50 protein-coding genes and 2 tRNA genes (2 of these 52 cut by a window edge) are annotated in these 57671 nt (G+C 74.2%); 22 read left to right on the forward strand and 30 right to left on the reverse strand.

The annotated features are described in order from the left end of the window. Positions 1-738, reverse strand: the beginning of a protein-coding gene (gene pepN, locus KKR89_RS06700; protein ID WP_208197543.1) for an aminopeptidase N. The gene continues 1869 nt to the left of window position 1, outside the view; 738 of the gene's 2607 nt are visible here — the first part of the coding sequence; it begins with the start codon at positions 736-738; its stop codon lies beyond the left edge, outside the window. Between the two features lie 235 nt (positions 739-973). On the opposite strand from pepN, the gene KKR89_RS06705 reads away from it, so the two are divergent. Together KKR89_RS06705 and KKR89_RS06710 are read left to right on the forward strand one after the other, a co-directional pair. Continuing rightward, a complete protein-coding gene (locus KKR89_RS06705; RefSeq protein ID WP_208197544.1) occupies positions 974-1594 on the forward strand; it encodes a mycothiol-dependent nitroreductase Rv2466c family protein in 621 nt (206 codons plus the stop codon). Continuing rightward, positions 1591-2133, forward strand: coding sequence for a hypothetical protein (locus KKR89_RS06710; RefSeq protein ID WP_251141048.1), 543 nt, complete (start codon positions 1591-1593; stop codon positions 2131-2133). Before KKR89_RS06705 ends, KKR89_RS06710 begins: the two co-directional genes overlap by 4 nt. A gap of 43 nt (positions 2134-2176) precedes the next feature. On the opposite strand, the gene KKR89_RS06715 is transcribed toward KKR89_RS06710, so the two are convergent. Beyond that, positions 2177-4171 (reverse strand): M13 family metallopeptidase, encoded by a 1995-nt coding sequence (locus KKR89_RS06715; protein ID WP_208197545.1) that lies wholly within the window; start codon positions 4169-4171, stop codon positions 2177-2179. Between the two features lie 62 nt (positions 4172-4233). Here KKR89_RS06715 and KKR89_RS06720 point away from each other — a divergent pair, with 62 nt between their 5' ends. Further along, on the forward strand, positions 4234-4686 hold the full coding sequence (locus tag KKR89_RS06720) for a ribose-5-phosphate isomerase (RefSeq protein WP_208197797.1): 453 nt from the start codon (positions 4234-4236) through the stop codon (positions 4684-4686). Between the two features lie 35 nt (positions 4687-4721). Here KKR89_RS06720 and KKR89_RS06725 read toward each other — a convergent pair whose 3' ends face one another. Beyond that, a complete protein-coding gene (locus KKR89_RS06725) occupies positions 4722-5969 on the reverse strand; it encodes a GNAT family N-acetyltransferase (protein ID WP_208197546.1) in 1248 nt (415 codons plus the stop codon). An 83-nt stretch (positions 5970-6052) separates the two neighbouring features. On the opposite strand from KKR89_RS06725, the gene KKR89_RS06730 reads away from it, so the two are divergent. Next, positions 6053-7123 (forward strand): PP2C family protein-serine/threonine phosphatase, encoded by a 1071-nt coding sequence (locus tag KKR89_RS06730; protein WP_208197547.1) that lies wholly within the window; start codon positions 6053-6055, stop codon positions 7121-7123. Between the two features lies 1 nt (position 7124). Next, positions 7125-7460, forward strand: coding sequence for an MGMT family protein (locus KKR89_RS06735; RefSeq protein ID WP_372438590.1), 336 nt, complete (start codon positions 7125-7127; stop codon positions 7458-7460). Between the two features lie 16 nt (positions 7461-7476). On the opposite strand, the gene KKR89_RS06740 is transcribed toward KKR89_RS06735, so the two are convergent. From KKR89_RS06740 to cysK, 12 genes are all read right to left on the reverse strand, one after another. Continuing rightward, positions 7477-7962, reverse strand: coding sequence for a CoA-binding protein (locus KKR89_RS06740; protein ID WP_208197548.1), 486 nt, complete (start codon positions 7960-7962; stop codon positions 7477-7479). Then, a complete protein-coding gene (locus KKR89_RS06745) occupies positions 7959-9281 on the reverse strand; it encodes an O-acetylhomoserine aminocarboxypropyltransferase/cysteine synthase family protein (RefSeq protein ID WP_208197549.1) in 1323 nt (440 codons plus the stop codon). The genes KKR89_RS06740 and KKR89_RS06745 overlap by 4 nt, the downstream gene beginning before the upstream one ends. 62 nt (positions 9282-9343) lie before the next feature. Further along, positions 9344-11377 (reverse strand): acetate--CoA ligase, encoded by a 2034-nt coding sequence (acs, locus tag KKR89_RS06750; protein ID WP_208197550.1) that lies wholly within the window; start codon positions 11375-11377, stop codon positions 9344-9346. Next, on the reverse strand, positions 11374-12258 hold the full coding sequence (locus KKR89_RS06755; protein ID WP_208197551.1) for an ABC transporter permease: 885 nt from the start codon (positions 12256-12258) through the stop codon (positions 11374-11376). Before KKR89_RS06755 ends, acs begins: the two co-directional genes overlap by 4 nt. Before the next feature lie 82 nt (positions 12259-12340). Continuing rightward, a complete protein-coding gene (locus KKR89_RS06760) occupies positions 12341-13390 on the reverse strand; it encodes an aliphatic sulfonate ABC transporter substrate-binding protein (protein ID WP_208197552.1) in 1050 nt (349 codons plus the stop codon). 77 nt (positions 13391-13467) lie between these two features. Next, positions 13468-14304: an ABC transporter ATP-binding protein gene (locus KKR89_RS06765; RefSeq protein WP_208197553.1), complete on the reverse strand. Its 837-nt coding sequence runs from the start codon at positions 14302-14304 to the stop codon at positions 13468-13470. Between the two features lie 301 nt (positions 14305-14605). Continuing rightward, on the reverse strand, positions 14606-16507 hold the full coding sequence (locus tag KKR89_RS06770) for an acyltransferase family protein (RefSeq protein WP_208197554.1): 1902 nt from the start codon (positions 16505-16507) through the stop codon (positions 14606-14608). A gap of 69 nt (positions 16508-16576) precedes the next feature. Then, complete coding sequence (locus KKR89_RS06775) at positions 16577-17662, reverse strand: LLM class F420-dependent oxidoreductase (RefSeq protein ID WP_208197555.1); 1086 nt, start codon at positions 17660-17662, stop codon at positions 16577-16579. 50 nt (positions 17663-17712) lie between these two features. Further along, positions 17713-18708, reverse strand: a complete 996-nt coding sequence (locus KKR89_RS06780) for a DUF1648 domain-containing protein (RefSeq protein ID WP_208197556.1) — start codon at positions 18706-18708, stop codon at positions 17713-17715. Continuing rightward, a complete protein-coding gene (locus tag KKR89_RS06785) occupies positions 18705-19058 on the reverse strand; it encodes a GntR family transcriptional regulator (RefSeq protein ID WP_208197557.1) in 354 nt (117 codons plus the stop codon). The genes KKR89_RS06780 and KKR89_RS06785 overlap by 4 nt, the downstream gene beginning before the upstream one ends. A 59-nt stretch (positions 19059-19117) precedes the next feature. Further along, positions 19118-19702 (reverse strand): serine O-acetyltransferase EpsC, encoded by a 585-nt coding sequence (epsC, locus tag KKR89_RS06790; RefSeq protein ID WP_208197799.1) that lies wholly within the window; start codon positions 19700-19702, stop codon positions 19118-19120. Between the two features lie 93 nt (positions 19703-19795). Beyond that, positions 19796-20731 carry a cysteine synthase A gene (gene cysK, locus KKR89_RS06795; RefSeq protein WP_208197558.1) on the reverse strand — a complete coding sequence of 312 codons (936 nt, stop codon included), beginning with the start codon at positions 20729-20731 and terminating at the stop codon, positions 19796-19798. A gap of 783 nt (positions 20732-21514) precedes the next feature. On the opposite strand from cysK, the gene KKR89_RS06800 reads away from it, so the two are divergent. The 5 genes from KKR89_RS06800 (at position 21515) to KKR89_RS06820 (ending at position 27337) form a co-directional block, all read left to right on the forward strand. Beyond that, a complete protein-coding gene (locus KKR89_RS06800) occupies positions 21515-23326 on the forward strand; it encodes an alpha/beta hydrolase-fold protein (RefSeq protein ID WP_208197559.1) in 1812 nt (603 codons plus the stop codon). A gap of 96 nt (positions 23327-23422) precedes the next feature. Next, the gene (locus KKR89_RS06805; RefSeq protein ID WP_208197560.1) at positions 23423-24484 is read left to right on the forward strand and encodes a COG1470 family protein; all 1062 of its coding nucleotides are present in this window, start codon (positions 23423-23425) and stop codon (positions 24482-24484) included. Positions 24485-24508: 24 nt separating this feature from the next. Continuing rightward, entirely contained in the window at positions 24509-25552 is a 1044-nt protein-coding gene (locus KKR89_RS06810; RefSeq protein WP_208197561.1) for a LacI family DNA-binding transcriptional regulator, read from the forward strand. Between the two features lie 99 nt (positions 25553-25651). Further along, positions 25652-25725 (forward strand) — tRNA-Pro (locus KKR89_RS06815). 376 nt (positions 25726-26101) lie between these two features. Beyond that, entirely contained in the window at positions 26102-27337 is a 1236-nt protein-coding gene (locus KKR89_RS06820) for a PP2C family protein-serine/threonine phosphatase (protein WP_208197563.1), read from the forward strand. A gap of 227 nt (positions 27338-27564) precedes the next feature. Here KKR89_RS06820 and KKR89_RS06825 read toward each other — a convergent pair whose 3' ends face one another. Continuing rightward, on the reverse strand, positions 27565-28122 hold the full coding sequence (locus KKR89_RS06825; protein WP_208197564.1) for a hypothetical protein: 558 nt from the start codon (positions 28120-28122) through the stop codon (positions 27565-27567). A gap of 152 nt (positions 28123-28274) precedes the next feature. Then, a tRNA-Gly gene (locus KKR89_RS06830) sits at positions 28275-28345 on the reverse strand. 280 nt (positions 28346-28625) lie between these two features. Between KKR89_RS06830 and tig the strand changes: the two genes are divergently transcribed. The 6 genes from tig to KKR89_RS06860 all read left to right on the forward strand — a co-directional run bounded on the left by tig (position 28626) and on the right by KKR89_RS06860 (position 34824). After that, positions 28626-30020 (forward strand): trigger factor, encoded by a 1395-nt coding sequence (gene tig, locus KKR89_RS06835; protein ID WP_208197800.1) that lies wholly within the window; start codon positions 28626-28628, stop codon positions 30018-30020. A gap of 246 nt (positions 30021-30266) precedes the next feature. Further along, entirely contained in the window at positions 30267-30908 is a 642-nt protein-coding gene (locus tag KKR89_RS06840; RefSeq protein WP_208197565.1) for an ATP-dependent Clp protease proteolytic subunit, read from the forward strand. Between the two features lie 40 nt (positions 30909-30948). Further along, positions 30949-31644, forward strand: coding sequence for an ATP-dependent Clp protease proteolytic subunit (locus KKR89_RS06845; protein ID WP_251141049.1), 696 nt, complete (start codon positions 30949-30951; stop codon positions 31642-31644). Between the two features lie 250 nt (positions 31645-31894). Beyond that, on the forward strand, positions 31895-33175 hold the full coding sequence (gene clpX / locus KKR89_RS06850) for an ATP-dependent Clp protease ATP-binding subunit ClpX (protein ID WP_208197566.1): 1281 nt from the start codon (positions 31895-31897) through the stop codon (positions 33173-33175). Beyond that, on the forward strand, positions 33172-33486 hold the full coding sequence (locus tag KKR89_RS06855) for a chorismate mutase (RefSeq protein ID WP_208197567.1): 315 nt from the start codon (positions 33172-33174) through the stop codon (positions 33484-33486). The genes clpX and KKR89_RS06855 overlap by 4 nt, the downstream gene beginning before the upstream one ends. Positions 33487-33570: 84 nt before the next feature. Next, the gene (locus KKR89_RS06860) at positions 33571-34824 is read left to right on the forward strand and encodes a baeRF2 domain-containing protein (protein ID WP_251141050.1); all 1254 of its coding nucleotides are present in this window, start codon (positions 33571-33573) and stop codon (positions 34822-34824) included. A gap of 43 nt (positions 34825-34867) precedes the next feature. On the opposite strand, the gene KKR89_RS06865 is transcribed toward KKR89_RS06860, so the two are convergent. The 6 genes from KKR89_RS06865 to KKR89_RS06890 all read right to left on the reverse strand — a co-directional run bounded on the left by KKR89_RS06865 (position 34868) and on the right by KKR89_RS06890 (position 42573). Continuing rightward, positions 34868-36682, reverse strand: coding sequence for an AMP-dependent synthetase/ligase (locus KKR89_RS06865; protein ID WP_208197568.1), 1815 nt, complete (start codon positions 36680-36682; stop codon positions 34868-34870). A 52-nt stretch (positions 36683-36734) separates the two neighbouring features. After that, positions 36735-37508, reverse strand: a complete 774-nt coding sequence (locus KKR89_RS06870) for an amino acid ABC transporter ATP-binding protein (RefSeq protein WP_208197569.1) — start codon at positions 37506-37508, stop codon at positions 36735-36737. Next, entirely contained in the window at positions 37505-38326 is an 822-nt protein-coding gene (locus tag KKR89_RS06875; RefSeq protein WP_208197570.1) for an amino acid ABC transporter permease, read from the reverse strand. Before KKR89_RS06875 ends, KKR89_RS06870 begins: the two co-directional genes overlap by 4 nt. Continuing rightward, positions 38326-39129, reverse strand: a complete 804-nt coding sequence (locus tag KKR89_RS06880) for a transporter substrate-binding domain-containing protein (protein WP_208197571.1) — start codon at positions 39127-39129, stop codon at positions 38326-38328. The genes KKR89_RS06875 and KKR89_RS06880 overlap by 1 nt, the downstream gene beginning before the upstream one ends. A gap of 168 nt (positions 39130-39297) precedes the next feature. Next, a complete protein-coding gene (gene valS, locus KKR89_RS06885) occupies positions 39298-41958 on the reverse strand; it encodes a valine--tRNA ligase (protein ID WP_208197572.1) in 2661 nt (886 codons plus the stop codon). 45 nt (positions 41959-42003) lie between these two features. Continuing rightward, on the reverse strand, positions 42004-42573 hold the full coding sequence (locus KKR89_RS06890; RefSeq protein WP_208197573.1) for a CGNR zinc finger domain-containing protein: 570 nt from the start codon (positions 42571-42573) through the stop codon (positions 42004-42006). Between the two features lie 84 nt (positions 42574-42657). Here KKR89_RS06890 and KKR89_RS06895 point away from each other — a divergent pair, with 84 nt between their 5' ends. Continuing rightward, positions 42658-43677: an EamA family transporter gene (locus KKR89_RS06895; RefSeq protein ID WP_208197574.1), complete on the forward strand. Its 1020-nt coding sequence runs from the start codon at positions 42658-42660 to the stop codon at positions 43675-43677. On the opposite strand, the gene KKR89_RS06900 is transcribed toward KKR89_RS06895, so the two are convergent. Continuing rightward, positions 43661-45352 (reverse strand): PQQ-dependent sugar dehydrogenase, encoded by a 1692-nt coding sequence (locus KKR89_RS06900; protein WP_208197575.1) that lies wholly within the window; start codon positions 45350-45352, stop codon positions 43661-43663. The genes KKR89_RS06895 and KKR89_RS06900 overlap by 17 nt on opposite strands. A gap of 99 nt (positions 45353-45451) precedes the next feature. On the opposite strand from KKR89_RS06900, the gene KKR89_RS06905 reads away from it, so the two are divergent. From KKR89_RS06905 to KKR89_RS06915, 3 genes are all read left to right on the forward strand, one after another. Further along, positions 45452-46066: a nucleoside/nucleotide kinase family protein gene (locus tag KKR89_RS06905; RefSeq protein WP_243883235.1), complete on the forward strand. Its 615-nt coding sequence runs from the start codon at positions 45452-45454 to the stop codon at positions 46064-46066. A gap of 111 nt (positions 46067-46177) precedes the next feature. Next, positions 46178-47149: a TIGR03557 family F420-dependent LLM class oxidoreductase gene (locus KKR89_RS06910; RefSeq protein WP_208197804.1), complete on the forward strand. Its 972-nt coding sequence runs from the start codon at positions 46178-46180 to the stop codon at positions 47147-47149. Further along, complete coding sequence (locus tag KKR89_RS06915; protein ID WP_208197576.1) at positions 47146-47940, forward strand: coenzyme F420-0:L-glutamate ligase; 795 nt, start codon at positions 47146-47148, stop codon at positions 47938-47940. Before KKR89_RS06910 ends, KKR89_RS06915 begins: the two co-directional genes overlap by 4 nt. Positions 47941-48367: 427 nt before the next feature. On the opposite strand, the gene KKR89_RS18215 is transcribed toward KKR89_RS06915, so the two are convergent. From KKR89_RS18215 to KKR89_RS06930, 4 genes are all read right to left on the reverse strand, one after another. Next, positions 48368-48793, reverse strand: a complete 426-nt coding sequence (locus tag KKR89_RS18215) for a DUF418 domain-containing protein (protein WP_251141051.1) — start codon at positions 48791-48793, stop codon at positions 48368-48370. Between the two features lie 20 nt (positions 48794-48813). Then, complete coding sequence (locus KKR89_RS18220) at positions 48814-49608, reverse strand: DUF418 domain-containing protein (protein ID WP_243883236.1); 795 nt, start codon at positions 49606-49608, stop codon at positions 48814-48816. 103 nt (positions 49609-49711) lie between these two features. Continuing rightward, the gene (locus KKR89_RS06925; protein ID WP_208197577.1) at positions 49712-50287 is read right to left on the reverse strand and encodes an HhH-GPD-type base excision DNA repair protein; all 576 of its coding nucleotides are present in this window, start codon (positions 50285-50287) and stop codon (positions 49712-49714) included. A gap of 54 nt (positions 50288-50341) precedes the next feature. After that, positions 50342-51070 carry a class I SAM-dependent methyltransferase gene (locus tag KKR89_RS06930; RefSeq protein ID WP_208197578.1) on the reverse strand — a complete coding sequence of 243 codons (729 nt, stop codon included), beginning with the start codon at positions 51068-51070 and terminating at the stop codon, positions 50342-50344. Positions 51071-51252: 182 nt separating this feature from the next. On the opposite strand from KKR89_RS06930, the gene KKR89_RS06935 reads away from it, so the two are divergent. Together KKR89_RS06935 and KKR89_RS06940 are read left to right on the forward strand one after the other, a co-directional pair. After that, positions 51253-55659: an FtsK/SpoIIIE domain-containing protein gene (locus KKR89_RS06935; protein WP_251141052.1), complete on the forward strand. Its 4407-nt coding sequence runs from the start codon at positions 51253-51255 to the stop codon at positions 55657-55659. A gap of 126 nt (positions 55660-55785) precedes the next feature. Next, complete coding sequence (locus KKR89_RS06940) at positions 55786-56082, forward strand: WXG100 family type VII secretion target (protein WP_208197579.1); 297 nt, start codon at positions 55786-55788, stop codon at positions 56080-56082. 81 nt (positions 56083-56163) lie between these two features. Here the strand turns inward: KKR89_RS06940 and KKR89_RS06945 are convergent, their stop codons facing one another. Further along, the gene (locus KKR89_RS06945; protein ID WP_243883345.1) at positions 56164-56619 is read right to left on the reverse strand and encodes a class F sortase; all 456 of its coding nucleotides are present in this window, start codon (positions 56617-56619) and stop codon (positions 56164-56166) included. Between the two features lie 184 nt (positions 56620-56803). Continuing rightward, on the reverse strand, positions 56804-57671 hold the 3' portion of the coding sequence (locus KKR89_RS18225) for an ice-binding family protein (protein WP_214765744.1). The gene runs 86 nt beyond the window's last position; only the last 868 of its 954 coding nucleotides appear in the window; its start codon lies off the right edge, out of view; its stop codon occupies positions 56804-56806.

Consider the following 57671-nt stretch of genomic DNA (forward strand, 5'->3'; position numbering starts at 1 on the left):
CGTCACGTCGAGGATGTTGTCCGTGTCCAGGTGCTCGGCCAGGGACGAGCGGCAGTACACACCCAGCGGGACCGTGCGGCCGTCGCTGCTCGTCAGCTCGCCGTGCTCGCCGTGGTACGGGCCGGCGACGACCGCCGTGACGTAGGACGCGAGGGGAGGCGTCGTGTCGAACCGCCACGTCGCGGTGCCCTCGTCGCGGCCGCCGTTGAGGTTGCGACCGCCCTCCACCCGCTGCGGAAGACCGAGCTGCGGGTAGTTCGACACCACCGTCCAGTGCGCGGGCGCCGTCACGGTGAACGTGAACGTGGCCTTGAGGTCGGGCTGCTCGAAGACCGCGAACACGCGGCGCGAGTCCGCGACCTCGAACTGGCTGTACAGGTACACCTCGTCGTCGACCGGGTCCACGAAGCGGTGCAGACCCTCGCCGGTGTTCATGTACGCGCAGTCGGCGACGACCCTGAGCTCGTTCTCGTCCGCCAGGTCGTCCAGACGGATGCGCGAGTCCGCGACCACGTCCGCGACGTCGAGGTGGCGCCCGTTGAGCACCACCTCGTGGACCGTCGGCGCGATCAGGTCGATGAACGTGCTCGCACCGGCGGACGCCGAGAACCTCACCGTCGAGCGCGACGCGAAGGTCGTCGGACCTGTCGTCAGGTCGAGCTCGACGTCGTACGCGTGGGTGCGGACGAGGGCGGCGCGCTCGGCCGCCTCGGCGCGGGTGAGGTTCTCTCCTGGCACGGATGCTCTCCGATCGTTCTGCGGCGGTGGCCACGGTGGGCTGCAGCGGCGACCGGGCGGTCGGCGACGACCGGGGGTCGGGGTCGGCCGGGGCGGGACGCCGCCGTGTCGCACGTGCGCGACCGCACGATCATGCCACGGTGCCCCCCGTCGGCAGCGGAGACCTGCAGGGATGTGCACCGCCTGGCCGGAAGGGGCACACTCTGGCTGACCCTGCGACTGAGAGGAGGCCGGCGTGCCCGTCGTCGACTTCTGGTTCGACCCCGCCTGCCCGTGGGCGTGGATGACGTCCCGCTGGATGGACGAGGCCGCGCGTGTCCGTGACGTCGAGGTCCGGTGGCACGTCATGAGCCTGTCCGTCCTCAACGAGGGCCGCGACCTGCCGGACGGCTACCGCGAGCTGATGGACGCGTCGTGGGGTCCCGTGCGCGTCCTGGTCGCCGCCGCGCGCGACCACGGCGACGAGGTCCTCAAGCCGCTGTACGACGCGATGGGCACGCGGCGGCACCCCGGTGGTCGGACCGACACCGACGCGATCGTCGCGGAGTCCCTCGCCGAGGTCGGGCTGCCCGCCTCGCTCGCGGACGTCGCTGCCACCGAGGACGTCGACGACCTGCTGCGCGCGTCGCACGCCCGGGCGATGGAGCTCGTGGGCGACGAGGTCGGCACGCCGGTCGTCGCCATCGACGGTGTCGGCTTCTTCGGTCCGGTGATCACACCGGCGCCGCACGGCGAGGCGGCCGGGCGCCTGTTCGACGGGTTGGCGTTGGTCACGAGCGTGCCCGGCTTCTACGAGCTCAAGCGCACGCGCACGCAGGGCCCGGTGTTCGACGCGCCGGCGTCCGTCCAGGCGTGAGCGTCCCGGGGCCCCTGCGCGGCCTGAGCCGCGGCCTGCAGGTGTTCGTGCTCGTCGACGTGCTGCTCGTGCTCGTGCTGGTCGTCGTGCTCGCTGCCACGCTGCCCGGCCGCGGCGGGCCGGACCCGCAGGCCGGGGCGGCGAGCACCTCGACGCCCGTCGCGACGTCCGACCCGGGCGACGGTGCGGCCGCGCCGGACGAACCCGTCGCGTTCACGCTGCCCAGCGGCAACATCGCGTGCGAGATGAGCGTCGAGGGCGTGCTCTGCACGATCCGCAGCTTCACGTACGCCGCACCGCAGGTCACCGGGTGCGAGGCGGCGGCGGGTCACGTCGTCCGGTTCGACGCCGAGGGCTTCGGGTTCCGGTGCGAGGACGACGGCGTACCGACGGTCGCGAGCGGCAGCGAGCTGAGCTACGGCGCGCGCGAGAGCGTCGGGGACTACACCTGCGCGTCCGGCACCGACGGCGTGACGTGCACCGACGCCACGGGCGTCGGGTTCCGGCTCGCCCGCGGCCAGTGGGTGGCGCTGCCCTGACCGACGCGCGTGCGGCCCCGCACGGGGACCGCACGCGCGCGGGTCACCAGATGCGGACCCGGCTGTCCGGGTCGAGCCACAGGGCGTCGTCCGGGCTCACGTCGAACGCCGTGTAGAACTCGTCGATGTTGCGCACGACCCCGTTGCAGCGGAACTCGTCCGGTGCGTGCGGGTCCACCGCGAGCCGCCGGACGACCTCCTCGTCGCGGCCCTTCGTGCGCCACGAGTGCGCCCAGCCGATGAACAGCCGCTGCAGCCCGGTGTGGCCGTCCAGCACGGGCGCCTCGGCCAGCGGCCGGCCGAGCGCGATCTCGTAGGCGCGGACGGCGATCGCCAGGCCACCGAGGTCGCCGATGTTCTCCCCGATCGTCAGCTCGCCGTTGACGTGGTGGCTGCCGCCGAGCTGGCGCGGGGAGTACTGCGCGTACTGGTCGACGAGCGACTTGGTGCGACGCTCGAACTCCGCGCGGTCCTCCGCCGTCCACCAGTCGACCAGCCGGCCGTCACCGTCGTACTTCGACCCCTGGTCGTCGAACCCGTGGCCGATCTCGTGGCCGATGACGGCGCCGATCCCGCCGTAGTTGACCGCGTCGTCCGCCTCGGCGTCGAAGAACGGCGGCTGCAGGATCGCGGCCGGGAAGACGATCTCGTTCATGCCGGGGTTGTAGTACGCGTTCACGGTCTGCGGGGTCATGAACCACTCGTCCCGGTCGATCGGGCGGCCGATCTTGTGCAGCTCGCGGTCGAGCTCGAAGGCGTGCGAGCGGCGCACGTTGCCCAGCAGGTCGTCGGCGCGCACGTCGAGCGCCGTGTAGTCGCGCCAGCGGACCGGGTAGCCGATCTTGGGCGTGAACTTGTCGAGCTTCTCCAGCGCGCGGCGGCGCGTGTCCTCACCCATCCACTCGAGCCCGGTGATCGACTCGCGGTACGCCTCGACCAGGTGGGCGACGAGCGTGTCCATGCGCTCCTTGTGCGACGGCGGGAAGTGCCGCTCGACGTACACCTTGCCGACGGCCTCGCCCAGCGCGCCCTGCACGAGGGACACGCCGCGCTTCCAGCGCTCGCGGACCTCCGGCGCGCCGGACAGCGTGCGCCCGTAGAAGTCGAAGTTCGCCTCGACGAGCTCGTCGGTCAGGTACGGCGCGCGCGACGACACGGCGTGGTACGTCGCCCACGCCTGCCAGTCCGCGAGCGGGACCTCGGTCCACAGCTGCGCGAAGCCCTCCGCGAAGGACGGCTCGCGCACCACGAGCCGGTCGAGCGACCCGGCGGGGGCGCCGAGCGCCTCCGCCCAGGCCCGCCAGTCGAACCCGGGCGCGCGCTCGGTCAGCTCGGCCAGCGTCAGCGCGTTGTAGGTGAGCTCGGCGTCGCGGTCCTTCACGACGTCCCAGTGGTGGGCCGCGAGCCGGGTCTCGAGCGCCACGACGCGCGCCGCGAGGTCGTCCGGGTCACCTGCCGCGACGACCGCCGACGCGGGTGCCGCCAGCCGCAGCATGCGCGCGACGTGCGGCAGGTACTTCTCGCGCACCGCGGCGTGCTGCTCCTCGCGGTAGTACGCCTCGTCGGGGAGCCCCAGGCCCCCCTGCACGAGGTGCACGACGTAGCTGTCGGGGTCCTTGGCGTCGTTGTCGACGTACAGGTCGACGGCGGACACGGCACCCGTGCGCTGCAGGGCGCCCAGCGCCGTGGTCAGCTCGGCGCGCGTCGTCGCGGCGTCCACCAGGGCCAGGTCCTCGCGCAGCGGCTCGACACCGGCCGCGGCGACCGCGGCGGTGTCCATGAAGCTCGCGTACAGGGCGCCGATCTTGGCCTCGACGCCCTGGGCGCCGCCCTCGCCGGCCGCGGCCGCGGCGTCGGTGATGATGTCGAGCACCTGGCGCTCGGCCTCGTCGTACAGCGCACGGAACGGGCCGTCCATCGCGCGGTCCGCCGGGATCACGTAGGAGGCCGCCCACCTGCCGTTGACGTGGGCGTCGAGGTCGTCCTGGGGTCGGACGGCCGGGTCGAGGTCGTCGAGGGGGAGTCCGCTGCGCGTCATGGGCGACAGCCTACGAAGAGACGGTGACATCCGACGCCGCCGCGCTGCGGCAGGATGGGCACATGCGCATCCACGTCGCCGCCGACCATGCCGGTTACGAGCTGAAGGTCGCGCTCGTCGAGCACCTGCGGGCCGCCGACCACGAGGTCGTCGACCACGGGGCCTTCGAGTACGACGACCAGGACGACTACCCGTCGTTCTGCTTCGCCGCGGGGGAGGCCGTCGTCGCCGACCCCGGTTCGCTGGGCGTCGTGATCGGCGGGTCCGGCAACGGCGAGCAGATCGCCGCGAACAAGGTGACCGGGGTGCGCGCGGCGCTGGCGTGGAACCTCGACACCGCCCGCCTGGGCCGTCAGCACAACGACGCCAACGTCGTCGCGATCGGTGCGCGGCAGCACTCGGTGGACGAGGCGCTCGAGCTGGTCGACGCGTTCGTCGCCGAGCCCTTCAGCGGCAACCCGCGTCACGCCCGCCGCATCGAGCAGCTCGCGGCCTACGAGGCCGCGCGCGCCTGAGCGCCGGCCCGGACGCGCGGCCCTGCGGACGTGCCTCAGAACATGAAGGGGCACACGGGCGCGAGCGACGAGGCGAAGGCGGTCGTCAGCCGGTCGAGCGCCGCACGGTCGCCGCGCGCGAGACCCGCGCTGCCCATCGCGGCCGCCGACCGGCCGCCCAGGTAGAGCGCCCCGAGCTCGCGCACGTCGAGCGCCACGTCGGCGTCCACGTCGGTACGGCTCAGGTCGGCCGCGCCGTCGGCGTCGACGACGAGCCGCCAGCGCCCGGCGTTCGCGGGCAGCAGCACGTCGGTGACCTCGAGCACGACGTCCGCGGGGCCCGCGTACCGGCGCGCGGCCAGGGCCGTCGGCACGTCCAGGAGCCGCACCCACAGGTTGTCGGTGAGGCGCCGCCGCGTCGGGCGGGGGTCCACCAGGAGGTGGAGCAGGGGGTCGTCCACCGCCAGCGGGGGCGTCTCGACCGTGGTGGTCAGGTCGAGGTCGAGCAGGAACGACCACAGGCGGTGGGTCGACGCCGGGTCCAGCGCCGACGCCTCGCGGACCTTGACGACCGCGTCCGCACCGTCCTCGCCCCACGACGCCTTGCGGGCGAACAGCGCCACGCCGCGCACGTCCTGCCCGTCGAGCACCGTCGCGAGCAGCAGCGGCTCGCACCCCGCGCGTCGGCCGGGCGGGTCGCCGACGGTGTAGGCGCGCAGCGCGGGTGTCGCGCGCGGCACCCAGCCGGGGCGGCCGGCACCGGCACGGACGTACAGGTCCTCGACGAGCTCGGCGTGGCGTCCGGGGTCGACGCGCTCGAGGCGCACCGTCAGGCGCTCCGAGCCGGCCACGGGCCGCAGCGCCGCGCCGCGCGGCACCGTCAGCCGCACCTGGTCGGCGGCGCTGCCGTACCCGAAGCGGCCGTAGATCGGCGCCTCCGCCGCGAAGAGCGCCGACACCGGCTCGCCGCGCTCGAGCGACCGCTCGAGGTGCGTCGTGATCATCGCGCGCAGCAGGCCACGGCGGCGCTCGTCGGGACGGACACCGACCCACGTGAGCCCGGCGCACGCGACCTGCCCACCGGGCACCGGCATCACGAGGTCGTAGGACCCGTGCACGGCCGCGTACGTGCCGTCCGGCGACTCGACGGCCATGAGCCGGTCGTGCGGGACGGGGAACGGCAGGAGCTGGTCCGCCTCGGGGTCGGGTGCGACCGCGAACGCGAGCTGGTCGACGGTGCGGAGCTCCTCGATGCGCTCGGGCGGGACGACGACGGTGCGGTAGCCGGTCGGCAGCGTGCTCATGCCGCCATCCTGGGCCATGCACGTGCCGGGACGCACGGCCATTGCTGCGGCTCGTCCCGGCCCGCGCCGCCTAGGCTCGGGCCGTGACCACCTCCCGGCCCGGCGCCCCCACGGGGTGGGCCTGGCGGCTGCTCGCCGGCTGGGCCGCGGGCCCGCAGCCGCTCGTCGCGGCGGTGCTGTGCCTGCTGGCGGTCCTCTACGGCGCCGCCGTGCAGTGGCGTCCGGCGTGGTTCGCGGCGTCCGGGCTCGTGCTGGTGCTGCTCGTCGGCGCGTTCGTGCTGCGCTGGCGGTGGCTGCTGGTCCTGGTGTCGCTCGTCGTGCTGCTGACGGCCGGGCTGGCGGTGTCGGGGGTCGTGAACGCCGGCGAGGCCGCGGTGCCCGTGCTCGCGTGCGGCGCGGTGGTCATCTTCGGTGTCGAGCGGGAACGGCTCGGCCTGCAGGGCGCCCCGGGGGCGCTCATGCTCGTCGACCTGCGCGACCGGCTCGCCGCGGGGGGCCGGCTCCCCGCGCTGCCGCCCGTGTGGCAGGTGGACGCGGAGGTGCGCTCGGCGCACGGTGCGGCGTTCTCGGGCGACTTCGTGGTCGCGCACCGTGACGGCGCGTCGTTCGAGGTGGTGCTCGTCGACGTGTCGGGCAAGGGCCAGGCGGCGGGGGTGCGCGCGCTGCAGCTGCAGGGCGCGCTCGGTGGGCTGCTCGGCGCGCTGCCGTTCGAGGGGTTCCTGCCGGCCGCCAACGCGTACCTGCTGAGCCAGGGCTGGGACGAGGGGTTCGCGACCGCCGCGCACCTCGCGGTCGACCTGACGACGGGCACGTTCCGGGTCGCCACCGCGGGGCACCCGCCCCCCGCGGTGCTGCACGCGGGCTCGGGACGCATCGACGTGCTCGACCCGCCGGGCGGCGTGGCGCTGGGCGTCGTCAAGGACATGCGGCCCGGGGTGGTGGGCGGTGTGCTGCTGCGGGGCGACGCGATCGTGCTGTACACCGACGGTCTCGTCGAGGCGCCCGGACGCGACGTCGACCAGGGCATCGACCGGCTGCTCGGCGTCGTGGAGACGGTGGTCGCGGCACGTCCGGGCAGCGCGCACGAGGTGCTCGCGGGCGTGCGCGCGGCCGAGGACGACGACCGCGCCGTCGTCGTCGTGCGCAGGCGGTGACGTGGCCGGCGACGCCGACGACTGGGTCGAGGAGGTCCACGCCCTCGTCGCCCTGATCCCGGCGGGCAGGGTCATGACGTACGGCCTGATCGCCGAGGTGCTCGCCGACCGCGCGGCGGCCGCCGGGCGGCAGCCGCGCGGCGGACCCCGTCAGGTCGGGCGGGCGATGGCGCGCGGCGGGGACGTGCCGTGGTGGCGCGTCGTCACCGCGGACGGCCGCCCGCCCGTCTGCCACGAGGGCCGCGCGCTCGTCCGCCTGCGCGCCGAGGGCACGCCGCTGACGGCCGACGGCGAGCGCGTGCGGGTGCGTGCGGCGGTGTGGTTCCCCGAGGACTGAGCGCCCGGTGCCGCGCTCAGCCGAGCGCGCGCCGGGACGAGATGACGCCGGTGTCGAACCCGGCCAGGTGCAGACCGCCGTGGAACCGCGCGTGCTCGATCTTCACGCACCGGTCCATGACCACGTTCAAGCCCGCCTCCTCCGCGCGGCGCGCGACGTCCTCGTGCCACGAGCCGAGCTGCAGCCACAGGGTCCCCGCGCCCACCGTGAGCGTCTCGTCGAGCACGCTCGGCAGGTCGTCGTGGCGGCGGAACACGTCGACGAGGTCCGGGACGACCGGCAGCGCGTCGAGCGACGGGTAGACGGGCCGGCCGAGGATCTCGTCGGCGCGCGGGTTGACGAAGTACACGTCGTACGGCGAGCTCGACAGCAGGTACGTCGCGACGAAGTACGACGCGCGCGCGGGGTTGCTGGATGCGCCCACGATCGCGATCGAGCGCGTGGCGCGCAGGATCGACAGGCGCTCCGGCGCGCTGGGCCCCTGCCAGGTGCGTGCGCTCATCGTGCCTCCTCCCGTGCGGTGCCGGTCGCCGTGGTCAGCGCCTGGTCGAGGTCCCAGAGGATGTCGGCGGCGTCCTCGATGCCGACGCTGATGCGCACGAGGTCCTCCGGCACGCCGGCCGTCTCGAGCTGCTCGGCGGACAGCTGCTGGTGCGTCGTCGAGGCGGGGTGGATGACGAGCGTGCGGGCGTCGCCGACGTTCGCCAGGTGGCTCGCGAGCTGCAGGGCCTCGATGAAGCGGCGACCGACCTCCCGGCCCGGCAGGTCCGGCGTGCCGGCCAGCCGGAACGCGAAGACCGAGCCCGGCCCGAGCGGCAGGTACCGCTGCGCGCGCTCGTGGTGCGGGTGCGACTCGAGCCCCGCCCACAGCACCGACGCGACGCGGGGGTCGGACTCCAGCCACGTCGCCACCTCGCGCGCGTTGGCCAGGTGCGCGTCGATCCGCTGCGGCAGGGTCTCGACGCCCTGCAGCAGCTGGAACGCGGACTGCGGGGACAGGGCCGGGCCGATGTCGCGCAGCTGCTCGGAGCGCAGCTTGGTGAGGAACCCGTACTCGCCGAAGTTCTCCCACCAGCGCACGCCGCCGTAGGAGGCCACGGGCTCCGTCATGGTCGGGAAGCGCCCGCTGCCCCAGTCGAACCGGCCGGACTCGACGATCACGCCGCCGAGCGTCGTGCCGTGCCCGCCCAGGAACTTGGTCGCCGAGTGGATGACGATGTCGGCGCCGTGCTCGATCGGGCGCACGAGGTACGGGGTGGACAGCGTCGAGTCGACGACGAGGGGGACGCCTGCGGCGTGCGCGACCTCGGCCAGCCCGGCCAGGTCGGCGATCTCGCCCGACGGGTTCGCGATGACCTCGGTGTAGACGGCCTTGGTCTCGGGGCGGATCGCCGCGGCGTAGTCGGCGGGGTCGGTGCCCGGCACGAACGTCGTCTCGACGCCGAAGCGCCGCAGCGTGACGTCGAGCTGCGTGACCGTACCGCCGTACAGCTGCGCGGAGGCGACGAGGTGGTCGCCCGCGCCCGCCAGCGCCGCGAACACGAGGAACTCCGCCGCCATGCCCGACGCGGTGGCGACCGCGCCGATGCCGCCCTCGAGGGACGCGAGGCGCTCCTCGAACGCCGCGACCGTGGGGTTGCCGATGCGCGAGTAGATGTTGCCGTACTTCTGCAGCGCGAAGAGGTTCGCGGCGTCGGCGGTGTCCTCGAAGACGAAGGACGTCGTCTGGTAGATCGGCACGGCGCGCGCGCCCGTGGTGGCGTCGGGGATGCCGCCGGCGTGCAGCGCACGGGTCCGGAAGCCGAAGCGGTGCTCGCTCACGGTGCTCCTGTCGGGGGGACGGGTCGGGGGACGGGATTCGGTGGCCGGCCGGGACGGGCGGCTCAGCGGGGCAGGCCCGCCGCGACGAGCGTGCCGACCTGCTCGACCGCCCAGGGGTTCTGCAGGGACGTCGTGTCGCCGAGCGTGGTGCCCTCGACGAGCTGCGTGAGCAGCCTGCGCATGATCTTGCCCGACCGGGTCTTGGGCACCTCGGGGACGACCAGCACGTGGCGCGGCTTGGCGACCGGCCCGATCTCGCGGGCGACGTGGTCGCGCAGCTCCTCGCGCAGCGCTCGCGTCGCCGCGAGCCACGCCTCGACGTCCTCGACCGGCCCCGGCGGCGCGCTCGGCACGACGAACGCCGCGATCGCCTGCCCCGTCACGGGGTCGGCGACGCCCGCGACGCCGGCCTCGCCGACCGCGGGGTGGGCGACCAGCGCGGACTCGACCTCGATGGTCGACAGCCGGTGGCCGGAGACGTTGATGACGTCGTCGATGCGGCCGAGCAGCCAGATGTCGCCGTCCTCGTCGTACGACGCGCCGTCGCCGGCGAGGAAGTACCCGCCGTGCGGGCCGTGGCCCGCGAACCGGCGCCAGTACGCCTCGAGGTACCGCTGCGGGTCGCGCCAGACCGTCCGGGCCATGCCCGGCCACGGGCGCTCGACGACGAGGAACCCGCCCTGCCCGGGCCCGACCTCGACGCCGTCCTCCCCGACGACCTTGGCGGCGATCCCGGGCAGGGGTCGCGTCGCGGACCCGGGCTTGAGGGTGGTCAGCCCGGGGACGGGCGCGATCATCGCGGCGCCCGTCTCGGACTGCCACCACGTGTCGACGACCGGGACCTCGTCGCGCCCGAAGGTGCGCCGGAACCACACCCACGCCTCGGGGTTGATCGCCTCCCCGACGGTGCCCAGCACGCGGAGGCTCGACAGGTCGTGGCCGCCGGGCAGCTCGTCGCCGAACCACGTCATGAACGTGCGGATGAGGGTCGGGGCCGTGTAGTAGGTGGTGACGCCGTAGCGCTCGATGACCTCGAGGTGGCGCTCGCGGTGGGGGGTGTCCGGCGTGCCCTCGTAGATGACCTGCGTGAGGCCGTTGGCGAGCGGTCCGTAGATCTCGTACGTGTGCGCCGTGACCCACGCGAGGTCGGCGGTGCACCAGTGCACGTCGTCGTCCTTGGCGTCGAAGACGGCCCAGTGCGACCACGCGGCGTGCGTGAGGTACCCGCCCGAGGTGTGGACGAGGCCCTTGGGCCTGCCCGTGGTGCCCGAGGTGTAGATGACGAACAGCGGGTGCTCGGCGTCGAACGCCTGCGCCTCGTGGGTGTCGGGCTGACGGTCGACGACGTCGTGCCACCAGACGTCTCGCCCGTCGGTCCACGCGACGTCCTGGCCGGTGCGGCGGACGACGAGCACGTGCTCGACGTGCGCGAGCCCCGCGACGGCCTCGTCGGCCGCCGACTTGACCTCGACGGCCTGGCCGCGGCGGAACTGCCCGTCGCTGGTCACCAGCACCTTGGCCTCGGTGTCCTGCACACGGAACCGCACGGCCTCGGCCGAGAACCCGCCGAAGACGAGCGAGTGCACGGCGCCGATCCGGGCGATCGCGAGCGTGACGACGACGGTCTCGGCGATCACCGGCAGGTACACCACGACGCGGTCGCCGGGCCCGACGCCGAGCTCGGTGAGCGCGTGCGCGGCCCGGGCGACCTCGCGCTGGAGCCCGGCGTAGGTGATCGACCGGCGGTCGCCGCGCTCGCCCTCGACGTGCAGCGCGACCTTGTCGCCGCGGCCGGCCGCGACGTGCCGGTCGACGCAGTTGACGGCGACGTTGAGCCGCCCGCCGACGAACCAGCGGGCCTCGGGGACGGTGAGCTCGTCCGGCGCGCCGCCCTCGACCGGGACCGGCGGCGACCACGTGTGGGCGGTGTGCCAGGGCGTGTCCCACTCGAGGTGGCGCGCGGCCTCCTCCCAGAACGCGACCGGGTCGGCCTCGGCGCGCGCCCAGTCCCCGGGGCGGACGTTCGACGTCGCCGCCAGGTGAGCGGGTGCGGGGTACGCGCGCGTCTCCGTCTGCAGCGCGGTCAGGGTGGTCATGCGAACCTCCGCAGCAGCTGCTTCTCGACGACCGCGACGATCGAGTCGGTGACCTTGCCGATGAGGGCCAGCAGGACGATCGCGAGCAGGATCCGGTCGACGCGCCCGTTGTTCTGGGAGTCGGTCAGGAGGAAGCCCAGCCCCATGGACGCGGCGATGAGCTCGGCCGCCACGAGGAACAGCCACGCCTGCGCGAGCCCGAGGCGCAGGCCGGACATGACCGAGGGGATCACCGCGGGCAGCTGCACCGACTGGAACAGCCGCACTCCCCGCAGGCCGAACGCGCGGCCCGCCTCGACGAGCTGCGGGTCGACGTGACGCAGCGCGGCCGCCACGGTCGTGTAGATCGGGAAGAACGCACCGATCGCGACCAGCGTGATCTTCGACTCCTCGCCGATCTTCATCCACAGGATCAGCAGTGGGACCCACGCGAGCGACGGGACGGCCCGGATCGCGGCGAGCGTCGGCGCGAGCAGCACGTCCCCGGCGCGCGACAGCCCCACGAACGCGGCGCCCACCAGGGCCACCAGCGCGCCGATCGCGAAGCCGATGAACACCCGCTGCACCGAGATCGCGACGTGCGTCTGCAGGTCGCCGCGCTGCCAGAGGTCGACCGCTGCGTTCCACACCGACGCCGGGCTGGGCAGCTGGTAGGGCGGGACGAGGCCGCTGGTGGTGACGTACTGCCACACCGCGAGCAGGAGCAGCGGGAGCAGCGCGCCGCCGACGGCCCGCGTCGCACGCCGCGACCAGAAGCCGCCGGTGGGTCGCCGGGCTGCCGCTAGGTCGTGGACCCGGGGGACGGGTGCGCCCGGGGGCACGGTCGCGTCGGTGACGCGAGCGTCCTCGAGGGGCGCGTCGGCGACGGAGGCGTCGGTCATGGTGCGTGACTCCTGGGGGACGAGGAGGAGGTGCGGGGTGCGGCGCCCCGCACCGGCGGGCCGGGCGGGGCGCCGCGTGCGGTCAGCCCGCGATGGTGGAGGCGTCGGCCTTCTCGGCGAACGTCGGCTCGAACAGCTCGGCCAGGGCCTTGTCGATCGTGGCCTGGTCCGCCACGTCGCCGGACTCGACGAAGATCGGGCCGACGACCTCGAGCACCTCGCGCTGCGCGTCACCGGGGACCGGGTCGACGCCCAGGTTCGTGCGCTCGACGATGACCTTCTCGGCCACGGCCGGGTCGATCCCGGCGACCTCGGCGAGGATCGCGACGACCTCCTCGGGGTTCTCCTGCGCCCACTCGCGCGCCTTCTCGTACGCGTCGACGACGACCTGCGCCAGGTCGGGGCTCGCGTCGAGGAAGTCCTGCGTCGCGTTGAGGAAGCCGTAGGTGTTGAAGTCGATGTTGCGGTAGATGAGCTTGGTGCCCGACTCGGCCTCGCTCGCGGCCATGATCGGGTCCAGACCGGACCACGCGGCGACCGAGCCCTGCTCGAGCGCCGTGCGGCCGTCGGCGTGCTGCAGGTTCTGCACCTCGACCTGGTCGAGCGGCACGCCGGCCTCCTCGAGCGACTGCAGGAGGAAGAAGTAGGGGTCGGTGCCCTTGGTCGCCGCGACCGACTTGCCCGCGAGGTCGGCGACGGACGTGATGTCGGAGGTCGCCGGCACGACGATCGCCGCCCACTCGGGCTGGGAGTAGATGCCGATCGTGTGGATGGGCGAGCCGTTGGAGCGCGCGAGCAGCGCGGCCGAGCCGGCGGTCGAGCCCACGTCGACCGCGCCGGCGCGCAGCGCCTCGTTCGCCTTGTTGGAGCCGGCCGACTGCACCCAGTTGACCGTGACGTCGTCGCCGAGCGTCTCCTCGAGCCACCCCTGGTCCTTGATGACCAGGCTGAGCGGGTTGTAGGTCGCGAAGTCGATGTCGAGCGTGTCGGCGCTCCACGTGACCTCGCCGTCGGACGCGGCGCTCGGGTCGGCGGCCTCCGGCTCGGCGTTCTCGCCGGCGACGCAGCCGGTCAGCGCCAGGGCGGTCACGAGGGCCAGCGCGGTGGCGGACACGGCGGTGCGGATCGTCATCGGTTCTCTCATCTCGGGGAACGGGGCAGCAGGGCCCGGTGGTACCGGTGCGGGGAGCGCCGGGTCGGACGGGTGGGTCAGATGGAGTGGTGCTGGTCGGGGTCGACCGGTGCCGCGTGGTGCGTCGCGACGCCGAGGCCCTCGAGGAGCTCGGCACGCAGCTCGGCGAGCTGGTGGTCGGCGCGGTCGCGGGGTCGGGCGCCGGGCACGTCGATCACGCGGGCGACGGTCGGTGTCCCGGGCGGGCACTTCGCGAGGTTGCGCAGCAGCAGCACGCGGTCGGCGAGGTACAGGGCCTCCTCGACGTCGTGCGTGACGAGCAGCACGGTCGTCGGCTCGGCCGCGTGCACCTCGAGCAGCAGGTCCTGCATACGCAGGCGGGTCAGGGCGTCGAGCGCGCCGAAGGGCTCGTCGAGCAGCAGGACCCCCGGGTTGCGGGCCAGCGCCCGCGCGAGCGCGGCCCGCTGCGCCATGCCGCCGGACACCTGGCGGGGCCGCAGCCCGGCGGACTCCTCGAGGGCCACGAGGCGCAGCAGCTCGGCGACGCGCTCGCGTCCCACGTGCGTGTCGGTGCCGCGCGGCAGGCCGAGGGCGACGTTGCCCGTGAGCGTGCGCCAGGGCAGGAGGCGTGGCTCCTGGAACGCGACGGCGGTGCGTCGGTCGACGCCGGACAGCGGCGTGCCGTCGAGCAGGATGCGGCCGGCGTCCGGGGTGTCCAGGCCGCTCACCTGGCGCAGCAGGGTCGACTTGCCGCAGCCGGACGGGCCGACCAGGGCGACGATCTCACCGGCGCGCAGCTCGAGGTCGACGGCGTGCAGGACCGTCCGGGTGCCCGCGGGCGTCGGGAACGTGCGACGCACGCCGTCGAGGGTGACGGTGTGCGCGCGCCGCTCGGCGGTGGAGGTCAGGGTCATGGGGGACGTCCGTGAGGTCGGGCGTGGGCGTCCGGCAGGGGCCGGCGGCCACGAGGGGCGGGCACCGGCGGGGCGACCCGGGGGCGGGTCGGCGTGCTGAGGTCAGCGGATGCCGGTGCAGGGCTGCATGACGCAGCACGGGCAACAGCGGCACATGGGGGCGAGGCGGACGGAGGCGCGGTCGACGGCCATCGCGGTCCTCCTCCACCGGGGCGGCCACTCGGCGCTTCTCACGATGTGAGACCCGGTGACCACGTGTTGAGCAGACAGTAGCGCCACGCGGCGGTGCGGGCAATGCGTCTCAGCCGGCGGGCTGGATCTCCTGGGCGATCCAGGCCGCATAGCCCTCGCGGCCGCCGCCCGCGCGCAGGTGGATGCCGTCGTCGTAGAACCACGCGGGGTTGGCCTCCCCGCCCGACTTCCAGTCGAGCAGGCGCGCGTGCGGGTACTCCGGCACGACGCGCGCGAACAGCTCGTTGTCGTACTGCTCCCAGGGGCGTGGCACGCGCACGTTGACGACGAACATGCGGTGGCCCGCAGTGCCCTCGAGCAGGCGCCGCAGGTCCTCCTCGGCCACCGGCCCGTTGGTGCCGCCGTGCACCACGACGGTGTGGCCGAGCGAGCCGGCCGCTCCCGCGCCGAGCGCGAGGTCGACCATCTCGCCGAAGCTCCGCGACACGACGGCGTCCACGAGGACGCCACGTGCGGCGAGCTCACCGGCCGCGCCGAGCATGACCGAGTCCCCGAAGGCGGTGACCGCGCCGACCTCCTCCGCCGGCGCAGGGTCGGCGGTGGGCGCGGCGCTCGGTGCCCGGTCCTGCTCCGGGACGACGGAACCGATCGGGTCAGGCGCCGCCGACGTGCCTGCGGTCGTCGGGCCCGACGCCGCGCTGCCCGGCGCGGGAGTCCGGACGACCCCCACCGCGAGGACGACCGCCGTCGCGACGACGGCGGTGGTCACCGTGGCGGTGACGACCGCGGCCCTGACCCGTCCGGGTGCCGGGGTCCGCAGGCGGACCACCGCGCGTCCCAGGGCACCACGGCGCACGGGCATCTCGACCCACCGGTACGACGCCTCGGCGACCAGCAGCGTCACCCCTACGCGCACGAGGGGCGCCGCCCAGTCCGGCAGCGTGACGTCCTGGTCGGGGCGCGTCAGCATCAGCACGGGCCAGTGCCACAGGTAGATGCCGTACGACCGCTCGCCCAGCCACCGCAGCGGCTGTCGCGCCAGCGCCCGTCCCAGCAGCCCGGCCGGGTCGGCGGCGGCACCGACGAGCACGACGGTGAGCCCGGCGAACGCCAGGAACCCGCCCCGGTACAGCCCGACGGAGAACTCGTCGACCAGCGCGACGCACGCGACCACGCCCGCGAGCGCCAGGACGCCCGCCACGTCGGTGACCCCCGCCTCGAACCGGCGCACCGCGTCGCCGCGCTCGGCGGCCCACGACCCGGTGGCCCGCCACGTGCGCCACGGTCGCCAGACGGTCGCCGCGGCGACGCCCAGCAGCAGACCCATGGCGTGCGTGTCGGTGCCCACGTACACCCGGGTGGGGTCCTGCGGCACCGGCATGCCGGCACGCGCGGCCAGGACGCCCATCGCGACGGTCGACGCGACGGTGAGGACGGCGGCGACCTGCCCGACGCGAGCGCGACCCGCGCGCAGCGCGAGCAGTGCCACGAGCGGGACGGCGAGGTAGAACTGCGCCTCCACAGCCAGCGACCACAGGTGCTGCAGCAGGGGAGGGCGGCCCGTCAGCTCGAAGTACGAGCGGTCGGCGACGACCTGCCACCAGTTGGACGTGTACGTCAGCGCGGCGAGCAGGTCGCCGCGCAGCGACGTGAGCGCGTCGCGCGCGACGAGACCGGCGGCCGCCGCGCCGGCCAGCACCGCGAGCAGCGCGGGCACGAGCCGGCGCACGCGCCGCGCGAGGAACCGCCCGGTGCGGAACCGCCCGGTCGCCTCGACCTCCTCGAGCACGAGGGTCGCGACGAGGTAGCCGGACAGCACGAAGAAGACGTCGACTCCGAGGAACCCGCCCGGGGCCCACGGCACGCGCAGGTGGTACAGCAGCACGGCGACGACGGCGAGCGCGCGGACGCCGTCGAGCCCGCGCAGGTGCGGGAGCCGGGCAGGACGGGACGGGCCGGGCGTCGCGGGTCGGGTCGTCGGACGCGTCGCGACGTTCTCGACGACTGCCACTGAAACCCCTTGCGGACGTGCCCTGCGCGATCCGACGCGCTTCCCGGCGGGCGCGGCGTGCGGCCCAGGCTAGGCCTGTTCGGCCGCCGGACGGTCCGTGGCTCGCTCGTCGTGACCAGCCTCACCCCACAGCGCGGCGATCCGTGGCAGCGCGCGCGGGTCCGTCTGGGCGAGCACGGTCGTGACCGCCGTGCTGCGCCACGCCGGGAGCTGGGCGCGCACGTCCTGCTCGGTGCCGACCAGCGCGATGTCCCGCACGAGCTCGGTGGGGACCGCGGCGGCCGCGCGGATCCGGTCGCCCGCGAGGTAGTGCGCCTGGATCTCGTCGCACGCGGTGGCGTACCCGAGCCGGTCGAGCACGTCGCGGTGGAAGTTGGCGCCCTTGGCGCCCATGCCGCCTGCGTACAGGGCGATGAAGGGGCGCACGGCGTCGGCGGCCGACTCGACGTCGTCCGCCAGGACCACGGGCACCGTCGCGACCACCTCGAACTCCTCGGCGGGCCGGCGCGCGGGGGAGCGGCGCGCGAAGCCCTCGGCGAGGAGCTCCCGGTAGGTCGCGTCCATGCGCGGGGAGTAGAACAGTGGCAGCCAGCCGTCGGCGATCTCCGCGGTCATCGCGATGTTGCGCGGTCCCTCGGCCGCGAGGTGGATCGGCAGGTCGGCCCGCAGCGGGTGGACCGTCGAGCGCAGCGCCTTGCCGAGGCCGGCGCCCTCGTCCGCGGGCAGCGGCAGGCGGTAGAACGCGCCGTCGTAGGTGACGGGGGCCTCGCGCGCCAGGACCTGCCGGACGACGTCCACGTACTCGCGCGTGCGCGCCAACGGCCGCGGGTAGGGCTGCCCGTACCAGCCCTCGACGACCTGCGGCCCCGAGGCGCCGAGGCCCAGCACGAAGCGCCCGCCCGAGAGGTGGTCGAGCGTGAGCGCGGCCATCGCGGCGGCGGTGGGCGTGCGCGCCGAGATCTGGGCGATGGCCGTGCCCAGGCGGACGCGCCGCGTGCCCGCGCCCCACCACGCGAGCGGCGTGAGGGCGTCGGACCCGTACGCCTCGGCCGTCCAGACGGAGTCGAGGCCGAGCTCGTCGGCGGCCCGCACCGCCTGCGCGGCACCCGGCGGGGGGCCGGCCGACCAGTAGCCCGTGTGGTACCCGAGGCGCATGCGGTGCTCCTGTCGTCGTCGACGTGCGCCCCACGGGCGCCCGGGTGACGTTACCGGGCGGTAGCCGCGCCCCGCGTGCGGTCAGCCAGGGTGTTGAGGAGGGCGGCGCCGGTCGCCGCGTCGTCGACCGTCACGACGGTGATGCGGCCACCCGTGCGCTCGACCTCGATGCCCTCGCCCTTGCGCAGCACGAACCCGACGCGCCCGCCCGAGCCGATCCGGTAGCCCCACCCGCCGAAGTCCCCGAACGGGTCGATCTGCGTCGTCCGCGCGGCGACGACCTCGTCCAGCGGCACGCGCACGCCCGGCCAGCCCAGCGGCGAGCGGGCCACGAGGCCGCGCGCGTCAACGCTCACCCGCAGCACGAGGCTGGCCGCCAGGAGCAGCCCGAGCCCGGCGGCGAGGATCAGGAGCTCCGGTGTCCGCAGCGCGATCGCCAGCACCACGTTGACGAGCACGGCCGCCCCGCCGACCCCGGCCCCGACGGGGCTGGTGACCGCCCGGCTCCAGGCGGCCCGCTCGTCCGGGCGCAGCGTCGTGCGCGGCGCGGCGGGGTCGATCGGGGCCGCGGTCGGTGCGGGGGCGGTGCGCGGCACGACGAGCGCCGCGAGGACGCCCGCGAGGATGCCGCCCCCGAACGCCCACCCGACGACGTGGCCGATGCCCGGCGCCTGTGCGGCGTCGGCGAGGTCGAGCTGCACCGACAGGGACCCCAGCACCACGATCGACATCAGGACCGACAGCCCGGTCGCGAACCCCGCCGCCATGCGACGCGTCGAGGTGTCGCGTCCGGCCCAGAACGCCATCGCCCACATGCCGAGGGCGAACACGGGCACGAAGAGCAGCGGGATCGCGATGGCGTCCTTGAGCGAGCCGAAGCCGTCCGGCGCCCCGGACCCGGACCAGTGCACCGCCAGCGGGTCGGGCAGGCGTGGTGTCCAGCTGATCGCGACCGCGACGGCCGCGGCGATCACCAGCAGGGGGACGACGAGGGTCGTCACGGTGGTGGCGACCCGGTGCGGCGGCGTCGGGCGGGGGGTGGTCATCGCAGTGCCTCCTTGACGAGGGCGGTCACGGTCTCGGGGGAGACGCGCAGTCTCCTCGCGGTGGCGGCGAGCGCCCCGACCGCGGTGTGCAGCTCGTCCAGGTCCGGTGCGGCGTGCTCCGTCACGACGGCGCCCCGCCCGCGGCGCAGCTCGATCAGGCCGCCGTCGCGCAGCTCCTGGTACGCGTGGAGCACCGTGTGCAGGTTGATCTCGAGCGAGGCCGCGAGATCGCGCGCGGACGGCAGCCGTTCGCCCGCGCGCAGGTCGCCGTGGGCGATCGCGGTGCGCACCTGGGCGACGAGCTGCGTGTACAGCGGCTCGTCGGACGCGGGGTCGATGCGGAAGAGCATGCAGCCAGTCTAGTAGTTACACAACAACTAGAACAAGCTGCGCCGCGCGCGGCGGTACGTCAGATGTAGATCGCCGGATCGTCGACCTCGACGTCGAACGGCACCTGCGTGCCGCGGCGCCGGATCTTGGCCGGCACGCCCACGGCGACGGCCCCCGTCGGCACGTCGGTGATGACCACGGCGTTCGCGCCGACCTGGACGTCGTCCCCGAGCCACACCGGGCCCAGGATCTTGGCGCCCGCGCCGACGACCACGCGGTCGCCCAGCGTGGGGTGGCGCTTGCCGCGCTTCATCGAGCGGCCGCCGAGCGTCGCGCCGTGGAACAGCACGACGTCGTCCCCGACCTTGGCCGTCTCGCCGATGACCACGCCCATGCCGTGGTCGATGAACAGCCGCTCGCCGATGCGCGCCCCGGGGTGGATCTCGACGCCGGTCGCCGCGCGCGCCGCCTGCGAGACGAGCCGTGCGGGCAGCCGCAGGAGCGGGACCGTCCACATGTGGTGCGCGAGCCGGTACACCCAGATGGCGTGGACGCCGGGGTAGGCGAGCGCGACCTCGAGCAGGGAGCGCGCCGCCGGGTCGTGCTGGTGCGCCGCGTCGAGGTCGTCGCGCAGCGTGCGCAGGAAGCGGTGCAGGGGACGCATGGCGGTGCTCCGGGTCATGAGGGGTCGTCCGCCGGTGGGCGGACGCGGCGCGGGCCCGGTCGTCGTCGCACGACGACAACCGGGCCCGGGCGGTCAGTCCAGCAGGTCGGCGTAGAGCACCGACGACAGGTAGCGCTCGCCGAACGACGGGATGATGACGACGATCAGCTTGCCCGCGTTCTCGGGACGCTGCGCCAGCAGGGTGGCGGCGTGCAGGGCGGCACCGGACGAGATGCCCACGAGCAGGCCCTCCTCGCGTGCCGCACGGCGTGCCACCGCGATGGCCGTCTCCGCGTCGACGTCGATGACCTCGTCGTAGACGGTGGTGTCGAGGATCTCGGGGACGAAGTTGGCGCCGATGCCCTGGATCTTGTGCGGGCCCGGGGCGCCGCCGTTGAGGATCGGTGACTCGGCCGGCTCGACCGCGACGATCTGCACGCCCGGCTTGCGCTCCTTGAGCACCTGGCCGACGCCCGTGATCGTGCCGCCCGTGCCGATGCCGGCGACGAGGATGTCGATCTCGCCGTCCGTGTCGGCCCAGATCTCCTCGGCCGTCGTCCGGCGGTGGATCTCCGGGTTGGCCTCGTTGGCGAACTGGCGGGCGAGGATCGCGCCCGGGCGCTCGGCGACGATCTCGTTGGCGCGGTTGACCGCGCCCTTCATGCCCTCCGAGCCGGGGGTGAGGATGAGCTCGGCGCCGAATGCCCGGAGCAGCGCACGGCGCTCCTTCGACATGGTCTCGGGCATCGTCAGGACGACCTTGTAGCCGCGTGCCGCACCGACGAACGCCAGCGCGATGCCGGTGTTGCCGCTCGTGGCCTCGACGATCGTGCCGCCGGGCTGCAGGTCGCCGGACTTCTCGGCCGCGTCGACGATCGCGACACCGATGCGGTCCTTCACCGAGCTGGCCGGGTTGTAGAACTCGAGCTTGCCGACGACCTGCGCGGGGGCGCCGTCGGTGATCTTGTTGATGCGGACGAGCGGGGTGTTGCCGATGAGCGCGGTGGCGTCGTCGTAGATGCGGGCCATGATTCCTCTTCGGTCGAGCCGTGCCCGTCAGGGCCGGCGGTGCGGGGGATCTGCGAGGGGTGCGCCGGAGCGACGCGGGTGGGGCCGGGGGAGGCGCGCCGCGGCGGGTCCTCCGGGGCGAGCGCTGGGCGGGGTGCACCCGACGGGTGCGCGCACGTCAGGCGTGCGGAGGCGGCCAGCGCTCTACCGACACCGACAACAGGTGCACGCCGCGCAGGCGCGCACGACGGGGGCAACGGCGGCGGTGGGCACGCGCATCGCTCTCCTCGTCCAGGGCCTCGCCGAGGGCGGGGCCGGGTGCACGGACGTCGGCCCGTGGTCGAGCCGACGCTAGCGTCAACACGGTAGCGGGCGCAAAGGTTCCCCGCGAGACGCGCGTCCCGTGATGTGGACGGCGGGTGACCGGTGGCCCGGACCGTCGGTCGCGTGGCGCGGTCCCCCGGACGGGGGAGCGGTGCCGCGCACAGGGGTGACGGTCGGGCCTGGTCGCGCTCCCGCGCTGCGCTCGGGCACCGAGGGCTTGGGAGTGCTGATAAATCGTTGTATCGTCCGCGGCAACGGGGGCCCGAGACGCACCGGTCGACGAAGACCGGTGGGTGCCGGGCACCCGTCCATCGGGACGAGGAGCGGACGCGACGCGCCGACGACTTCCGATGGACGCGCCGACGACGAGCGTCCGTCGTCATGACGAGGTCGACCGCCACGCGGTCGCACCAGCAGGGCCGGACGGCCCTGAGCAGCAACCACTGAGGGATCACCGCACGGATACGAAGGAGTCATCACGTGAGGAACGCTGTAGAAGGGCGGCGCCGTCGGCGCGCCGTGTCGTTGCTGGCGTCGCTGGCGATCGGTGTCGGAGCCGTCGCGCTCGCACCGGCCGCCCACGCGGACACGCCGGCGCCGGGCGTCACCGTCGTCGCGGACCCGAGCTCGCCCACCGGCTACATGGTGACGTTCGTCTACCACAACGAGAACGCCAGCCAGGTGCGCCTGGCCGGTGACCTCACGTTGCTCGACGTCAACACCGGCACCACCCGCTACGAGCCCGAGGAGTGGCGGCCCGGCCGCTACCACGCGGGTGGCGTCGAGTTCGTCCGGCAGATGGTCCGGGACGACGACGGCAACTGGTCCGTGACCCTCCCGCTGCACGCGGGCAGCCTCAGCTACTGGTACCGCGTGTGGGACGCGAGCCAGGGGTGGGAGAACAAGCGCATCTGGGACCCCGCCTCGGCGCACCCGCGCCCCGCGGGCGACTCGTTCCGCGTGCGCAACAACGACGTGCTCGACACCGCGTACGTCCCGTACTCGCCCGTCCAGGGTGACCCGGTGCTGGAGGAGCGGGCGCAGTACGAGCTCCCCGTCGCCGACCCGGCGCACAAGGGCTCCGTCCACTACGAGGAGTACACGACCATCCTCGGCGACGACGGCCACCACCTCGGCGTCTACCTGCCGGCCGGCTACGACGCGGACCGCGCCGAGCCGTACAAGGTCGCCTACCTCATGCACGGCATCTTCGGTGACGAGACCGACTTCATGGTCCCCACGAACGTGCCCAACATCCTGGACAACATGACGGCGCGCGGCGAGATCGAGCCGACCGTCGTCATCACCGTGGGCAACCACTTCACGGGCACCGCGCTCAACTTCGGCTCGTACAACCAGCAGAACTCGGCCGACAACCTCGTGCGCAACGTCATCCCGCGCATCGAGTCGCAGTACAACGTGTCGAACGAGCGTGAGGACCGCGCCTACGGCGGCTTCTCCTACGGCGCGATGACGAGCTCGCACGTCATGCGCTCCTACCCGACCGCGTTCGGGTACTTCGGGCTGCTCTCCGGTGTGCCCAGCCCTGCGCTGACCGACGCGGACTACGACCAGATCGCCGGCGCCGTCGGCGAGAACGGCATGTCCGTGCTGCTCGGGAACGGGTTCTTCGAGGGCTCGCTCGACAGCCGCGAGGCCATGGCGGCCAGCTGGCGCGAGCGCGGCATCCCGGCCGCGACCGCGCAGGTCCCCGGCGCGCACGACGGCATGACGGCGAGCCAGCTGTTCATCATCTTCGCCAGGGACTACCTGTGGAAGAACGCCGACAGCCGTGACGGCATCCCCGTGCGCGGCGTCATCCCCGAGGCCGCCCAGGACGGTGCGCTCAGCATGACCGTCGCCGACTTCGGCGACGCGGTCGAGCTCTCCGCCCCGGTGAACGCCGGTGACCGTCTGCGTCTCGTCGGCGAGCTGCCCGCGGTGACGGTCACCGACTCGCGGTCGACCGAGCAGGCCGGTGAGGGCGGCTGGGCGGTGTCCGGGCAGGCGGACGCCTTCACGTCCGCCGGCCAGAGCCTCGCGGCGAGCCACCTCGGCTGGACCCCGAAGGTCCTCGCGCCGAAGCCCGGCGTGTCCGCCGGTGCGACGGTGGCCACCGTCCTCGACGGTGGTCCGGGGCTCGCCACGCCCAGCCGTCTCGGCTCGGCGACCGCGCAGGGCCGGTGGGGGTCGACGTCCTTCGGGGCCGACCTGCGCCTCGAGGTCCCCGTCGACACCCAGCCGGGCACCTACACCGGCATGGTGACGGTGACGCTCTTCCCGGTCGACTGACCTCGGCCGACTGACCACAGGGGTGCGGCCGGCCGGTGACCCGGCCGGCCGCACCCCGCCCTGACGGAGGACGGGTGTGCTGTGCGTGCTGTTGTCGTGACGCTGATCGGCCTGGGGCTCGTGGCCGCCGCTGCGGGTCCCGCCCTGGCGGCGAACGAACCGGAGGCCGAGCCGGCGAGCACCACGTGGGCGCTGCAGCCGGCCGACGCCGCCGGCCCCGACGGGCGGGTGTCGCTGCGCCACGTCCTCGACGGGGGTGCCGGCGCCTCCGACCACGTCGCGCTCACCAACTTCGGCGAGCGGCCCGCGACGTTCGCGGTCTACGCGAGCGACGGCACGGTCACGGACGACGGGTTGTTCGACCTCCTGCCCGCGGGGGAGGAGGCGACGGGCGCAGGAAGCTGGATCACGGTGTCCCCCGGGGAGGTCGCGAGTGTCCGCGACGGTGGCGGCGTGACCGTGCAGGTGCCCGCCGCGTCGACGGTGACGCTGCCCGTGGAGATCGACGTGCCGTCCGGGGCGACACCGGGCGACCACCCGGTCGGTGTGGTCGCCGAGCTCGTCCGCGGTGGTGAGCGCAGCATCGGCGTGGCGTCCCGCGTCGGCGTCCGGGTGCACCTGCGCGTCGCGGGGGACGTGGTCGCCGAGCTCGTCCCGCAGGTCCTGAGCGCGTCGTACCGCCCCTCGTGGAACCCGTTCGCACGCGGCACCCTCGAGGTCGAGGTCGAGGTCGCGAACGCGGGCAACGTCCGGCTCGGGTCCCGGACCGTCGTGACGACCGCCGGGCCGTGGGGCGCCGGCCGCGCCGAGCGGCGCGAGGAGGTCCGCGAGCTCCTTCCCGGGCAGTCGGCGTCCGTCGTGCTCGAGCTGCCGGTCGTGCCCCTGTTCCGCGCGGGGGGCGACGTGGGCGTCGAGCCCGTGGTCGTCGGCGAGGACGACGTGGACGTACGGCTGGAGCCGGGGACCGCGTCCTTCACCGCCTGGGCGGTCCCGTGGTCCCAGATCGCGCTCGTCCTGCTGATCGTGGGCTCGGTCGTCGCGGGCCGCGTGCTGCGGCGCCGCGCCGCCGTGCGCGTGCAGGCGCGGATCGACGCTGCGGTCGCCGAGGCCACCGCCCGACCCGTCGGATCACGAGGGGATGAACCGTCCGTGGAGTGACCGGGCGCGTCGTACGATCCCCAGATGTCCGCCACCCCGCGCCGTCCGGGCGGCCGCGCCGCGCGCGTCACGCTCGCCCAGGTCGCGGCCCGTGCCGGTGTGTCGGTCGGGGCGGTGTCGCAGGTCCTCAACGAGCACCCGAGCAGCCGCATCTCGACCGAGGCGCGCGCCCGCATCGTGGCCGCGGTCGACGAGCTCGGGTACCGCCCCAACCTCGTCGCCCGGAGCCTGCGGACCGCCCGCACGGACACGTACGGCTTCGTGTCGGACTCGGTCACCATCACGCGGCACGCGAGCGGCATCCTGCGCGGGGCCCTCGACGCAGCGCGCACGGCCGGGGGCTTCCTGCTCATCGCCGAGACCGCCGGCGACCCCCGGCAGGAGCAGGAGGCGGTCCAGTCCCTGCTCGACCGCGGCGTCGACGGGATCGTCTTCGCGGCCATGAAGTCGCGCGGGCCCATGCACCCGCTCCTCCCGGCGGGTCTGCGGACGGTCAACGTCAACGTCGCGGACCCGCGGACGGCATCCGTCCTGCCCGACGAGTTCGAGGGCGGGGGCCGGGCGGTCCGGGTGCTCGCCGATGCCGGCCACGCGGAGATCGCCCTCGTCGGGTCCGGGCTGGCCGACGTCGGGGCGGAGGTCAGCTACACCGCGCGGCGTCGGCTCGCGGGGATCGGCGCGGCGACGGAGAGCCGGGGCGTGGCGGTCGTCGCGGAGCTCCACTGCGACGACTGGCAGGTCGAGGCGGGCTTCGAGGCGGTGCGGGACCTCCTGACGCACATGCGACCGACGGCCCTGCTGTGCCTCAACGACCGGCTCGCCGTCGGTGCTTACCACGCGCTGGCAGAGGCGGGACTGCGGGTGCCGGACGACGTGTCGGTCGTGTCCTTCGACGACGACGAGATCGCGGCGACCCTGCGGCCCGGGCTGACGACCGTCGCGATCCCGCACGAGGAGATGGGGCGGCTCGCCGTCGAGATGATGATCTCGGGCACCGAGCTGCCGAGCGGCGACGTGCTCGTCCCCATGGCGCTGCACGAGCGGGCATCCGTCGCGCACGTGCGCTGAGGCGTGGTCGTAGCGCCGTCCGGTCGGCCGCGGTGGTGGGGCGTACCCCGGCTGTAGGCGCAGGTAGGGTGAGGTCGTCGTCGCGCCGCGCGCGACGCGCGGGGTGTGGCGCAGGTTGGTAGCGCGTCCGCTTTGGGAGCGGAAGGTCGCCGGTTCGAATCCGACCACCCCGACCCGCGGTCACGCACGTCCGCTGCTCGTCGACGTCGTGCCCGTGCCCCCTCGGGCGCGGTGCGGCACCGGTCAGGATCCGAGAAGCCGACGGGCGGCGGCGCTCCCTGGCGTGGGGGGACACCCACGACGCACCGGGGAGTCCCTAAACGCGAACTCGTCGACCGGCAGCGGCACGACGTCGTACGCGCTGACCGGCATCACCGACGAGGTGGAGCGGGCCGTCGCCGAGCTGGTCCGCCGCGCCGTCGGGTGAGGGTGCCCGGCAGCGCTGCGGCAGCCGTCACGACCCGGGCGACGGTCGCCGGACGTCGGGAGGCCGGGACCCGCCGGGATCGGTGACGTGCAGCCGACTCGTGGACGTGCCATGGTGGCGCGATGAGGTCCCCACGGCAGGTCGACATCTCCGCACTGCTCAAGGCCGTGGAGGACGCCTCGCCCGCCGAGGCGATGTCCGTCGCCTCGGACGTGCTCCGCCGGACGCTCGGCGTGCGGTCCGCGACGTTCCTGATCGCCGACGCCGCAGGGAGCACGCTCGTCGACCCGGCGGACCCCGGGGGACGCTTCGACCTCGACGGCTCGGACCCGGGACGGGCCTGGCGCGAGCAGCGCGCCGTGCACGGCGCGGACGGATGGGCCTACACGCCCGTGACCGTGCGCGGCGACGCCCTCGGGGTGCTCGCCGTGGAGCTGCCGACGGGCGACGCCGACGCGCCCACGGCGGGCACCGCGCAGGACGCGGCGACGGCCGGGCAGCTCGCCGCGGTGGCGCACGCCCTGGGGTACGTCCTCATCGCGAACCAGCGACACACGGACAGCTACGAGACCGCCATGCGCTCGGTCGAGTTCACGCTCGCGCGCGAGATCCAGCGACGGCTCCTGCCGCCGGGTTTCGTGTGCGAGGGAGGGTCCTTCACGATCGCGGGGTGGCTCGAGCCGTCGGCCAGCGCCGCCGGCGACACGTTCGACTACATCGCGTCATCGGACCTGCTCACCGCCTCGCTCACCGACGCCACCGGGCACGACCTCAACGCGGCCATGGTGGCGACCCTCACCGTCAACGCGTTGCGCAACGCCCGACGGCGCGGCGCCGACCTCGCCGGGCAGGCGAACGCCGCCAACACCGCCCTGCTCGAGCACGACGGCCCTGAGAGCCTCGTCACGGGGATCCTCCTGGAGATGGACCTCCGGCTGTCGGGCGACGGGCGCGGCCCCGACGGTCGCACCGTCGCCCGGATCATCAACGCCGGGCACCCGGGCGCACTCCTGCTGCGCGACGGCCACGTCACCAGCGTCGTACCTGCCAACAACCCGCTGCTCGGGCTGCAGGACCACGACTTCCAGGTCCAGGAGATCGAGCTGCGCCCGGGCGACCGGCTGCTGATGATGACCGACGGCATGTTCGAGCGCAGCGCCGCGAGCTTCGACCTGCCCGGCGCCTTCCGCGACACCGCGGACCAGCACGCCCGCAGCGTCGCCCAGGGCCTGTCGCGGATCTTCCTCGAGACAGTGGGCACGGACATCCAGGACGACGCGGCCCTGCTGCTCCTCGAGTGGCACGGCGGCACGACGAGCCGCACCACGCGGCAGGGGGTAGACCGGGAGCAGGGATAGCGCCGGCGGGTCCGCCCTCGGGCGTGACGGACGGTCCGTCACGTGTGTCGCCGACTCGCGATCCTGCGTCCGCGATGCACCAGGCCGACATCCTCGGCCGCCTCGAGGGAATGACGGCCACCGGCCGCTGACCCGGGCCACGGCTCGGCCGCGCCGTGCACGCGCGTGCGGGCCGAGCGACGTCCACGGTCACGACCGACGCGCTGCGCCTGCGCGTGCGTCGGCCGTCACTGCCCGTCCCCGCCCGCCGCTCCGCCGGTGTCGAGAGCGAGCGACCGGAGCCGGTGCGCGAACCACGCTGCCGCGAAGCAGATGACGAGGTACATGACGACGGCCTGCGTGGCGTACGCCGGGTAGTCGATCGCCCAGGCGCTCCCGCCGTCGCGTGCGGGCACCCGGTACGCGTAGGGCAGCACGGCTGCGACGGCGCCACCGGCGAGCTGCGAGACGACGAGGAGCCCGACGAGCTCGCCGAGCCGGCGCCACCACGCCCGCGGGTGACGCCTGCGCAGGTCCGCCGACACCCGGCGTCCCCCGCCGGCCGGCCAGTCGGGCTCCAGGGGCGCGACCCGGGACGCGAGCGAGACGGACAGCGGGACCAGTGCGAGGCAGAGGAGGACGAACACCGGGATCCCCACCCAGCTCAGGCCGGACGCGCCCCCGGCGCGGCTGCGCATGAGCGTCGGCGTGAGCATGAGCGCGGCGAGCGGCACGGCCACGACCAGCAGGAGCGCCCAGAGACGCAGCAGGACGGCTGCGCGGGAGGTCGGCGTCCTCGTCGTCATGATCGGGACACTATCGATCGGTGCTCTCACGCACACGGGGGCAGACCCCCGGTTCGCCCGCGAGGTCGCGGGGGAGAGGACGGCGAGACAACGCCGCGGTGCGGCCTCGGGTGAAGGTGGTCGTCGAGCCTCGGGAACGGAAGCACTCTCGGAGCGGACGACGGGAATCGAACCCGCGTAGCCAGTTTGGAAGACTGGGGCTCTACCATTGAGCTACGTCCGCGCGCGCCGGGCACCCGGCGGCGCAGCAAGGGTACCGGTTCCGTGGGGGGCGCCGTCGCCACCGCCGCTTTGGCGGCCGGTCCCGCTCGTGGCGTAGCATCGAGGGTCGCGCGTACGCGCCGTCGGGTGTTCTCACGTCGCCTCCCCGGGACTCGTCCCGCGAAGGTCACGACGTCACCCGGGCCGCAGCGTGCGCAGCGCCTCCCAGAGCGTGCAGAGCGAAGCGAGCCACCTCGTCGGATCCTCCGACGCCCGGCCATGACCAAGTGGAGACCATCGAAGTGAAGAGCGCCGTCGAGACCCTGGACCCGACCAAGGTCAAGCTGTCCGTCGAGGTGACGTACGACGAGCTCAAGCCGAGCATCGAACACGCCTACCAGCACATCGCCGAGCAGGTGACGGTGCCGGGCTTCCGCAAGGGCAAGGTGCCGCCGCGCATCATCGACCAGCGCGTCGGTCGTCCCGCGGTCATCGAGCACGCCGTCAACGAGGGCCTGTCGGGCTTCTACGCCGAGGCCGTGCGCGACAACAAGCTGCGTCCCATGGGCCAGCCCGAGGTCGAGGTCACCCAGGTCCCCGGCCTGGTGCCCGCCGCCGCCGGCGAGGAGGGTGAGCTGCACTTCACCGCCGAGGTCGAGGTGCGTCCCGAGATCACGCTGCCCGCGCTCGACGGCCTGAGCGTCACGGTCGACGACGTCGAGGTGTCCGACGAGGACGTCGACGCGCGCCTCGACGCGCTGCGCGAGCGGTTCGGCTCGCTCGTCGGGGTGGACCGTCCCGCGCAGTCCGGCGACTTCGTCGTCATCGACCTCGCGGCGACCATCGGCGACGAGGTCGTGGACCAGGTCTCCGGCACGAGCTACCAGATCGGCTCGGGCAACATGCTCGAGGGCCTCGACGAGGCGTTGACGGGGCTGTCGTCGGGCGAGACGACGACGTTCGAGACCGTGCTCGTCGGCGGCGACCGCAAGGGTGAGACGGCGAACGTCACCGTCACCGCCACCGCGGTCAAGGAGCGCCAGCTGCCCGAGGTCGACGACGAGTTCGCGCAGCTCGCGAGCGAGTTCGACACGATCGACGAGCTCAAGGCGGACCTGCGGGAGCAGGCCGGCCGGATCAAGGCGTCGAACCAGGCCGTGCAGGCGCGCGACCTCCTGGTCGAGAAGCTCACCACCGAGACCGAGATCCCGGTCCCGGCCGGCGTCGTCGAGGCCGAGGTGCACCGTCACCTGGAGTCCGAGGGCCGGCTCGAGGACGACGAGCACCGTGCCGAGGTGCAGGAGCAGGCCCAGTCGGCGCTGCGCAACCAGATCCTGCTCGACACGCTGGCCGAGCAGCTCGACATCAAGGTCAGCCAGACCGAGCTGCTCGACTACCTCGTCAGCGCCTCGCGCCAGTACGGCATGGACCCCAACACCTTCATCACGACGCTCGACCAGCAGGGCCAGATCCCGGCCATGGTCGCCGAGGTCGCCCGTTCCAAGGCGCTGGCCGTCTCGCTGCGCAAGGTCGCCGTCGTCGACGGCTCCGGCGCAGCGGTCGACCTGTCGGAGTTCATCGGCACCGACGAGGAGGACGCGGCGCTCGAGCAGGCGGAGGTCACGCCTGCTGCCGACGCCGCCACCGACTTCTCGGCCGTGGCGTCCGGCGAGGACAGCGCCGACGAGAAGGCCTGACGCGACGCCCCCGGGGCGCACGTCCCGACGGCCCCGCCGCCCCTCCACGGGGTGGCGGGGCCGTCGTCGTCCCCGTCGCGGCCGTCCGGGCGCCGCCGCTGCGCCGACAGCGAAACGGCGCGTCGGTGGGACATGGGCCGGCGGCGTCGGGCGTTAGGGTCGCTGCAACGCGTGACCGGCCGCAGTCCCTGACGTGGGGGCGTGCACCGCCACGCAGGTAGCACGCAGCCAGACGAGGGAGCCTTCGTGAACGAGCAGGTGCCGGGTCTGGCCCGGGCAGATTCTCCGGGCCTCGGCCTCAACGATTCCATCTACAACCGACTGCTCCGCGAGCGCATCATCTGGCTCGGCTCGGAGGTCCGCGACGAGAACGCCAACGCCATCTGCGCGCAGATGATGCTGCTGGCCGCGGAGGACCCCGACAAGGACATCTGGCTGTACATCAACTCGCCCGGCGGGTCGATCACGGCCGGCATGGCGATCTTCGACACGATGCAGTACATCAAGCCGGACGTCGCGACCATCGCGATGGGCATGGCCGCGTCGATGGGCCAGTTCCTGCTCTCCTCGGGCACCAAGGGCAAGCGCTACGCGACCCCCCACGCCCGCGTGATGATGCACCAGCCGTCGGGCGGCATCGGCGGCACGGCGACCGACGTGCGGATCAACGCCCAGCTCATCCTGCACATGAAGAAGGTGCTCGCCGAGCTGATCGCCGACCAGACGGGCAAGAGCGTCGAGCAGATCAACGCCGACTCGGACCGTGACCGCTGGTTCACCGCGCCCGAGGCGCTGGAGTACGGGTTCATCGACCACGTCGTCAGCAGCGCCGGCTCGGTCACCGGTGGCGGCGGCACGGACCCCAACGGCAACGGGACCCCGGCCTGACGGCCCGGTCGCGCGCAGAGAACCAGCGAGGAGAACCTTCGTGACCATGGAGTCCCAGTTCATCGCCCGTGCCGACCGGCTCGCCGGCGGCACGGCGCCCGCGTCGCCGAGCGGTCGCTACGTGCTGCCGCAGTTCGAGGAGCGCACCGCCTACGGCTTCAAGCGCCAGGACCCGTACACCAAGCTGTTCGAGGACCGCATCATCTTCCTCGGCGTGCAGGTGGACGACGCCTCGGCCGACGACGTCATGGCGCAGCTGCTCGTCCTGGAGTCGACGGACCCCGACCGCGACATCACCCTGTACATCAACTCGCCCGGCGGCTCGTTCACCGCGCTGACGGCGATCTACGACACGATGCAGTACATCAAGCCGCACATCCAGACCGTCTGCCTCGGGCAGGCGGCCTCGGCGGCGGCGATCCTGCTCGCGGCCGGCTCGCCCGGCAAGCGTCTGGCGCTGCCCAACGCCCGCGTGCTGATCCACCAGCCCGCGATGGAGGGCGGCGGCTACGCGCAGGCGTCGGACATCGAGATCCAGGCCAACGAGCTCATCCGCATCCGCGAGTGGCTCGAGGCGGCGCTCGCGCAGCACACCGGACGCCCGATCGAGCAGGTGCGCCTGGACATCGAGCGCGACAAGATCCTCACGGCCGCCCAGGCCAAGGACTACGGGATCGTCGACCAGGTGCTCCAGAGCCGCAAGGGCGTGCAGCCCGCCGTGGTGCAGCCCGCCTGACGGCACGAGCCCCGGGTGCCGCCCGCAGGGGCGGCACCCGGGGAACGCTTGCCACGGACAGGGCCATCCGCGCGAACCGGGACGCATCGGACGGCGCGTCGCACCCGACACGCCGCGACCCACCCGCCGGGTTCGGCTGACAGGTGGCCGCGCGTGGTGTGCAATGGGGGAACGTGACTCACGGACCGTGAGGTCACACGACGGCGCACCGCCGGTACGGCGGAGGGCGACACGAGGGAAGGGGACGCACATGGCGCGTATCGGGGACGGTGCGGACCTTCTCAAGTGCTCGTTCTGCGGCAAGTCCCAGAAGCAGGTCAAGAAGCTCATCGCGGGCCCAGGGGTGTACATCTGCGACGAGTGCATCGAGCTGTGCAACGAGATCATCGAGGAAGAGCTCGCCGAGGCCACCGAGGTCGGCATGGTCGAGCTGCCCAAGCCGAAGGAGATCTTCGACTTCCTCGAGCAGTACATCGTCGGCCAGGAGCCGGCCAAGCGGTCCCTCGCGGTCGCGGTCTACAACCACTACAAGCGCATCCAGGCCGGTGAGGGCGCACGGGCGACCGCCGGCGAGGAGCAGGTCGAGATCGCCAAGTCCAACATCCTGCTGATCGGCCCCACGGGCTGCGGCAAGACGTACCTCGCGCAGACGCTGGCGAAGATGCTGAACGTCCCGTTCGCGATCGCGGACGCGACGGCGCTCACCGAGGCCGGCTATGTCGGCGAGGACGTCGAGAACATCCTCCTCAAGCTCATCCAGGCCGCCGACTACGACGTCAAGAAGGCCGAAGCAGGCATCATCTACATCGACGAGATCGACAAGATCGCCCGCAAGAGCGAGAACCCGTCGATCACGCGCGACGTGTCGGGCGAAGGCGTGCAGCAGGCGCTGCTGAAGATCCTCGAGGGCACGACGGCGTCGGTGCCGCCGCAGGGCGGGCGCAAGCACCCGCACCAGGAGTTCATCCAGATCGACACGACGAACGTGCTGTTCATCGTCGCCGGTGCGTTCGCCGGTCTGGACGAGATCATCACGTCGCGCGCGGGTCGGCGCGGCATCGGCTTCGGGTCCCCGATCCACTCGGCCGACGACACCGACGTGTACGGCGAGGTCATGCCGGAGGACCTGCTCAAGTTCGGTCTGATCCCCGAGTTCATCGGGCGCGTCCCGATCATCACGACGGTGTCTCCGCTGGACCGCGTCGCGCTCGTGCGGATCCTCACGGAGCCCCGCAACGCCCTCGTCAAGCAGTACCAGCGCATGTTCCAGATCGACGGCGTCGAGCTGGACTTCGAGGACGAGGCGATCGGCGCGATCGCGGAGCAGGCGCTGCTGCGCGGCACGGGTGCGCGCGGTCTGCGGGCGATCCTCGAGGAGGTCCTCCAGCAGGTGATGTTCGAGGTGCCGTCGCGCGACGACGTCGCGCGGGTCGTCATCACCCGGGACGTCGTGCTGGACAACGTCAACCCGACGCTGGTGCCGCGGGACGCCTCCCGCGACAAGCGCGCTCCTCGCGAGAAGAGCGCGTGAGCCGACCGGGACGCGTCGTACCACCCGAGCTGGCGCGGCTGCGGGGCAGCATCGACAACATCGACGCCGCGCTCATCCACATCCTCGCGGAGCGGTTCAAGGCCACGCAGCGCGTCGGCGTGCTCAAGGCCGAGCTGGGCCTGCCGGCGTCCGACCCCGGCCGCGAGGCCGAGCAGGTCGCGCGGCTGCGCGAGCTGGCCCACGAGGCGGAGCTGGATCCGGTGTTCGCCGAGAAGTTCCTCGAGTTCATCGTCGGCGAGGTGATCCGCCACCACGAGGCGATCGCGCAGGACCACGCGCAACGCGCCTGACGGACGCGTGTCCACCTCCACGTCACCCGCTGCGACCGTTGGCGGACCCCGTGGAGGTGACGGAAGGTAGAAGGGTCAGCCCCGGTGCAGGCACCGGTAGTGCCGTCGCCGGGGACGTGCACGCAGGAGGAGTCCGACCCCATGCACCTGCACTGGCTCAAGCCGCTGCTCGGCCGACCGGGCCCGTTCGTCACCGTCCACCTCGACGCCTCGCCCGCGGAGGTGGCAGGCGAGTCGGGGCCCGTGGACCGGTGGCGGTCCGTGCGTCGTGACCTCGAGCGGGACGGGGCCCCGCAGGCGCTGCTCGACGAGCTCTCCGACCGCATCGCGCAGCCGGACGGACGGCGGGACGCCCACGGGCGGGCGCTGATCGCCGACGCCGACGGCGTCGTCGTGGACCGCGTCCTGCTGGAGGCGCCGGCGACCTCCAGCGGCTCGTACGGCCCGGTCCCCGCGCTCGGTCCCGTCGTACGCGCGAGCGAGGAGAGCGTCCGTCTGCTCGTGGTGGCCGTCGACCGGACGGGTGCGGACCTGCGGTGGGCGGAGGGCGACGACGGCGAGTACCGCGGGCCCGTGAGCGAGACCGTCGACGGGGGGCACGACGACGTGCACAAGGTCCGCGAGAGCGGGCTCGAGCGGCGCGGGCAGACCCGGGCCGAGGACTCGTGGCAGCGCAACGCCGAGGCGGTGGCGGCAGCCCTCGACAGCCGCGTGCGCGACAGGCGTCCCGACCTGGTCGTGCTGACGGGCGACGTCCGCATGGTCCCGCTGGTCCGGGACGCGCTCGGGCAGCACGCCCGCGAGCTCACCGTCGAGGTGCCCGGCGGCGGCCGCGGGGACGGCATCCACGAGGCGGCGTTCCGCGCACGGGTCGCCGAGGCGGTCGGCGAGCGCCGCGCCCGGCGCCGCGCCGCGCACGTCGAGGGCTACCGGGAGGCGCTCGGGCGGGGCGAGGGGGCGGTCACGGGTCTCGACGACGTGGTCGAGGTGCTGCGGCGGGGTCAGGTCGACGAGCTCATCGTCGACGGGTCCGGGCCGGACGGCGGTTTCGCCGAGCGCACGCTGTGGGTCGGCCCCGGGGTGCTGCAGGTGGCGGTGTCGCGGTCCGACCTGACGTCGATCGGCGTGATGGACGGTGACGCACGGGAGATGCCGGCCGAGGTCGCGGTGATGCGGGCGGTCGTCGGCCAGGACGCGGGCGTGACGTTCGTCGAGGACGGGGATGTCGAGCTCGTCGACGGCATCGGTGCGACGCTGCGGTGGGCCGACGAGTCCACGCCGAGCGAGGCGGTGCCGTCCCAGTCGGACGACCTCCGCCGGCTGCGCACGGTCCTCTGAGGCGGCCGGTCCCGCGGACCCGCCCCGGCGGCCGCCCTCGCGCTCACCCGCCGGGGCGCGTGTCCACGTACAGGCCGTCGACCTCCCGGGCGAAGTCGCGCAGCACCGCTGCCCGCTTCACCTTCAGGGAAGGTGTGAGGTACCCGTTCGCCTCGGTGAAGTCCGTGGTCAGGACCGCGATCTTGCGGATCGACTCCGCGCGCGAGACGGCCTCGTTGGCGCGTTCCACGGCGCGGTCGAGCGCCTCGACCACCTGGGGGTGCACCGCCGCGGCAGGGACGTCCATCGGGGGCAGGCCGTGCATGGCGAGCCAGCCCGGCAGCATCTCCGGGTCGAGCGTGACCAGGGCGCCGATGAACGGGCGCTGGTCGCCCACGACGATGACCTGGCTGACGATCGGGTGGCCGCGCAGCCGGTCCTCGAGCACCGCCGGCGCGACGTTCTTGCCGCCGGCCGTGACGATGATCTCCTTGCTGCGGCCCGTGATGCGCAGGTAACCGTCCTCGTCGAGCGTGCCGATGTCACCGGTGCGGAGCCAGCCGTCCACCAGGCTCTCCGCGGTCTGCTCGGGCATGTGCCGGTATCCGCGGAAGACGTGGGGGCCCGAGACCCAGATGTGGCCCTCGTCGTCGACCCGCAGGGACGTGCCCGGCATCGGGGGGCCGACCGTCCCGATCTTGGTCAGGCCGGGCCGGTTGACGGCCGTGGCGGCCGAGGTCTCCGTGAGGCCGTAGCCCTCGAGGACGTGCACGCCGATGCCGCGGTAGAAGTGCCCGAGCCGCTCACCCAGGGGCGCGCCGCCGGAGACGGCGAACTCCGCACGCCCGCCGAGGGCCGCCCGGAGCTTGCGGTGCACGAGGCGGTCGGCGACGGCGTGCTGGGCGCGCAGCGCGCTGCTCGGCCCGTCGGGGGTCTCGAGCGCGCGGGAGTACGCGATGGCGACCTTCGCGGCCCACCGGAACATGCGCAGCTTCGTGCCGGACCCGGCCTTCTGCTCGGCCGAGTTGTAGACCTTCTCGAAGACCCGCGGGACGGCCAGGAGGTACGTGGGCCGGAACGACGCCAGGTCGGGCAGCAGGTTGCGCGTGTCGGGGGCGTGGCCCATGACCGCCCCGGACTCGATGCACAGCACCTGGATGAAGCGCGCGAACACGTGCGCGAGCGGCATGAAGAGCAGCGTGCGCGACGTCGGCTTCGAGACGACCTCTCCCAGCCCGACAGCGCCGTTGCGGCACAGCGCGACGAAGTTGCCGTGCGTGAGCTCGACGCCCTTGGGCCGTCCGGTGGTCCCGGAGGTGTAGATCACGGTCGCGAGGTCGTCGCCGCGCGCCGAGGTGCTGCGCCGGTCGATCTCGGCGTCCGGGACGTCGGAGCCGCGCGTGATGAGCGTGCCGACGGCGTCCTCGTCGAGGACGAGCACCTCGGTCAGACCGGGCAGGTCGTTGCGCACCTGCGCCACGACCGCCGCGTGCGCGGCCGTCTCCACGACGGCCAGCCGCACGCCGGAGTCCGAGGCGATCCAGCGCACCTGCTCGGCCGACGAGGTCTCGTAGATCGGCACGCCGACGGCGCCGGCGGTCCAGACGGCGAAGTCGACGAGGGTCCACTCGAAGCGGGTGCGGGACATGATCGCGACCCGGTCGCCCGGCTCGACACCGGACGCGACGAGGCCCTTCGCGATGGCGCGGACCTCGGCGACGAACGCGCTGACCGTCACCGGCTGCCACGCGCCGCCGAGCGCCACCTGGCGCTCGGCCAGGACGCCGTCGGGGTCGCGCGCGAGCCGGGCGGCCAGCATCGTGCCGATCGACGCGGCCGGGTCGGGCGTGACGAGGGCGGGTGAGGTGATCTCGGGCATGTGAGGGGACTCCTGGGCCGGGGCGGACCTCACGAGAGTAGTGCCGTGACGCTCAGCCCGTGGCGGACTGGTGGGTGGGATCGAGCACGCGCTGCAGGAACGTGCGGGTGCGCTCCTCGCGGGGCGCGCCGATGACCTCGTCCGCGGGTCCGGTCTCGACGACCGTGCCGTCGTCCATGAACACGACGCGGTCGCCCACCTCGCGCGCGAACCCCATCTCGTGCGTGACCACGAGCATCGTCATGCCGGCGTCGGCGAGGTCGCGCATGACGCCGAGGACGTCACCGACGAGCTCGGGGTCCAGCGCGGACGTCGGCTCGTCGAAGAGCATGAGCTGCGGGTCCATCGACAGGGCGCGGGCGATCGCGACGCGCTGCTGCTGGCCGCCGGAGAGCTGCGCCGGCATGGCGTGCGCCCGGTCGGCGAGGCCGACGCGCTCGAGGTTCGCCAGCGCGACGCGCTCGGCCTCGCGGCGCGAGCGGCGCAGCACGGTGCGCTGCGCCATCGTGCAGTTCTCCAGCACGCTGCGGTGGCTGAAGAGGTTGAACTGCTGGAAGACCATGCCGACGTGGGTGCGCACGCGGTCGATGTCCACGTCCGGGTCGGTGACCTCGGCGCCGAGGAGCTCGATGCGGCCCGACGTGGGCTGCTCGAGCAGGTTGACGCAGCGCAGCAGGGTCGACTTGCCGGAGCCCGACGGCCCGATGACGCACACGACCTCGCCCGCCTGCACCTCGAGGTCGATCCCGCGCAGCACCTCGCGCTCGCCGAAGGACTTGTGCAGGTCGCTGACACGGACGACGGGGCGGGGTGCGTCGGCGGTCATGCGTGGCCTCCTGTGCGCCGCTCGAGCCGGCGGGCGACGATGCCGAGCGGGATGGTGATGACGAGGTAGCAGGCGCCGACGACGAACAGGCCTGTGAGCCCGCCGGAGGCGGTCGACAGGGCGTCGCGGCCGACCTTGGTGAGCTCGAAGTACGCGGGCGTCTGGCCGAGCACGAACAGCAGCGACGTGTCCTTGGTCAGCAGGAGGACCTCGTTCGTCAGCGGCGGCATCACGGTGCGGAACGCCTGGGGGAGCACGACCTGGATCATCGTGCGGGTGTGCGACATGCCGAGGGACCGTGCCGCCTCGACCTGCCCGCGGGGGACTGCCTGGATCCCGGCGCGCAGCGTCTCGGAGATGTAGGCGGCCGACACCGAGCCGAGCGCGACGGCGGCGACCGCGATGATCGAGCTCAGGGCGATGCCGAAGGCGATCGGCACGGCGTAGCCGACGGCGATGACGACGAGCAGCGCGGGGATGCCGCGGAAGAACTCGACGTAGACCGTCGAGATCCAGCGGTAGGGCGCCACCGACGACAGGCGCATCAGCGCGAGGACCGTGCCCAGGCTCAGGCCGACCGCGAACGCGGCCAGCGTGTAGGTCACGGTGTTGAGGAACGCGCGCGGCAGCCGGTCGAGCATCTCGCCCGCCGCGGCGGGGTTGAAGATCGTCTGGCCGACGGTGCTCCAGTCGGCCGTCGAGAGCAGCACCGCGAGGACGACCAGCAGCACGACGTACTGGACGCCCCGCGACAGCCGGGCCCGGCGGCGCGGGCTCATGCGAGCCCGGCCGGCGGACGCGGCGAGGTCGACCGTCATCAGTCCGTCGGCTCGGCCGTCGGCTCGCCCGTGCCGAAGTACTCGGCGACGAGCTCGTCGTACGTGCCGTCCTGCCGGATCCGCTCGAGCGTCGCGTTCGCCGCGTCGACGAGCGCGGTGTTGCCCTTGCGGATCGCGAAGCCGTACTGCTCACCGGTGGGGACGACGAACGCCACCTCGAGGTCACCCGTGGCGTAGGGCTCGAGGACCGTGACGTCGTTGACGACGACGTCGACCTGGCCGTTGCGCAGCGACTGGATCTGCAGGCCGAGGTCCTCGAACTGGACGCCCTCGAGCCCCTGCTCCTCGACCCAGGTCGCACCCGTGGTGGCCTGCTGGACGCCGATCTTCAGGCCCTCGAGGCCGGCCTCGTCCGTGACGGGCGAGCCGGAGGCCACGAGCACGCCCTGGTCGGCGTCGAAGTAGGCGTCGCTGAAGTCGACGTTCTTCTTGCGGGCGTCGGTGATCGTGAGGGCCGAGGCGGCGATGTCGCACTGCTGGGCGTTGAGCGCGGCGCCGGACTCGATGGCGTCGAAGCCCGTGTTGAGGGGGCGCAGCTCGACGCCGAGGTCGGCCGCGATCTCGCCGGTGAGGGCCATGTCGAGGCCGACGATCTGGCCGTCCTCCTCGTACTCGAACGGCTCGAACGGCGGGTTGGTGCAGACGGTCAGCGTGTCCGCGTTCGCGAGCGCGAGCTCGCCGTCTCCGGCCGTCGTCGCGTCGTCGGAGCCCGAGCCCGAGCAGGCGGACAGGGCGAGCAGAGCGGCCGCGGCGAACGCGGCGGCGGTCAGGGGGTGGCGCATGGTGGTCCTTCCGAGCGGAGCGTTGCGCGCATAACTATACGCTTCACATCATTGCTATTCGTCGCGCGGGCGCCAGGGACCTCAGTCCCGGGACTGCCACGGCGTGCGTCTGGACGCGCGCGCGCCGGTCGCGTCCTGCTCGACGCGACCGACCCGCAGCGCCGGGGGTCAGCGGGCGACGGCCTCGCCGAGGAGGGCGTCGCGGGCGACCACGGTCTCACCGGTGCCCGTCGCGATCTCCAGCGTCCCGGTCGCACGGCCCGCGTTGCGGATGTCGTCCAGGGCGGCCTCGACGCCCGCGCGCAGCGCGTCCGGCACCTCGAGCACCGCGTGCTCGACCGGCGTGCGCATCGAGACCTTCGCCTCGGACTTGACCTTGCGCAGCGCCGCGAGCGCGGCACCCGCACCGGTCACCAGCCCGGGGTCGGTGTCGCCGGCCGCAGCGCGCAGCGCGTCGCTCGTCGGCCACGGCGTGCGGTGCACCGTGCCCTCGCGCCACCACGACCAGACCTCCTCGGTCGCGTACGGCAGCACCGGCGCGAACAGGCGCAGCAGCGTGTCGAGCGCCAGTCCCAGCGCGGCACGCGCCGACGCGGTGGCGGGCGTGACCTCGGCGGCCGACGCGCCCGCACCGTACGCACGGTCCTTGACCAGCTCGAGGTAGTCGTCGCAGAACGTCCAGAAGAACGTCTCCGTCAGCTCCAGCGCCCGCGTGTGGTCGTACGCCTCGAGCGCCGCGGTCGCCTGGTCCACGACCTGCGCGAGGCCCGCCAGCATCGCGCGGTCGAGCGGCTCGGTGACCTGCGCGGCGTCGAGCGACACCGGCTCGTCCGCCGGGCCGAACGACAGCACGAACTTGCTCGCGTTGAGGACCTTGATCGCCAGGCGCCGGCCGATCTTCATCTGGCCGACCTCGAAGGCCGCGTCCGTGCCGAGGCGGGCGCTCGCCGCCCAGTACCGCACCGCGTCGGAGCCGTGCTCCTCGAGCAGGCCCATGGGCGTGACGACGTTGCCCTTGGACTTGCTCATCTTCTTGCGGTCGGGGTCGAGGATCCAGCCGCTGATCGCGGCGTGCTTCCACGGCAGCGAGCCGGACTCGAGGTGCGCGCGCACGACGGACGAGAACAGCCAGGTGCGGATGATGTCCTGGCCCTGGGGGCGCAGGTCCATCGGGAACGTCCGCGAGAACAGGTCCGGGTCGTCGAGCCACCCGCACACGATCTGCGGGGTCAGGGAGCTCGTCGCCCACGTGTCCATGATGTCGGGGTCGCCGACGAACCCGCCCGGCACGCCGCGCTGGTCGGCGGTGTAGCCGACGGGCACGTCGCTCGACGGGTCCACGGGCAGCGCGGCCTCGTCGGGGACCAGGGGCGAGTCGTAGCGCGGCTCACCCGCCTCGTCGAGCGGGTACCAGACCGGGATCGGCACCCCGAAGAAGCGCTGGCGCGACACGAGCCAGTCGCCGTTGAGACCGCCGACCCAGTTCTCGTAGCGGACGCGCATGAAGTCCGGGTGGAACGCGAGCTCCGTTCCGCGCGCGAGCAGCGCGTCGCGCAGGTCCTCGTCGCGGCCGCCGTTGCGGATGTACCACTGGCGGCTCGTGACGATCTCGAGGGGCTTGTCGCCCTTCTCGTAGAAGTTGGCCTTGCGCTGCGTCGGGACCGGCTCACCGATCAGGTCGCCGGACTCCCGCAGGCCCGCGACGACGGCCTCGCGTGCGCTGAACGTCGTCTTGCCGGCGAGCTCGCCGTAGACCGCGCGGCCGGCCTCGGACGTGAGCCACTCCGGGGTGTCGCGCAGCACGCGGCCGTCGCGGCCCACCACCGAGCGCGTCGGCAGGCGCAGCTCGCGCCACCACTGCACGTCGGTGAGGTCACCGAAGGTGCAGCACATCGCGATGCCGGCGCCCTTGTCGGGCTCGGCCGCGGGGTGCGCGAGCACGGGGAGCTCGACGCCGAACAGCGGGCTCGTCACCGTCGTGCCGAACAGGTGCTGGTAGCGCTCGTCGTCGGGGTGCGCGATGAGCGCGACGCACGCGGGCAGCAGCTCGGGGCGTGTGGTCTCGATGACGACCTGCTCGCCGTCCGGGCGGTGGAACGCGACCTTGTGGTAGGCGCCGGGGTAGTCGCGGGCCTCGAGCTCGGCCTGCGCGACGGCGGTCTGGAACGTGACGTCCCAGAGCCCGGGCGCCTCGGCCTGGTAGGCCTCGCCGCGGCCCAGGTTGCGCAGGAACGCGCGCTGCGAGACCGCGCGGGCCTTGGCGCCGATGGTCTGGTAGGTCATCGACCAGTCGACGGACAGCCCCAGCCGGCGCCACAGCGCCTCGAACTGCAGCTCGTCCTCGCCCGAGAGCCGCTCGCACAGCTCGATGAAGTTGCGGCGCGAGACCGGCACCTGGTCACCGGGCTTGACCGCCTTGCCGTCGGTGCCGTTGTGCGGCGGCACGAAGCCGTCGACGTAGGGGAGCGACGGGTCGCAGCGCACGCCGTAGTAGTTCTGCACGCGGCGCTCGGTGGGCAGGCCGTTGTCGTCCCAGCCCATGGGGTACATGACCTCGCGCCCGCGCATGCGCTGGAACCGGGCGACGACGTCGGTGTGCGTGTACGAGAACACGTGTCCGACGTGCAGGGAGCCTGACACCGTCGGCGGCGGGGTGTCGATCGAGTAGACCTGCGCGCGCTCGGCCGTGCGGTCGAACGTGTACGTGCCCTCGTCGGCCCACGTGCGCGACCAGCGGTCCTCCAGCCCGTCGACCGTGACCTTGTCCGGTACCTGGCGGGCGGCGGTGGCGCTCGTCGGGGTAGCGGTGCGGGGGGTCTCGTCGCTCATGGTCACCCATCCTCCCAGATGGCACCCGCCGCGCGTGCACGCGCGTCAGGCCCCGGGGGGCTCCCGGTCGTGCGTCGCGCGTCGCGCGCGGTAGGCCGCGACGTGCGCGCGGTTGCCGCAGCCGTTGACGTCGCAGAAGCGGCGGGACCGGTTGCGCGACAGGTCCACGAGCACCGCGTGACAGCCGTCGCCCGCGCACACCTTCATGCGGGCGTACTCGTCGGACCGCACGACGTCGACGACGCCCATCGCGGTCTCGACGACGATGACGCTCGCGAGCGCCGCGCCCGGCGCCGTCGCGTGCAGGTGCCAGTCGACCGCGTCGTGGCGGACCAGGAACGGCACCGCGTCGGCCTCACGCAGCATCACGTTGACGAGCTCGGCGGCCTCGTCGCGCTCGACGTCCCAGAGTCGCGCGATGCGGTCACGGGCCAGCCGGACGTCGGCGACCTCGGCGTCGTCACGGTCGTGCCGGCCGGTGTAGCCCCAGTGACGGAAGTAGGCGTCGAGGTCCGCCACGGTGCTCAGGGCGTCGTGGCCGTCGCGGCGGCGCGCGGTGTTCACCAGCTCGGCGGCTGCGAGCAGGTTCATCTCGGTGTCACGAGCGAAGACCACATTGACTCCTGTCGCGGCAGCGGGCTAGCGTCACGAGCATAGGAGCAGGTGACTCCTGACATCGGTTCCCGCGGAGGAGACAAGGTGCAGGGGTCGGGGGCGCGCAGCGCCGGGATCGTCGCGGGGCTCGTCGCCGCGCTCGCGTTCGCCACGAGCGGGCCGGTCGTCAAGCCGCTGCTCGCCGCCGGCTGGAGCCCCGGGGCCGCCATCGTCGTGCGCCTGACGATCGGCGCGCTGCTGCTCGCCGGACCAGCGGCGTGGGCGCTGCGCGGCCGGTGGTCGACGCTGCGCACCGACTGGGCGACCGTCGTCGGGCTCGGCATCCTCGGCGTCGCCGGGGCCTCGACGCTCTACTTCTTCGCGGTCGACCGGCTGCCCGTCGCGGTGGCCCTGCTCGTCGAGTACACCGGACCGCTGCTCCTGCTGGTGTGGGGCTGGGCGCGCACGGGACGCGTGCCGGCCCGCGCGACGCTCGTCGGGGCGGCCCTGGCCATGGGTGGCCTCGTGCTCGTGCTGGACGTCACCGGCAGCCTGCAGCTCGACCCGCTCGGTCTGGTCTTCGCGTGCGGTGCCGCGATCGGCAACGCCGGGTACTTCGCCCTGACGGCACGCCCCATCGCACTGCCGCCCGTCAGCCTCGCGGGGGCCGCGATGCTCGTGGGCGCGGTCGTCGTGGGGTCGCTCGCCGCGGTGGGCGTGCTGCCCGTCGAGGCCCCCGACGTCCGGGTCGACGTGCTCGGCGCGCAGGTGCACTGGGCGGTGCCGCTGCTCGTCGTCGGCGCCGTGCCGACCGCGTTCGCCTACGGGGTGTCGGCGGTCTCGGTGCGGCTGCTGGGCGAGCGGCTGGCGTCGTTCCTGGCCCTGTCCGAGGTCCTGCTGTCGGTGCTGCTCGCGTGGGTGCTGCTCGGGGAGCAGCCGCTCGTCGTGCAGGGGCTGGGCGCCGTGCTCGTCGTCGCGGGCGTCGCGCTCGTGCGTGCGGGCGCCGACCGCGACGTGCGCCGGGGCGCGGCCCCGCCCCCGGCGGTGGACGTCACCCCCGAGCGCGCAGCTCAGCCCGCCGCCGAGCCCGTCCGAGGCCCGGGGCGCCTCACCCGCCGAGCGTGACCCGCAGGATCCGCTCGTCGCTGTTGTTCGCGGTGGAGTCCTTGTCGCCGCGCGTGCTCGTCGTCAGCCACAGGCTGCCGTCGGCCGACGGCTCCACGGTGCGCAGCCGCCCGTACGTGCCGGACAGCAGCGAGCGCACGTCCGTGAGCCCGCCGTCCGACGTGATCGTCGCCCGGTACAGGCGCGCACCGCGCAGGCACGCGATCCACAGGTGGTCCCCGCTGACCGCGATGCCGCTGCAGGACGCCGCCGCCACGGGGAACGTCAGGCGCGGCGCGACGAGGCCCGCACCGTCGCAGTCGCCGGACGTGCCCTCGCACTGCGGCCAGCCGTAGTTGCCGCCACGCACCACCACGTTCGTCTCGTCCATCACGGAGTTGCCGAACTCCTGCTGCCACAGCCGCCCGGCGGAGTCGAACGCCAGGCCCTGCGGGTTGCGGTGGCCGTAGCTCCAGACCGCGTTGCCGAACGGGTTGTCCGACGGGATGGAACCGTCCGGCCGGATGCGCAGCACCTTGCCCGCGAGGTTCGACGTGTCCTGCGCCCACGCCGGGTTCTGCCCGTCGCCCGTCGCGACGTACAGCATGCCGTCGGGTCCGAAGCGCAGCCGTCCGCCGTTGTGGTACTTGTTGCGCGGGATGCCGCTGACCAGCACCTGCGGCGTCCCCGACAGCGCGCCGTCGACGTAGCGCACCCGCACGACGCGGTTGTCTGTGGACGTCGTGTGCATGACGTACAGCCAGGGCGACGACGCGAAGTCCGCCGCGACGGCCAGGCCCAGCAGACCGCCCTCGCCCGCCGTCCCCGTGACGCCCGCGAGCGTCCCGACGACGGTCGTCACGCCCGTGGCCGGGTCGAGCCGCACGACCTGGTGCGCGTCGCGCCGTCCGTACAGCACCGAGCCGTCGGGCAGCTCGACGAGGCCCCACGGCAGGTCGCGCTCGGTGGCGACCTGGGCGACCGAGCAGATGGGGTTGGCGCACGCCGCGCCCGTCGTCACGCGCACCACCGCGGAGGCGCCCGACCGGTTGCCGGCCTGGTCGCGCGCCCGCACCTGGTAGGCGTACGCGACGCGGGGCCGCAGGCCCGAGTCGACGAACGTGAGCACCGAGCCCGCCGTGCTGCCGACGACCGCGCCGTTGCGCAGGATCTCGTACCCCGTGACGCCCACGGCGTCGCTCGACGCCCGCCACGTCACCGTGACCGACGTGCCCTGGGCCTGTGCCGCGACGCCCGTCGGCGCGCTCGGCGCGGTCGTGTCCGCCTCGCACGGCGGCACCTCGAGCTCGAGTGTCTCGCTGGCCTGCGAGACGTTGCCCGCGGCGTCGCGCGCGTTGACGTAGACGCCCCACGTCACGCCGGGCACCAGCGTCAGCCGCGCGGCCGTGGGCGACGCCGGGACCGTCGTCATGTGCTGGCCGTCGTGGTAGATGTCGTAGGCCACGACCCCGACGTCGTCGGTGGACCGCGTCCAGCCCAGCCAGACGGCGGTGCACTTGAGGTACGAGGTCTTCAGGCGCGACGGCGGGGTCGGTGGCGTGGTGTCGGCCGCGGCGGGTGCGGGAGCCGCCGCCGGTGCCACCGGTGCGGAGGCGGCCGCGGGTGCGAGCACGAGACCGAGGGTCGCCGCGAGGGCGACCGCGAGGGGGCCGAGTGCGGGACGGGCACGGTGCATCTCAGGTCCAATCGCCGACGTTCTCGGACGTCCTCCGAGCGTGCCCGTTCCTGCCGGTCGGCGCAGGGTGATGAAAGGGTTCGTGATGAGGTGGGGACCGTGCACGTGCGACCGACGACCCCCACCGGCGTGGCCGAGCACGTCGTCGCCCTCGTGCTCGCGCACCCGGGCCGCTGTCGCGTGCTCGTCGACGGCGCCGCGGCGCTGCGGCCCGACGCGCTCGCCGACGCGTTCGTCGATCCGCTGCGCACCGCGGGACGCGCGGTCGTGCGCGTGCACGCCGACGACTTCCTGCGGCCCGCGTCGCTGCGCCTCGAGCACGGGCGGCAGGACCCGGACGCGTACCTCGAGGACCGGATCGACGCGCGTGCGCTCGCGCGCGAGGTCCTCGACCCGTTCGTCGTCGACGGCACGTACCTGCCGACGCTGTGGGACGCCGCGCGCGACCGTGCGACCCGCGCCGAGCGGCTGCGGGCACCCGAGGGCGCGGTGCTGGTCCTCGACGGCGAGCTGCTGCTGGGTCGCTGGTTCGACGTCGACCTGAGCGTGCACCTGACGGCCCGCCCGGCCACGCTCGCGCGCAGGTCCGGGGCCGAGCGCGCGTGGCAGCTGCCGGCGTTCGCGCGGTACGAGGACGAGGTCGCGCCGCAGGACGTCGCGGACGTGGTCGTGCGGGCCGACGACCCCCGGCACCCGGCGCTCGTCGTGCGCTGAGCCGCCGTCGCGGCACCGCCGGCGAGCCCGCGTCGGGCTAGGCTCGACCGAGCAGGGACGACAGCCGGGGAGGCGCATCACGTGGCAGGTCTGACGGTCGGGTACGCGGCCATGCTGGAGCAGTTCCACCCCCGCGAGGCCGTGGAGCTGTCGGCCTACGCCGAGCAGCACGGGTTCTCGGGCGTCATGGCGGCGGACCACTTCCAGCCGTGGGTGCCCGCCCAGGGGCAGTCGTCGTTCGTCTGGAACGTGCTGACGGCCATCGGCGAGAACACGACCGGTGACCTCGGCCCGGGTGTCACCGCGCCGACGTTCCGCTGGCACCCGGCGATGGTCGCCCAGGCGTCGGCGACGCTCGCCGCGATGTACCCGGGACGCCACTGGCTGGGCCTGGGCTCGGGCGAGGCGCTCAACGAGCACGTCGTCGCGAACTACTGGCCCGAGGCGCCCGAGCGCATCAACCGCATGTTCGAGGCCATCGACATCATCAAGAAGCTCTTCTCGGCGTCGCTGGCCGGCAAGGACGTCAAGCACGCCGGGCCGTTCTACAAGCTCGAGTCGACACGCCTGTGGACCATGCCGGAGGTCGCGCCGGAGATCCTCGTCGCCACCGCCGGCCCTGTCACCGCCAAGCGCACCGGCCGTCACGCGGACGGGATCATCACCGTCGGTGCTCCGCTGGAGAAGATCACCGGGCTGTTCGGCAAGTTCGCCGAGGGTGCCCGTGAGGCGGGCAAGGACCCGGACACCATGCCGAAGGTGCTGCAGCTGCACATGTCCTGGGCGCCGACCGACGAGGTGGCGCTCGCGAACGCGATGCGCGAGTGGCCCAACGGCGGCATGAAGTTCCCCAAGGCCGACATCCGCTCGCCGTTCGACTTCGAGCAGATGGCCAAGCTCGTGCGGCCCGAGGACTTCGACGGGCGCATGGTCATCTCGTCCGACCCCGACGTGCACCGCGCCGAGATCCAGAAGTACGTCGACCTCGGGTTCGACCGCATCTACCTGCACAACGTCGGCCGCAACCAGCGCGAGTGGATCGAGGTCTTCGGTCGCGACGTGCTGCCGAAGCTCGCGCGGTGACCGTGGGGGAGCTGCGGGTGTGGGCGCCCGACGGCATCCCCGAGGTCGTCCCCGGTGACGACCTCGTCGCGCTGCTCGTCGCCGGGCTGCGCGCGGACGCGCAGGCCGTGCCCGACCACGCGCTGCAGGACGGTGACGTCATCGTCGTGACCAGCAAGGTCGTGTCGAAGGCCGAGGGTCGCGTCATCTCGGCCGACGACCGGGAGCGGGCCATCACCGACGAGACCGTGCGGGTCGTCGCCACGCGTGAGCACGCCGGCGGGGTCACCCGGATCGTCGAGAACCACCTCGGGCTGGTCATGGCCGCCGCGGGCGTGGACGCGTCGAACACCCCCGAGGGCACCGTGCTGCTGCTGCCCCTGGACCCCGACGCCTCCGCGCGGGCGCTGCGGGCCGGGCTGACCGCCGAGTTCGGCGTGCGGATCGGCGTGCTGGTGACCGACACCGCCGGCCGGCCGTGGCGGCAGGGCGTCACGGATCTCGCGATCGGTGCGGCGGGCGTCCAGGTGCTCGACGACCTGCGCGGACAGCTCGACACGTTCGGCCGCCCGCTGACGATGACGGTCGCGGCGGTCGCGGACGAGATCGCGAGCGCCGCCGAGCTGGTCAAGGGCAAGGCGTCGGGGCGGCCCGTCGCGGTGGTGCGCGGCGTCGGGCACGTGGTGACGGACGACGACGGACCCGGGGCCCGGGTGCTGGTGCGCACGGGACCGGACGACATGTTCCACCAGGGCTCCGCAGAGGCGTACGCGCAGGGGTGGAAGGACGCGCTGGCGCGTCCCGAGCGGTAGTCGTGGACGAGGGCGGTCCCGTCGACCCGTCGGCGCCGGCGGACGTCGTGCTCGTCGTCGACGCCGCGAACGTCGTCGGCTCGCGCCCGGACGGCTGGTGGCGCGACCGCGCCGGCGCCGCCACGCGCCTGCTGGAGCGGCTGACGACGCTGGCCGGCGCCACGCTCACGTCCCCCGACGGGCACGACGTCCGGCTGGACCGGATCGAGGTCGTGCTGGAGGGGCAGGCGCGCGGCGCCGTGGATCCCGGTGCACCCGGTCTGGTGGTGCACCTCGCGCCGCGGGACGGTGACGCGGAGGTCGTCGCCCGGGCGCGGGCCGCCGCGCCCGACGTGCTCGTCGTCACCGCGGACCGCGGGCTGCGCGCGCGGCTCGACGGGGCCCCCGTCGCCGGGCCCGGGTGGTTGCTGGAAGCGCTCGACGCCGCTCAGCGGACCGCAGGACGCGGGTACACGAGCCGGCGGTACAGCGCCTCCGCCGGACCCCGTCGGCCCGCCGCCTCCAGGGTCACCGCGACCGCGACCGTGACCAGCCACACGCCGACCGCCCACGCCACCACCTGCGCCGAGCCCAGGTGCTCGCCGAGCCCGCCGGCCCACGGCGCCAGCGGCAGCACGAACAGCACCGACTGCAGCAGGTAGCAGGTCAGCGAGCGCGTCCCCACGGCGCGCAGCGCGCGTCCCGCCGGCCCCAGGGTCGCGAGCGTCGTGCCGCGCACGGCCACGACCCAGCCCACCAGCGCGGCGAACGCGACACCGCCCGCGACTCCCGTGAGCTCGTGCAGCATCGCCGACCCGAACGCGTCGAGCGCCGACGGGTCCCGCAGCCGCGCGACGGCCGTCGCGAACGGCACGGCACCGAGGACGCTGACGGTCAGGCGACGACGGCCGTGCGGCGCAGCAGGCGCACGTGGTCGGCGGGGCGCTCGAGGAACTCGCGGCGGGCCGCCCACAGCCCCAGCAGCACGAGCGGGAACGCGATGACGGCACCGAGCGGCGCTGCCACCACGCCGCTCAGGGCGCGCATCGCCATCGCCGGCAGCGGCGACGCCTCGGCCGGGACCTCGAGCGCGCCCATGCCGAGCACGTCCTTGAGCACGACGGCCCCCTGCATGGCACCACCGAGGAGCGCGGCGACGGGCAGGCCCACGGCGGCCACCACCAGCAGCGCCCGGTCGGACGCCCGCACGACCAGCACCGCCGCCAGGCCCGCCAGGCCGTAGGCGCCCAGGATGTCGCCCTCGAACAGCAGGACGAGGTGCACGGCACCGAACGCGACGAGCACGGCCGCACGCCGCAGCAGGTCCGCCCGGCACGCCGGCCACGGCACCCACGCCGCCGCCCGTCGACGCACGACGACGCCGACCCCATACCCGTACAGCAGCGCGAACATCGGCATGGTGCGGCGGTCGACCAGCAGGGAGACCACGCCGTCGACGGCGCGGTCGAGCCCGGACGAGCCGACCGGCCGCATGCCCAGGCCGACCGCACCGCCCGAGAGGTGCACGACCGCGTTGGCGATCGCGATGCCGAGCAGCGCGAGGCCCCGCGCGACGTCGGGCGCGACCGCTCGGCGCTCGACCGGGACGGGCACGACCGGCGCGTGCGCGGGCACCGGTAGCGGGACCGGTGCGGCGAGCGGCAACGAGGAGGGGCGCGTCGTCGTCATGCCGCCCATCGTCGTGGTGGTGCCGGTGGTGTCGCGTCGGTCTCGCGGATGGTTCTGCGCTCGGTCGTCCGGGGGAGCGGGCGCACGCCGGCGGGCGCGGTTCTCAGCGGGCGGCCTTGGCGGCGGCCTTGGCGGCCCGCTTCGTCTCGCGCACCTTCCCCAGCGACGCGGCGTCGCGGACGTCCGCGATCGACCGGAACTCGTCGTCACCGTAGGAGCCGGCGGCCTCGCGCCAGCCCGCGGGCTGCACGCCGCGCTGCTTGCCGAGCAGCGCGAGGAAGATGCGCGCCTTCTGGTCGCCGAACCCGGGCAGGGCCTTCAGGCGGCGCAGGACCGTCCGCCCGTCGGGGTCGTCCGCGGTCCAGATCCGGGTGACGTCACCGTCGTACTCGTCGACGACCGCGCGCGCGACCGCCTGGATGCGCCCCGCCATCGACCCGGGGTAGCGGTGCACCGCGGGCGGTGTGGCGCACAGCGCGGCGAACTCCTCGGGGTCCGCGTCGGCGATGCGGTGCACGTCCCAGCCGGACATGCGGTCCGCGATCTTCGCCGGTCCGGCGAAGGCCGTCTCCATCGGCACCTGCTGGTCGAGGAGCATGCCGACGAGCAGCGCGAACGGGTCGGAGTCGAGCAGGCGGTCCGCGGCGTCGTCGCCCGTCATCCACAGCGTGTCGGTCATGCCGCCATTCTGGCGCAGCGGCTGCCCGCACGGGGCTCGGCGACGTCGTGGCCGTCAGCGCCGGCGCGCCGCGAACGACAGCATCGTGGGGATCGTGGCGAACCAGCGCTCGTCGTCGGTCCACTCGTGCTTGGGTGCGCGATGGTGGGGGAGTGCCGGGGGCTCGTCCATGTCGACGAGCGCCAGCCCAGCATCGCGCAGGCGCTGGACGTACCAGGCGAGCGGACGGTGGTAGTGGCGGTGCCCGCCGAAGTCGTCGATCCACCACTCCTCGTGCTCCAGGTACCCCGTGACGCGCCGGTGCCGCTCGTCGTCGTACACCGGCTGCTGGCGGAAGAACGCCGGGTGCAGGACGGACGCGACGAGCACGCCGTCGTCGGACAGGCGCGCCGCGACGTCGGCCAGCAGGCGGTCGAGCACCGGGAGGTCCATGAGGACCATGTGGCTGAGGACGACGTCGAACGGGCCGGTCAGGCCCCGCGGGAGACCGGCGGTCAGGTCGCCGACCTCGAACCGCAGGCTCGGGTGGTCGGTGCGCGCGCGGGCGACGAGCTCCGCGCTGCCGTCCACGCCGACGACCCGTGCGCCGCGCTCCGCGAGCGCCCCGCCGAGCCAGCCGTGGCCGCAGCCGAGGTCCAGGACGTGCGGAGCACCCGCGGGCAGCCACCGGTCGAGGAACGGCTCGAACCTGCGCCGGAAGGAGTCATCGGGCCCGCCCACGCGCGCGGCGTAGGTCCGGGCGGACCGGTCCCAGGCCGCGATGTCGGAGGTCGAGCGCGTCATGCCGTCATCGTCGGGGCGTCCGCACGGCCACGCAAGGTTCCCCGCGACAGCCTGTGGACGAACCGGACATCTCACCCGTCGTCCTCGCTACTCTCGGCGCGCTCCGACGCCCCGACGTGCGTGGTCGGGCGAGCACCGACGAGCACCGACCGACGAGCACCGACCCACGAGCAGGGAGCGACGTGCGGACCCGACTGACGTACCGCCGCCCGGTGCCGGACCGCGTCGTCGAGGTGGACGTCGTGGTGACCGCCGACGCGGGTGCGACCGTCGGTGACGTCGCCGACACGCTCGTGCGGGCCGAGGCCGCCGCGGGCCGTGCCGTCCCCGGCCCCGTGACGCTCGCGCTCGCGCCGCCCGACGGCGGGGCGCCGCGCACGCTGCAGCGTCGCGCGGGCCTGGCCGAGGCGGGGTTGCGGGCGGGTTCGACGGTGGCTCTGACGCCCGCGGTCGAGGGGCCGTCCGGCACGGGCGTCTCCCCTCACGACGCGCACGCGCGCCTGACGGTGGTCAGCGGACCGCAGGCGGGCCTCGAGGTGCACCTGCCGCGCGGCACGACGACCATCGGGCGCGGACCGGGCAGCGACGTGCGGCTCAGCGACCCGATGGTCTCGACGACGCACGCCCGCGTCGTCGTCGGCGACACCGTCGAGGTGGTGGACGCCGGGTCGTCGAACGGTGTGGTCATCGGGTGGGGCCGCGTCGACCGGGCCGTCGTGGGGCCGCGCGACTACGTGGTGCTCGGCGAGACCATCCTCACGCTGACGCGCGTGCGGCCGGCGGACGGCTCCGGTGACGGCGCCGCCGTCGTGGCGTTCAACCGCTCGCCGCGCGTCGTGCCCGTGCACCCGGAGCGGACCGTCGAGGCGCCCGCGCCGCCGGAGCCCGCGCGGCCGGGCCGCTTCCCGCTGGTCGCGCTCGCGGCGCCCGTCGTCCTCGGTGCGGTGCTGTACGCGGTGATGCCGCGTCCGACGACGCTGGTCCTCCTCGCGCTGAGCCCGCTGCTGCTCGTCGCGGGGTGGGTCGACAAGAGGTTCACCGAGCGGCGTCGTCTGAAGGAGGAGACGGCGACGTTCCGGGCCTCGCTCGACGCGCTCGAGCAGGACCTCGAGGCGGCCTCGCAGGAGGAGAGGCGGGTGCGGCTGGGTGAGCTGGCCTCGACCGCGCAGGCGGTGCGCGCTGCCCGCGACCTCGGTCCCGTGCTGTGGTCCCGGCGGCCCGGCGAGCCCGCGTTCCTCGTGCTCCGGGTCGGCGTCGGGAGGTCCGCCTCCCGCACCACGGTCCGGCTGCCCCCGCGTGGCCGGGCGGGCGCCGAGCACTGGGCGCTCGTCGAGGCCCTGGTGACGCGGTTCGCCGACGTCGACGGCGTCCCCGTGGGCGTGGGGCTGCGCGACGCCGGCACCGTGGGCGTCGCCGGTGCGCGGACGCACGTCGACGGCGTGGCCCGCGCGCTCGTCGCGCAGCTCGTCTGCCTGCACGCGCCCTCCGAGCTCGTCGTCACCGGCGTCGCGTCGTCGTCGAGCCGCGACCGCTGGGACTGGCTCAAGTGGCTGCCGCACGTCGCCTCGCCGCACAGCCCGCTGGCGGGCCCGCACCTCGCGGCCGACCCCGTGACCTCGACGGCGGTCGTCACGGCGCTGGAGGAGCTGGTCGCCGCGCGCCAGGCGCTGGGGCGGCGCGGCGAGTCCGCCGAGCCCGCGGTGCTCCTCGTGGTCGAGGACGACGCCCAGGCCGAGCGCGGGCGGCTCGTCCGGCTCGCGGAGGACGGCCCGGACGTCGGCGTGCACGTGCTGTGGTGCGCCGCGCAGGTCGACGCACTGCCCGCCGCGTGCCACGCGTTCGTCGCGCTCGACGACGGCGGGGCGCGGGTGGGCCGGACACGTGACGGCGCCTGGGACGACGTCGTCTGCGAGCGGCTCGACGTGCCGGCGGCGACCGACCTCGCGCGCCGGCTCGCGGCCGTCGTGGACGACGGCACGCCCGTGGTCGACGAGTCGGACCTGCCGCGCGGGGTCGGACAGCTGAGCCTGCTCGGGCCGGAGGTGGCCGACGACCCCGAGGCCGTCGTCGAGCGCTGGCACGAGACCGGGTCGGTCGTCGCCCGCACCGGGACGCCCGTGCGGCGACGCGGCGACGCCGGCCTGCGAGCGGTCGTCGGGCAGGGGGCGGCCGGCCAGTTCGTCCTCGACCTGCGGACGCAGGGACCGCACGCGCTGGTCGGCGGCACCACGGGGTCCGGCAAGAGCGAGTTCCTGCAGTCCTGGGTGCTGGGGCTGGCGACCGCGCACAGCCCGGACCGGGTGACGTTCCTGTTCGTCGACTACAAGGGCGGTGCGGCGTTCTCCGACTGCGTCGAGCTCCCGCACGCCGTGGGCCTCGTCACCGACCTGTCGCCGCACCTCGTGCGCCGGGCGCTGGTGTCGCTGCGCGCCGAGCTGCGCCGACGCGAGCACCTCCTGCAGCGCAAGGGGGTCAAGGACCTGCTCACCCTCGAACGGTCCGGGGACCCGCAGACACCGCCGTCGCTGGTCATCGTCGTCGACGAGTTCGCGGCGCTCGCAGCCGACGTGCCGCAGTTCGTCGACGGTGTGGTCGACGTCGCCCAGCGGGGTCGGTCCCTCGGCCTGCACCTCGTCCTGGCGACCCAGCGCCCTGCCGGCGTCATCAAGGACAACCTGCGCGCCAACACCAACCTGCGCATCGCGCTGCGGATGGCCGACGAGGCCGACTCCGCCGACGTCCTCGGCACCCCGCTGGCCGCCGGCTTCGACCCCGCCGTGCCGGGACGCGGGGCCGTGCGCACCGGGCCGGGCCGGCTCGCGCTCTTCCAGACCGGCTACGCGGGCGGGCGGTCGAGCGCGACGCCGCCGGGCGCCACCGTCGCGCTCGAGAGCCTGGAGTTCGGGCCGGGGGAGCCGTGGGACCTGCCGCCACCGGTCGGGGCCGCGCCGCCCGCCGAGGACGGACCGACCGACCTCGCGCGCGTCGTGCGCACGGTGCGTGCGGCGGCCCGCGTCGAGGCGATCCCCCCGCCGCGGCGCCCCTGGCTGCCCGAGCTCACGGCCGTGCACGCGCTCGAGGACGTCGTCGACCCCGCGCGCGCGGGCCTGGTCCTGGGGGTCGTCGACCGGCCGGCGCGTCAGGAGCAGCACCCCTGGGTGTGGGACCCCGACGCCGAGGGGTCCCTCGTGGTGCTCGGCACCAGCGGCTCGGGCAAGTCCGCGACGCTGCGGACGCTGGCCGTCAGCGCGGCGCTCGGCACCCTCGGGGCCGGTGGCCCCGTGCAGGTGTACGGCCTCGACCTCGGCTCGGGCGGACTGGCCATGCTCGACGAGCTGCCCGTCGTCGGGTCGATCGTCGACGGCGCCGACACCGAGCGCCTGCAGCGGCTCCTGCGGAGCCTGCGGACCGCGCTCGACGACCGCGCGACGCGGTACGCGACCGTGCGCGCCGGATCCCTGACCGACTACCGCGCGCTCACCGGACGGCAGGACGAGCCGCGCCTGCTGCTGCTCATCGACGGGCTGGCCGCGTTCCGTGAGGCGCACGAGGCCGACGCCGGGCGCACCGGCGCGTGGTCCGGGCTGCAGCGGCTCGTCGCCGAGGGGCGTCCGCTGGGCGTGCACGTCGCCATGTCCGCCGAGCGGCCCGGTGCGCTGCCCACGTCGCTCGCCGGGAGCGTCGCGCGCCGGCTCGTGCTGCGGCAGGCCGACGAGAGCGCGTACGGCGTCCTCGACGTGCCGAAGGACGTGCTGGGACCGGCGTCGCCGCCCGGGCGCGGTGTCTTCGCCGGCGAGAGCGACGAGATGCAGGTCGCGGTGCCCGGCGGTCGGACGGCTCCCGCCGAGCAGGCGGTCGCGATCACCGCGGTCGCGCAACGGCTGCGCGCGGCGGGAGTCGCCACGACGCCGCCCGTGCGGCGGCTGCCGACCGTCGTCCCCGCGTCGAGCCTGCCGGACACCGTCGACGGCCTGCCGGTGCTCGGGATCGCCGACGACACGCTCGCACCCTGCGGGTTCGCCCCGCGCGGCACGTTCCTGCTGGCCGGGATGCCGGGGTCGGGGCGGACGACGGCGCTCGTCGCCCTCGGGGACGCGCTGCGCCGTGCGCTGCCCGACGCGTCGCTGTACTACGTCGGGGCGCGCCGCTCACCGGTGCGCGAGCGGGTCGCCTGGTCGGGCACCGCCGGCACCCCCGAGGAGATCGCGTCCCTCGCCCGTGACCTGCTGCCCCGGCTCGCCGCGGCGCCGGTCGACGGCGCACCCGTCGTCCTCGTCGTCGAGGCCATCGCCGACCTGCTGGGAGGCCCTGCCGAGCAGGCGCTCACCGAGGCCGTGCGCACCGCCCGGCGCAACGACCACTTCGTCCTCGCGGAGTCGGAGACCAGCACGTGGGGGTCGTCGTGGCCGCTCGTCGCCGAGGTCCGCAACGGACGGCGCGGTCTCGTGCTGCAGCCGGACCACATGGACGGTGACGCGCTGTTCCGCACGGCCTTCCCACGCATGGGGCGTGCCGAGTTCCCGCCCGGACGCGGCGTGCTCGTCGAGCAGGGCCGGCTGCGGCGCGTGCAGCTGCCGGTGCCGGACTGACCGCGGACCCGTCCCGGAGCCTGTGGACAGACCGGGACGAGACGGGACGGAACTCGCTAGCGTCGGCGCCGGTGCGCGGCACCACGGCGGGGACGGACCTCGCCGCCACGAGCAGGGGAGTGCCACATGGCGAACATCGACGTCAGCTACCAGGAGATGCGGGACGCGGCGACGCGGCTGACCGCCGGGCAGGACGAGATCACCAACCGCCTGGCCGAGCTGCGCGCGTTCATCGAGTCGCTCGTGTCGTCCGGCTTCGTCACCGACCAGGCGTCCGTCGCGTTCGGCGAGTCGTACCGCCAGTTCACCCAGGGTGCGACCGACACGGTCGGTGCGCTGACGTCGCTGGGCGAGTACCTGCGCGCCGCGGCCGCGACCCTGGAGGACGCCGACGCCCAGCTCGCCGCCGGTCTGCGCGGCTGAGCGCGGGCGGCGCCCGGCCGCTTCGCCGTCGGCACCGGGGCCGGACCGGTCACGCGCAGCCGCCCACCGGGGACGGAGCGGTCAGCCCGGGTGCACGAGCTCCGCGAAGACCACGACGTTCGCCGTGTAGTGGCGCACCGACCGGTCCCAGTCGCCACCGCAGGTGATCAGGCGCAGCCCCGCGTGGTCGATGTCGCCGTACACGGCCGCCGTGGGGAACTCGTCCTTCGGATGCTCCTGCACCGCCGTGACGGCGAACACGGGCGTCGTCCCGTCGGCGCGGCCCACCCGGATCTCGTCGCCGACGGCCAGCTGCGCGAGGTCGTAGAAGACGCCGGGTCCGGTGGTCCAGTCGACGTGACCGGCGATGACCGCCGGGCCGAGCTCACCCGGGGTCGGCGCGCCGTCGTACCAGCCCGCGGGGAACCCTGCGGGCGGCACCTCCATGGTGCCGTCGTCCTGAAGGCCCAGCCGCATCAGCTCGGAGTCGACGCCGATCGCGGGGATCTCCACCCGGACGGGGACGGAGGCCGCCATCACCGTCGGACGATCCGACGCGACGTGCGACGCCTCCGCGGAGGTCGTGGGTCGTACGGCGGCGACCGACGGCGTGGGGGCCGGTGCGACGGCTGGCGCGGTGCTGCAGGCGGCCAGGGCCGCGACGAGCACGATCGTGCTCGTCGCGGCACCCGACCACCACCTCATGCTCCGGCCGGCGGTGTCACGCCGCCGGGGACGGACGACGCGCGCGCAGCCGCAGGACGCCCGCGACCAGGGCGACGCCGCCGGCGAGGGCGAGGGCCACGGGCGCGCCGCCCAGCGACCCCATGCTGCTGCCGTCGCCCGTCTGCACCCCGCCGACCGGGACGCGCGGGACCTGCGGGCCGCTGCCGGCACCCGTGCCGGCCCCCGTGCCCGCGCCGACCCCCGTGCCCGGGGCGGCGCTCGCGCCGTCACCCGGGACCGGTCCGGCGGTCGTGCCCGGGCCCACGGTGGGCGAGGCGCTCGGCGTGGGCGTCGCGCACGCCGGGCGGATGATCGTGTTCGAGTTCAGCGTCACGGCGCCGTCGCGCGCCAGGACGCGACCGTCGACCGTCGCCCCTGTGTTCAGGCTGATCGTCTCCAGGGCCATGACGGTCCCGGCGAGCCGCGTCCGCTCGCCCAGCGTGGCCGAGCTGCCGACCTGCCAGTACACGTTGCAGGCCTGGGCGCCGTTGACGAGCGCGACCGCGCTGTCGGTCGCCGTGATCAGCGTGGACGGGGTCTGGAAGACGAAGACCGCGCCCGGGTCGCCGCCGCCGTCGAGGGTCAGGGTGCCGGTGATGTCGAGCTCGTCGTCCGAGGAGTAGACGCCCGACGTCAGCTTCAGGCCACCGAGCTCGACCGGCACCGCGAGGACCGGCTTCTGACCCGCGGCGTGGTCGTAGGCGGTGACGAGATCCGTCTTGGCCTGGTCGGCGACCTCGTCGGCCGCGTGGGTCGCGCCGGTCTGCTCGATCGAGTCCGCGCCTGTGATGGCCGGCGTCGGGAACGTGCCGATGTCGCCCTCGACGGTCGTCGAGCCGGTGTTCGTGATACCGGTGCCCGCG

The organism is Cellulomonas dongxiuzhuiae (assembly GCF_018623035.1).
Lineage (GTDB): Bacteria > Actinomycetota > Actinomycetes > Actinomycetales > Cellulomonadaceae > Cellulomonas > Cellulomonas dongxiuzhuiae.

What these genes read in the sequence shown, in the direction of transcription:
- KKR89_RS06715 (WP_208197545.1), bottom strand. Translation starts at nt 4,171, where the DNA reads ATGACGCGCAGCGGACTCCCCCTCGACGACCTCGACCCGGCCGTCCGA.
- KKR89_RS06720 (WP_208197797.1), top strand. Translation starts at nt 4,234, where the DNA reads ATGCGCATCCACGTCGCCGCCGACCATGCCGGTTACGAGCTGAAGGTC.
- KKR89_RS06725 (WP_208197546.1), bottom strand. Translation starts at nt 5,969, where the DNA reads ATGAGCACGCTGCCGACCGGCTACCGCACCGTCGTCGTCCCGCCCGAG.
- KKR89_RS06740 (WP_208197548.1), bottom strand. Translation starts at nt 7,962, where the DNA reads ATGAGCGCACGCACCTGGCAGGGGCCCAGCGCGCCGGAGCGCCTGTCG.
- acs (WP_208197550.1), bottom strand. Translation starts at nt 11,377, where the DNA reads ATGACCACCCTGACCGCGCTGCAGACGGAGACGCGCGCGTACCCCGCA.
- KKR89_RS06755 (WP_208197551.1), bottom strand. Translation starts at nt 12,258, where the DNA reads ATGACCGACGCCTCCGTCGCCGACGCGCCCCTCGAGGACGCTCGCGTC.
- KKR89_RS06760 (WP_208197552.1), bottom strand. Translation starts at nt 13,390, where the DNA reads ATGACGATCCGCACCGCCGTGTCCGCCACCGCGCTGGCCCTCGTGACC.
- KKR89_RS06765 (WP_208197553.1), bottom strand. Translation starts at nt 14,304, where the DNA reads ATGACCCTGACCTCCACCGCCGAGCGGCGCGCGCACACCGTCACCCTC.
- KKR89_RS06775 (WP_208197555.1), bottom strand. Translation starts at nt 17,662, where the DNA reads ATGCGCCTCGGGTACCACACGGGCTACTGGTCGGCCGGCCCCCCGCCG.
- KKR89_RS06780 (WP_208197556.1), bottom strand. Translation starts at nt 18,708, where the DNA reads ATGACCACCCCCCGCCCGACGCCGCCGCACCGGGTCGCCACCACCGTG.
- KKR89_RS06785 (WP_208197557.1), bottom strand. Translation starts at nt 19,058, where the DNA reads ATGCTCTTCCGCATCGACCCCGCGTCCGACGAGCCGCTGTACACGCAG.
- epsC (WP_208197799.1), bottom strand. Translation starts at nt 19,702, where the DNA reads ATGCGTCCCCTGCACCGCTTCCTGCGCACGCTGCGCGACGACCTCGAC.
- cysK (WP_208197558.1), bottom strand. Translation starts at nt 20,731, where the DNA reads ATGGCCCGCATCTACGACGACGCCACCGCGCTCATCGGCAACACCCCG.
- KKR89_RS06810 (WP_208197561.1), top strand. Translation starts at nt 24,509, where the DNA reads ATGTCCGCCACCCCGCGCCGTCCGGGCGGCCGCGCCGCGCGCGTCACG.
- KKR89_RS06820 (WP_208197563.1), top strand. Translation starts at nt 26,102, where the DNA reads ATGAGGTCCCCACGGCAGGTCGACATCTCCGCACTGCTCAAGGCCGTG.
- KKR89_RS06825 (WP_208197564.1), bottom strand. Translation starts at nt 28,122, where the DNA reads ATGACGACGAGGACGCCGACCTCCCGCGCAGCCGTCCTGCTGCGTCTC.
- clpX (WP_208197566.1), top strand. Translation starts at nt 31,895, where the DNA reads ATGGCGCGTATCGGGGACGGTGCGGACCTTCTCAAGTGCTCGTTCTGC.
- KKR89_RS06865 (WP_208197568.1), bottom strand. Translation starts at nt 36,682, where the DNA reads ATGCCCGAGATCACCTCACCCGCCCTCGTCACGCCCGACCCGGCCGCG.
- KKR89_RS06870 (WP_208197569.1), bottom strand. Translation starts at nt 37,508, where the DNA reads ATGACCGCCGACGCACCCCGCCCCGTCGTCCGTGTCAGCGACCTGCAC.
- KKR89_RS06875 (WP_208197570.1), bottom strand. Translation starts at nt 38,326, where the DNA reads ATGACGGTCGACCTCGCCGCGTCCGCCGGCCGGGCTCGCATGAGCCCG.
- KKR89_RS06880 (WP_208197571.1), bottom strand. Translation starts at nt 39,129, where the DNA reads ATGCGCCACCCCCTGACCGCCGCCGCGTTCGCCGCGGCCGCTCTGCTC.
- valS (WP_208197572.1), bottom strand. Translation starts at nt 41,958, where the DNA reads ATGAGCGACGAGACCCCCCGCACCGCTACCCCGACGAGCGCCACCGCC.
- KKR89_RS06900 (WP_208197575.1), bottom strand. Translation starts at nt 45,352, where the DNA reads ATGCACCGTGCCCGTCCCGCACTCGGCCCCCTCGCGGTCGCCCTCGCG.
- KKR89_RS06910 (WP_208197804.1), top strand. Translation starts at nt 46,178, where the DNA reads ATGCTGGAGCAGTTCCACCCCCGCGAGGCCGTGGAGCTGTCGGCCTAC.
- KKR89_RS18220 (WP_243883236.1), bottom strand. Translation starts at nt 49,608, where the DNA reads ATGACGACGACGCGCCCCTCCTCGTTGCCGCTCGCCGCACCGGTCCCG.
- KKR89_RS06925 (WP_208197577.1), bottom strand. Translation starts at nt 50,287, where the DNA reads ATGACCGACACGCTGTGGATGACGGGCGACGACGCCGCGGACCGCCTG.
- KKR89_RS06930 (WP_208197578.1), bottom strand. Translation starts at nt 51,070, where the DNA reads ATGACGCGCTCGACCTCCGACATCGCGGCCTGGGACCGGTCCGCCCGG.
- KKR89_RS06940 (WP_208197579.1), top strand. Translation starts at nt 55,786, where the DNA reads ATGGCGAACATCGACGTCAGCTACCAGGAGATGCGGGACGCGGCGACG.
- KKR89_RS06945 (WP_243883345.1), bottom strand. Translation starts at nt 56,619, where the DNA reads ATGGCGGCCTCCGTCCCCGTCCGGGTGGAGATCCCCGCGATCGGCGTC.